This window comes from Lactobacillus sp. ESL0233 (assembly GCF_003692995.1).
Lineage (GTDB): Bacteria > Bacillota > Bacilli > Lactobacillales > Lactobacillaceae > Lactobacillus > Lactobacillus bombicola.
Genome location: NZ_REHH01000009.1, coordinates 57,672 through 115,342 on the forward strand (window position 1 = coordinate 57,672; position 57,671 = coordinate 115,342).

The 57,671-nt window shown below is 36.0% G+C and carries 47 protein-coding genes, 2 tRNA genes, 1 pseudogene and 1 riboswitch (2 of these 51 cut by a window edge); of the genes and pseudogenes, 10 read left to right on the plus strand and 40 right to left on the minus strand.

Annotated features, from left to right (window positions below):
- The 3 genes in view from fusA to rpsL are tightly spaced (at most 21 nt apart) and all read right to left on the minus strand, a layout consistent with a single transcriptional unit that may run on beyond the window.
- Positions 1–1,942 carry the 5' portion of an elongation factor G gene (fusA, locus tag F5ESL0233_RS06635; RefSeq protein WP_090092323.1) on the minus strand. Its footprint begins 152 nt before the window's first position, so 1,942 of the gene's 2,094 nt are visible here — the first part of the coding sequence; its start codon is at positions 1,940–1,942; its stop codon lies beyond the left edge, outside the window.
- A 21-nt stretch (positions 1,943–1,963) separates the two neighbouring features.
- Entirely contained in the window at positions 1,964–2,434 is a 471-nt protein-coding gene (rpsG, locus tag F5ESL0233_RS06640; protein WP_090092325.1) for a 30S ribosomal protein S7, read from the minus strand.
- A 14-nt stretch (positions 2,435–2,448) separates the two neighbouring features.
- The gene (gene rpsL / locus F5ESL0233_RS06645; RefSeq protein WP_090092326.1) at positions 2,449–2,856 is read right to left on the minus strand and encodes a 30S ribosomal protein S12; all 408 of its coding nucleotides are present in this window, start codon (positions 2,854–2,856) and stop codon (positions 2,449–2,451) included.
- A 180-nt stretch (positions 2,857–3,036) separates the two neighbouring features.
- Between rpsL and F5ESL0233_RS06650 the strand changes: the two genes are divergently transcribed.
- On the plus strand, positions 3,037–3,723 hold the full coding sequence (locus tag F5ESL0233_RS06650) for an A24 family peptidase (protein ID WP_122059364.1): 687 nt from the start codon (positions 3,037–3,039) through the stop codon (positions 3,721–3,723).
- A 49-nt stretch (positions 3,724–3,772) separates the two neighbouring features.
- Here the strand turns inward: F5ESL0233_RS06650 and rpoC are convergent, their stop codons facing one another.
- From rpoC to F5ESL0233_RS06675, 5 genes are all read right to left on the minus strand, one after another.
- Entirely contained in the window at positions 3,773–7,435 is a 3,663-nt protein-coding gene (gene rpoC / locus F5ESL0233_RS06655; RefSeq protein WP_122059366.1) for a DNA-directed RNA polymerase subunit beta', read from the minus strand.
- 15 nt (positions 7,436–7,450) lie between these two features.
- Positions 7,451–11,092: a DNA-directed RNA polymerase subunit beta gene (locus F5ESL0233_RS06660; RefSeq protein WP_122059367.1), complete on the minus strand. Its 3,642-nt coding sequence runs from the start codon at positions 11,090–11,092 to the stop codon at positions 7,451–7,453.
- 209 nt (positions 11,093–11,301) lie between these two features.
- A complete protein-coding gene (locus F5ESL0233_RS06665; RefSeq protein WP_122059369.1) occupies positions 11,302–13,797 on the minus strand; it encodes an ATP-dependent Clp protease ATP-binding subunit in 2,496 nt (831 codons plus the stop codon).
- A gap of 576 nt (positions 13,798–14,373) precedes the next feature.
- Positions 14,374–14,447: transfer RNA gene (locus F5ESL0233_RS06670), tRNA-Pro, on the minus strand.
- 43 nt (positions 14,448–14,490) lie between these two features.
- Positions 14,491–14,562 (minus strand) — tRNA-Gly (locus F5ESL0233_RS06675).
- A gap of 163 nt (positions 14,563–14,725) precedes the next feature.
- Between F5ESL0233_RS06675 and F5ESL0233_RS06680 the strand changes: the two genes are divergently transcribed.
- Entirely contained in the window at positions 14,726–15,034 is a 309-nt protein-coding gene (locus tag F5ESL0233_RS06680) for a hypothetical protein (RefSeq protein WP_122059370.1), read from the plus strand.
- Entirely contained in the window at positions 15,021–15,491 is a 471-nt protein-coding gene (locus F5ESL0233_RS06685; RefSeq protein ID WP_158593140.1) for a DUF2785 domain-containing protein, read from the plus strand. Before F5ESL0233_RS06680 ends, F5ESL0233_RS06685 begins: the two co-directional genes overlap by 14 nt.
- 145 nt (positions 15,492–15,636) lie before the next feature.
- On the opposite strand, the gene F5ESL0233_RS08405 is transcribed toward F5ESL0233_RS06685, so the two are convergent.
- The 15 genes from F5ESL0233_RS08405 to pth form a co-directional block, all read right to left on the minus strand.
- On the minus strand, positions 15,637–15,795 hold the full coding sequence (locus tag F5ESL0233_RS08405) for a tyrosine-type recombinase/integrase (protein ID WP_090092354.1): 159 nt from the start codon (positions 15,793–15,795) through the stop codon (positions 15,637–15,639).
- A 352-nt stretch (positions 15,796–16,147) separates the two neighbouring features.
- Positions 16,148–16,915 carry an ABC-2 family transporter protein gene (locus tag F5ESL0233_RS06695; protein ID WP_233554976.1) on the minus strand — a complete coding sequence of 256 codons (768 nt, stop codon included), beginning with the start codon at positions 16,913–16,915 and terminating at the stop codon, positions 16,148–16,150.
- A complete protein-coding gene (locus F5ESL0233_RS08410) occupies positions 16,912–17,244 on the minus strand; it encodes an ABC-2 family transporter protein (RefSeq protein ID WP_233554977.1) in 333 nt (110 codons plus the stop codon). The genes F5ESL0233_RS06695 and F5ESL0233_RS08410 overlap by 4 nt, the downstream gene beginning before the upstream one ends.
- Positions 17,245–17,654: 410 nt before the next feature.
- Positions 17,655–18,602: an ATP-binding cassette domain-containing protein gene (locus F5ESL0233_RS06705; protein ID WP_122059373.1), complete on the minus strand. Its 948-nt coding sequence runs from the start codon at positions 18,600–18,602 to the stop codon at positions 17,655–17,657.
- Positions 18,603–19,103: 501 nt separating this feature from the next.
- Positions 19,104–20,651, minus strand: a complete 1,548-nt coding sequence (gene lysS, locus F5ESL0233_RS06710; protein WP_122059375.1) for a lysine--tRNA ligase — start codon at positions 20,649–20,651, stop codon at positions 19,104–19,106.
- Positions 20,652–20,671: 20 nt separating this feature from the next.
- Complete coding sequence (gene dusB, locus F5ESL0233_RS06715) at positions 20,672–21,694, minus strand: tRNA dihydrouridine synthase DusB (RefSeq protein WP_122024902.1); 1,023 nt, start codon at positions 21,692–21,694, stop codon at positions 20,672–20,674.
- A gap of 106 nt (positions 21,695–21,800) precedes the next feature.
- On the minus strand, positions 21,801–22,424 hold the full coding sequence (locus F5ESL0233_RS06720) for a histidine phosphatase family protein (RefSeq protein WP_090092363.1): 624 nt from the start codon (positions 22,422–22,424) through the stop codon (positions 21,801–21,803).
- A gap of 117 nt (positions 22,425–22,541) precedes the next feature.
- Complete coding sequence (gene hslO, locus F5ESL0233_RS06725) at positions 22,542–23,408, minus strand: Hsp33 family molecular chaperone HslO (RefSeq protein ID WP_122059377.1); 867 nt, start codon at positions 23,406–23,408, stop codon at positions 22,542–22,544.
- A 45-nt stretch (positions 23,409–23,453) separates the two neighbouring features.
- Positions 23,454–25,634, minus strand: coding sequence for an ATP-dependent zinc metalloprotease FtsH (gene ftsH, locus F5ESL0233_RS06730; protein WP_122059379.1), 2,181 nt, complete (start codon positions 25,632–25,634; stop codon positions 23,454–23,456).
- A gap of 86 nt (positions 25,635–25,720) precedes the next feature.
- Positions 25,721–26,980 carry a tRNA lysidine(34) synthetase TilS gene (gene tilS, locus F5ESL0233_RS06735; RefSeq protein ID WP_122059380.1) on the minus strand — a complete coding sequence of 420 codons (1,260 nt, stop codon included), beginning with the start codon at positions 26,978–26,980 and terminating at the stop codon, positions 25,721–25,723.
- Positions 26,970–27,335, minus strand: a complete 366-nt coding sequence (locus tag F5ESL0233_RS06740; protein ID WP_122059382.1) for a S1 RNA-binding domain-containing protein — start codon at positions 27,333–27,335, stop codon at positions 26,970–26,972. Before F5ESL0233_RS06740 ends, tilS begins: the two co-directional genes overlap by 11 nt.
- The gene (locus F5ESL0233_RS06745; RefSeq protein ID WP_122059383.1) at positions 27,335–27,718 is read right to left on the minus strand and encodes a septum formation initiator family protein; all 384 of its coding nucleotides are present in this window, start codon (positions 27,716–27,718) and stop codon (positions 27,335–27,337) included. Before F5ESL0233_RS06745 ends, F5ESL0233_RS06740 begins: the two co-directional genes overlap by 1 nt.
- 79 nt (positions 27,719–27,797) lie before the next feature.
- The gene (locus F5ESL0233_RS06750) at positions 27,798–28,040 is read right to left on the minus strand and encodes an RNA-binding S4 domain-containing protein (RefSeq protein ID WP_118896006.1); all 243 of its coding nucleotides are present in this window, start codon (positions 28,038–28,040) and stop codon (positions 27,798–27,800) included.
- Positions 28,041–28,056: 16 nt separating this feature from the next.
- Complete coding sequence (gene mfd / locus F5ESL0233_RS06755) at positions 28,057–31,548, minus strand: transcription-repair coupling factor (protein ID WP_122059385.1); 3,492 nt, start codon at positions 31,546–31,548, stop codon at positions 28,057–28,059.
- A gap of 1 nt (position 31,549) precedes the next feature.
- Positions 31,550–32,116, minus strand: coding sequence for an aminoacyl-tRNA hydrolase (pth, locus tag F5ESL0233_RS06760; protein ID WP_118896009.1), 567 nt, complete (start codon positions 32,114–32,116; stop codon positions 31,550–31,552).
- A 228-nt stretch (positions 32,117–32,344) separates the two neighbouring features.
- Between pth and cbpA the strand changes: the two genes are divergently transcribed.
- On the plus strand, positions 32,345–33,052 hold the full coding sequence (gene cbpA, locus F5ESL0233_RS06765) for a cyclic di-AMP binding protein CbpA (RefSeq protein WP_122059386.1): 708 nt from the start codon (positions 32,345–32,347) through the stop codon (positions 33,050–33,052).
- Positions 33,053–33,097: 45 nt separating this feature from the next.
- Here the strand turns inward: cbpA and alr are convergent, their stop codons facing one another.
- From alr to rbsK, 7 genes are all read right to left on the minus strand, one after another.
- Positions 33,098–34,243 (minus strand): alanine racemase, encoded by a 1,146-nt coding sequence (alr, locus tag F5ESL0233_RS06770; RefSeq protein WP_122059388.1) that lies wholly within the window; start codon positions 34,241–34,243, stop codon positions 33,098–33,100.
- Position 34,244: 1 nt separating this feature from the next.
- Positions 34,245–34,598, minus strand: a complete 354-nt coding sequence (gene acpS, locus F5ESL0233_RS06775) for a holo-ACP synthase (protein ID WP_122059389.1) — start codon at positions 34,596–34,598, stop codon at positions 34,245–34,247.
- 75 nt (positions 34,599–34,673) lie between these two features.
- Positions 34,674–36,173 carry a DEAD/DEAH box helicase gene (locus tag F5ESL0233_RS06780; protein ID WP_090092382.1) on the minus strand — a complete coding sequence of 500 codons (1,500 nt, stop codon included), beginning with the start codon at positions 36,171–36,173 and terminating at the stop codon, positions 34,674–34,676.
- Between the two features lie 9 nt (positions 36,174–36,182).
- Positions 36,183–37,550 carry a UDP-N-acetylmuramoyl-tripeptide--D-alanyl-D-alanine ligase gene (gene murF / locus F5ESL0233_RS06785; protein ID WP_122059391.1) on the minus strand — a complete coding sequence of 456 codons (1,368 nt, stop codon included), beginning with the start codon at positions 37,548–37,550 and terminating at the stop codon, positions 36,183–36,185.
- 120 nt (positions 37,551–37,670) lie between these two features.
- Positions 37,671–37,919 (minus strand): type B 50S ribosomal protein L31, encoded by a 249-nt coding sequence (locus F5ESL0233_RS06790; RefSeq protein WP_090092385.1) that lies wholly within the window; start codon positions 37,917–37,919, stop codon positions 37,671–37,673.
- 181 nt (positions 37,920–38,100) lie between these two features.
- Positions 38,101–39,009: an L-lactate dehydrogenase gene (locus tag F5ESL0233_RS06795; protein ID WP_122059392.1), complete on the minus strand. Its 909-nt coding sequence runs from the start codon at positions 39,007–39,009 to the stop codon at positions 38,101–38,103.
- 36 nt (positions 39,010–39,045) lie between these two features.
- On the minus strand, positions 39,046–39,957 hold the full coding sequence (rbsK, locus tag F5ESL0233_RS06800; RefSeq protein WP_122059633.1) for a ribokinase: 912 nt from the start codon (positions 39,955–39,957) through the stop codon (positions 39,046–39,048).
- Positions 39,958–40,166: 209 nt separating this feature from the next.
- Between rbsK and F5ESL0233_RS06805 the strand changes: the two genes are divergently transcribed.
- Together F5ESL0233_RS06805 and F5ESL0233_RS06810 are read left to right on the plus strand one after the other, a co-directional pair.
- A complete protein-coding gene (locus F5ESL0233_RS06805) occupies positions 40,167–41,468 on the plus strand; it encodes an APC family permease (protein WP_122059394.1) in 1,302 nt (433 codons plus the stop codon).
- A 177-nt stretch (positions 41,469–41,645) separates the two neighbouring features.
- A complete protein-coding gene (locus F5ESL0233_RS06810) occupies positions 41,646–42,269 on the plus strand; it encodes a hypothetical protein (RefSeq protein ID WP_122059396.1) in 624 nt (207 codons plus the stop codon).
- Positions 42,270–42,567: 298 nt separating this feature from the next.
- Here F5ESL0233_RS06810 and guaA read toward each other — a convergent pair whose 3' ends face one another.
- Entirely contained in the window at positions 42,568–44,124 is a 1,557-nt protein-coding gene (gene guaA, locus F5ESL0233_RS06815) for a glutamine-hydrolyzing GMP synthase (RefSeq protein WP_199692579.1), read from the minus strand.
- Positions 44,125–44,306: 182 nt separating this feature from the next.
- Positions 44,307–44,404: riboswitch (purine riboswitch) on the plus strand.
- 74 nt (positions 44,405–44,478) lie between these two features.
- On the opposite strand from guaA, the gene F5ESL0233_RS06820 reads away from it, so the two are divergent.
- Both F5ESL0233_RS06820 and F5ESL0233_RS06825 read left to right on the plus strand, forming a co-directional pair.
- Entirely contained in the window at positions 44,479–45,057 is a 579-nt protein-coding gene (locus F5ESL0233_RS06820) for a xanthine phosphoribosyltransferase (protein ID WP_090092410.1), read from the plus strand.
- Positions 45,057–46,346 carry a nucleobase:cation symporter-2 family protein gene (locus tag F5ESL0233_RS06825; protein WP_122059397.1) on the plus strand — a complete coding sequence of 430 codons (1,290 nt, stop codon included), beginning with the start codon at positions 45,057–45,059 and terminating at the stop codon, positions 46,344–46,346. Before F5ESL0233_RS06820 ends, F5ESL0233_RS06825 begins: the two co-directional genes overlap by 1 nt.
- A gap of 175 nt (positions 46,347–46,521) precedes the next feature.
- On the opposite strand, the pseudogene F5ESL0233_RS06830 reads toward F5ESL0233_RS06825, so the two are convergent.
- The 3 genes and pseudogenes from F5ESL0233_RS06830 to F5ESL0233_RS08290 all read right to left on the minus strand — a co-directional run bounded on the left by F5ESL0233_RS06830 (position 46,522) and on the right by F5ESL0233_RS08290 (position 48,929).
- Positions 46,522–48,099, minus strand: a pseudogene (locus tag F5ESL0233_RS06830) (ATP-binding cassette domain-containing protein).
- Between the two features lie 235 nt (positions 48,100–48,334).
- Positions 48,335–48,751 (minus strand): hypothetical protein, encoded by a 417-nt coding sequence (locus tag F5ESL0233_RS06835; RefSeq protein ID WP_122059399.1) that lies wholly within the window; start codon positions 48,749–48,751, stop codon positions 48,335–48,337.
- A 7-nt stretch (positions 48,752–48,758) separates the two neighbouring features.
- A complete protein-coding gene (locus F5ESL0233_RS08290; RefSeq protein ID WP_158593141.1) occupies positions 48,759–48,929 on the minus strand; it encodes a hypothetical protein in 171 nt (56 codons plus the stop codon).
- Between the two features lie 117 nt (positions 48,930–49,046).
- Here F5ESL0233_RS08290 and F5ESL0233_RS06840 point away from each other — a divergent pair, with 117 nt between their 5' ends.
- Positions 49,047–50,462 (plus strand): C69 family dipeptidase, encoded by a 1,416-nt coding sequence (locus F5ESL0233_RS06840; RefSeq protein ID WP_122059401.1) that lies wholly within the window; start codon positions 49,047–49,049, stop codon positions 50,460–50,462.
- Positions 50,463–51,023: 561 nt separating this feature from the next.
- Here the strand turns inward: F5ESL0233_RS06840 and F5ESL0233_RS06845 are convergent.
- From F5ESL0233_RS06845 to F5ESL0233_RS06860, 4 genes are all read right to left on the minus strand, one after another.
- A complete protein-coding gene (locus F5ESL0233_RS06845; protein ID WP_122059402.1) occupies positions 51,024–52,298 on the minus strand; it encodes a UDP-N-acetylglucosamine 1-carboxyvinyltransferase in 1,275 nt (424 codons plus the stop codon).
- A 110-nt stretch (positions 52,299–52,408) separates the two neighbouring features.
- Positions 52,409–54,028 (minus strand): CTP synthase, encoded by a 1,620-nt coding sequence (locus F5ESL0233_RS06850; RefSeq protein WP_090092424.1) that lies wholly within the window; start codon positions 54,026–54,028, stop codon positions 52,409–52,411.
- Between the two features lie 127 nt (positions 54,029–54,155).
- The gene (rpoE, locus tag F5ESL0233_RS06855) at positions 54,156–54,713 is read right to left on the minus strand and encodes a DNA-directed RNA polymerase subunit delta (RefSeq protein WP_090092426.1); all 558 of its coding nucleotides are present in this window, start codon (positions 54,711–54,713) and stop codon (positions 54,156–54,158) included.
- A gap of 45 nt (positions 54,714–54,758) precedes the next feature.
- On the minus strand, positions 54,759–55,163 hold the full coding sequence (locus F5ESL0233_RS06860; RefSeq protein WP_122059404.1) for a DUF1934 domain-containing protein: 405 nt from the start codon (positions 55,161–55,163) through the stop codon (positions 54,759–54,761).
- A 268-nt stretch (positions 55,164–55,431) separates the two neighbouring features.
- Between F5ESL0233_RS06860 and F5ESL0233_RS06865 the strand changes: the two genes are divergently transcribed.
- Positions 55,432–56,790 (plus strand): HD domain-containing protein, encoded by a 1,359-nt coding sequence (locus F5ESL0233_RS06865; RefSeq protein ID WP_122059406.1) that lies wholly within the window; start codon positions 55,432–55,434, stop codon positions 56,788–56,790.
- Positions 56,791–56,882: 92 nt separating this feature from the next.
- Here F5ESL0233_RS06865 and F5ESL0233_RS06870 read toward each other — a convergent pair whose 3' ends face one another.
- Both F5ESL0233_RS06870 and F5ESL0233_RS06875 read right to left on the minus strand, forming a co-directional pair.
- Positions 56,883–57,659 carry an ABC transporter permease gene (locus tag F5ESL0233_RS06870; protein ID WP_122059407.1) on the minus strand — a complete coding sequence of 259 codons (777 nt, stop codon included), beginning with the start codon at positions 57,657–57,659 and terminating at the stop codon, positions 56,883–56,885.
- A 2-nt stretch (positions 57,660–57,661) separates the two neighbouring features.
- Positions 57,662–57,671, minus strand: the final stretch of a protein-coding gene (locus F5ESL0233_RS06875) for a hypothetical protein (RefSeq protein ID WP_122059409.1). The gene runs 350 nt beyond the window's last position; only the last 10 of its 360 coding nucleotides appear in the window; the start codon falls outside the window, past its right edge — the gene reads right to left on this strand; its stop codon occupies positions 57,662–57,664.

A 57,671-nucleotide genomic window follows, 5' to 3' on the forward strand; every position in this document is an offset into this window, starting at 1 on the left:
CCATTGAATTCAATACTTTAGCACCCGAGCGGTCTACCATATTATCCATTGTACCACGACGAGCAGTAATCGAACCCATTACATCTCCTAAGTATTCTTCGGGTGTAATCACTTGAACTTTCATAATTGGCTCAAGAATTACCGCACCAGCCTTAGGTGCCGCATTCTTCAAAGCAATTGAAGCGGCAACTTTGAAGGCTGCTTCTGAAGAGTCAACTTCATGGTAACTACCATCATAAAGTTTAGCCTTGACATCAATTAATGGATATCCTGCTAAAATACCATTCTTCATTGATTCTTGTAACCCGGCATCAACTGAAGGGATAAATTCACGAGGAACAACACCACCGACAATGGCATCTTCAAACTCATATCCTTTACCTCTTTCATTTGGTGTAAATTCAATCCAAACGTCACCATATTGACCTTTACCACCAGATTGACGAACAAATTTACCTTGTGCTTGTGCTTCCTTAGTAAAGGTTTCGCGATAAGCAACTTGTGGCTCACCAATTTTGGCTTCAACGTGAAATTCACGTTTCATTCGTTCTACCATAATTTGAAGGTGCAATTCACCCATCCCAGAAATTAAAGTTTGTCCAGTTTCTGCATTAGTTTCTGCTCTAAAGGTTGGATCCTCTTCAGTTAACTTCTGCAAAGCAACGTCAAGCTTATCACGGTCTGCTTTTGATTCTGGTTCGATTGAAACTTGAATAACTGGATCTGGAACTTCTAGACTTTCCAAAATCAATGGGTGATCTGGATCAGTCAGAGAATCACCGGTAGTAGTATTCTTTAAACCAATTGCTCCCGCAATATCTCCAGAGAAGACTTCAGAAATTTCACTTCTTGAATTAGCATGCATTTGTAATAAACGACCAACACGCTCGCGACCGTTCTTAGAAGCATTTAAAACATAAGATCCAGATTCAAGTGAACCAGTATAGACACGAATATAAGTTAAACGACCAACAAATGGATCAGTTGCAATCTTGAAAGCTAATGCTGAAAACGGCTTGTCGTCACCAGCAATTAATTCGACTTCTTCGCCAGATTTAGGATCATGAGCAACATAAGGTTTTACATCTAGTGGTGATGGCAAGTAATCAACAACACCATCAAGCATCATTTGTACACCCTTGTTCTTAAATGCTGAACCAGCAAATACTGGGAAAGCTTTCAAATCTAGAGTTGCCTTACGAATAGCAGCTTTTAATTCTTCAATGGAAATTTCTTCACCATTAAGGTATTTATCCATGATGTCGTCATCAACATCAGCTACTTGTTCAATTAATTCAGCACGACGCTTTTCTGCTTCTTCTTTGTATTCATCTGGAACTGGAATTGTTTCCCATTTAGCCCCAAGCTTATCTTCATCATAAACATCAGCTACCATATTGATTAAATCAATGACGCCTTCAAATGTTTCAGCAGAGCCAATCGGCATCTGGACAGCTAAAGCATTGGCGTTTAAACGTTCATGTAAAGATTTTACAGACTTATCAAAGTCTGCACCAATCTTGTCCATCTTGTTAATGAAAACAATTCGAGGAACACCGTAAGTTTCAGCTTGGCGCCAAACATTTTCAGTTTGTGGCTCAACACCAGCTTGAGCATCAAGAACAGTTACCGCACCATCAAGCACCCGAAGGGAACGCTCAACTTCAATTGTAAAGTCAACGTGTCCTGGGGTATCAATAATGTTAATTCTGTAGTCATTCCATTGAGCAGTTGTGGCCGCTGACGTAATGGTAATACCACGTTCTTTTTCTTCTTCCATCCAGTCCATTTGGGAATCACCTTCATGTGTTTCACCAATTTTATGGATTTTACCAGTGTAGTAAAGTATACGCTCGGTAGTGGTGGTTTTACCCGCATCAATGTGGGCCATAATACCAATATTACGTGTTTTTTCTAATGGAAATTCACGTTTATTAGCCATAAATTCTCTCTCCTTAAAAAATTAGAAACGATAATGAGCAAAGGCACGGTTAGCTTCTGCCATGCGATGAACATCTTCACGCTTCTTAACTGCTGAGCCAGTGTTATTTGAAGCATCAATAATTTCATTAGCTAAACGCTCATCCATTGTATGCTCATTACGCAAACGGGCATATGAAACCAACCATCTTAAGCCTAAAGTTGTTCTTCTTTCTGGACGAACTTCAACTGGAATTTGATAATTTGATCCACCAATACGACGAGCTCTAACTTCCAAAACTGGCATAATGTTATTCATTGCTTCTTCAAAAACATCAAGTGGCTCTTTGTCAGTCTTTTCTTTAACGATATTAAAAGCGTCATAAAGGATTGCAGATGCCTTAGCTCTTTTACCATCAATCATCAAGTGATTAATTAACTTAGTAACAAGCTTTGAGTTGTATACTGGATCTGCTAAGATATCTCTTTTAGCTACATGTCCTTTTCTAGGCATTATTTAACTCCTCCTTAATCTTTCTTGGCACCATACTTAGAGCGACCTTGTTTTCTGCCATCAACACCAGCAGTATCAAGAGCACCACGAATGATATGGTAACGCACACCAGGAAGGTCCTTTACACGACCACCACGAATTAAAACAACCGAGTGTTCTTGTAAGTTGTGACCTTCACCGGGAATATAAGCAGTTACTTCAATTAAGTTAGAAAGACGTACACGAGCATACTTTCGTAAAGCTGAGTTTGGTTTCTTTGGCGTCATAGTACCCACACGAGTAGCAACTCCACGCATTTGTGGTGCTGGGTTAGATACTAATTCTTTTTTCATACTGTTATAGCCATAGCTTAAAGCTGGGGACTTTGACTTAGTCGTCTTAGTCCGACGACCTTTTCTTACCAATTGATTAATGGTTGGCATTAAATTTTTCCTCCTATAAATCGTTTATTTTGTTCACACATCCAGGAGTTTCTTTTTTATCCTGAACAATACCTCAAAATGTACATAGATTATTTTACACGCTTCTAATTAAAAATCAATCCATTCTATTAAGAAATTTCACTTATTTTTACGTATTATTAATTGAGGTGAATTTATAAAATGATTTATTTATTAACCAATTTTATAATTGGAAGTTGCTTAGCTTCTCATGCAGCGGTAATTTGTGAGCATTACAATCAAAGTGACTTTATCTTTACTAGATCACACTGCACAATTTGCCACAGTGAATTAAGCTTACTAGATGAACTTCCTATTATTTCTTACATTTTTTTACGTGGCAGATGTCGATATTGTCATGGACAAATTTCTGCCCATCTTTTTTTGATTGAAGTTATTGGTGGTTTTGCCTATATTCAGATCGACTTTAGTAAGATTGAAGGACAGCTAACAGCTATTTTGATTTTTAGCTTATTGCTTGTTGCGATTTATGATGCGACACATTCTGAGTTTCACCTCGTCATGCTTTTACCAGCCTTTTTTTCTATAAGCTATCATATTAGCAATTTATTTAAAGCTGAATTATTAGATTATATCGAGGCATTCCCAATTTTAATTTTACTTGTTATCTATATTTTTCAGAAAAAACTTGGTAGCGGCGATTTAATTATCTATTTAATTTTAATACTATATTTTAATGCGCATTTTGCTAATCAAGTTTTTTTATTTGCCTCTATTTTTTTACTTTCACAATTCATCCTTGAAAAGAAAAATTTTTCAAAAAAACAAGCTATACCTTTTATTCCCTATCTTTTTTTAGGTTTAATTATACAGTTGATGCTTAACTAAAAAGAGCTTAATTTCTTATAATTAAGAAATTAAGCTCTTTTAAAATTTATTATTGTGGATCCTTTAGCTTGTCAGCTTCCTTCATTTGTTTTTCAATATCAGCAATTGAATAAACAGACTTTGGCTTAGCTACATCTGCTTCAGGTTCCATATTACGATAAACTGGTAAACCAGTACCAGCAGGAATGATTTTACCAATAATAACGTTTTCTTTCAAACCAAGAAGTGGGTCATTTTTACCCCTGATTGAAGCATCAGTAAGAACACGAGTGGTTTCTTGGAATGATGCAGCCGACAAGAAACTATTAGTTTCTAACGCTGCCTTAGTAATTCCCAAAATCACACTTTGAGCGGTTGCAGGGATGCCACCAGAAATAATTACTGACGTGTTACGTTCCTTAAATTGGCCAATATCCATAATTTCACCTGGTAACAAGTTAGTTTCACCAGGATCAAGAACCCTAACTTTTTGAAGCATTTGTCTAGTTAAAACTTCAACGTGCTTATCGGAAATATCAACCCCCTGCATTCTATAAGCTTTTTGAACTTCAACTAAAATATATTCTTCAGTTGTTAAAGTATCTGTAACTTGGATTAATTCTTTCGGATCAATTGAACCAAGGGTCAACTTGGCTCCGCGTTTCACTTCATCACCTTCAGCAACTGCAACAGATGCTGTGTACGGTACGCTGTAACTTCTGGTATCAATCTTACCTTTAACTGTGATTTCACGAGTGTGTTCTGCTGGATTTTCTTGAATTGAATCAATTATTCCATCAACTTCAGAAATAACAGCCCGACCTTTAGGATTACGCGCTTCAAACAATTCTTGCACACGAGGAAGACCCTGTGTAATATCTTCGGCACCAGCAACACCACCATTGTGGAAAGTACGTAGAGTTAGCTGAGTACCCGGTTCCCCAATTGATTGCGCCGCAACAGTACCAACTGCTTCACCAACTTCAACCGCTTCACCAGTTGCCAAATTCATACCATAGCATCTGCGGCAAACACCATGTGATGTATCACAAGTTAAAATTGAACGAATTTTAACATTAGTAACTCCTGCAGCACAAATTTGGTGCGCCAGATTTTCATCCATCATTACATTTGGCCCTACAATTGCTTCACCAGTTTGTGGATCTTTAACCGTTTCGGCAGTGAATCGACCAAGTAAACGATCATAGAGTGGTTCTATTAATTCATCGCCTTCCATAATAGCATGAACATCAATTCCACGATCAGTACCACAATCTTCTTCACGAATAATCACATCTTGCGCAACATCTACTAAACGTCTAGTCAAATAACCTGACTGAGCCGTCTTCAACGCTGTATCGGTCATTCCTTTACGTGCACCGTGAGTTGACATGAATAGTTCTAGTACAGATAGCCCTTCTTTAAAGTTTGAAGTAACTGGAATTTCAAATAGCCCACCGTTAGGTGTGGCCATTAACCCACGCATTCCAGCAAGCTGTGTAAAGTTAGAAATATTACCACGAGCACCTGAGTCGGCCATGATTGTAATTGGGTTACGTGGATCATATATTTGGGCAATTTCATTTTGAACTTGATCTTTACATTCATTCCAGATACTAATCACACGATCATGTCGTTCTTGTTCAGTAATTAACCCACGTCTAAATTGCTTAGAAACAACATCAACTTGCTTGTGCGCTTTGGCTACCTTTTCATCTTTATCATCAATTTCCGGAACATCAGTCATTCCAATAGTAATACCAGAAGTGGTTGAACTTGTATAACCAAGAGTCTTTAAGTCATCAAGATATTCTGAAGTTCTTTGAACCCGATAATACTTGTAAATTGTTGCAATCGAATCTGATAAAAATGACTTCTTAAATGGTGTAGAAATTAATTCATCAGCAATATCATCGATTTTTTGATTGATGTCTTCGCCTGAATGTAAGAAATACTTTTCTGCTAAAGGATTATTTAAATTCTCTTCAGTTGGTTCATTAATATAGAAGTAATCCTTCGGAAAAATTTGGTTAAAAATTACCCGACCATATGTCGTAATAAAAATACCGTGTTCACAGCCCTTCGGCCATGCTTTTTCCGACATTGAATCAGCAGCCATACCAATAATTGTATGGTAATGAATATCACCATTATTGTAAGCAATAGTTGCTTCATCTGGGGAATTGAAAATCATTCCCTCGCCTTCACGACCTTTTTCAGCTTGTGTTAACCAATAGTTACCTAAAACTATATCCTGCGAAGGTGTAACGATCGGTTTACCATCTTTAGGTGCCAAGATATGATGCGCTGCTAGCATTAATAATCTTGATTCCGCAACTGCTTCATCAGATAGTGGAACATGAATAGCCATCTGGTCACCATCAAAGTCAGCATTATAAGCTTCACAAGTTAATGGATGTAAGCGAATAGATTTGCCTGGCACTAATACAGGTTCGAATGCCTGAATACTTAAACGGTGCAAGGTAGGAGCACGGTTCAGTAGAACTGTTCTTTCCTTGATTACGTCCTCAAGTACATCCCAAACCTCATCATCTTCACGATCAATTTTGCGTTTTGCACTCTTAATATTGGATGCAATCTTGCGTTTAACTAGTTCGTGCATCACAAATGGCTTAAATAATTCAAGTGCCATTGGCCGCGGAACACCACACTGATAAAATTTCAATTTTGGTGAAACATCAATAACTGAACGACCAGAATAATCAACACGTTTACCAAGTAAGTTTTGACGAAAACGTCCTTGTTTACCTTTCAGCATGTGTGATAAAGACTTCAATGGTCGATTGCCTGGACCGACAACTGAGCGACCACGACGACCATTATCAATCAAAGCATCAACAGCTTCTTGCAACATCCGCTTTTCATTTTGCACGATAATGTTAGGAGCATTAAGGTCAAGTAATCTCTTTAACCGGTTATTTCGATTAATTACTCGACGATAAAGATCGTTTAAGTCAGAAGTAGCAAAGCGGCCACCTTCTAGTTGAACCATTGGACGTAAGTCCGGTGGAATAACTGGTACGGCATCAATAACCATCCATTCTGGTTTATTACCAGAATCTTTAAAAGCATCTAAAATATCTAGTCTTCTAATTGCACGAACACGTTTTTGACCAGTAGCAGTCGCTAATTCTTTCTTTAAATCAGTAACTTCTTTGGCCAAATCAACTTTACGTAGCAGATCACGAATTGCTTCTGCCCCCATCTTAGCTTCAAAGCGACTACCATATTTAGCTTTTTGTTCTCGATATTCAACTTCTGTTAGCAATTGCTTGAATTCAAGGTCGGTGTCACCCGGATCAATTACAATATAAGCAGCAAAATAAATTACTTCTTCTAATAACCTTGGTGACATATCAAGAATCAATCCCATTCTTGATGGTATTCCCTTAAAGTACCAAATATGAGTAACTGGAGCAGCCAATTCAATATGACCCATCCGTTCTCTTCTTACTTTAGATGAAGTAACTTCAACCCCACACCGATCACAAACGATACCACGATATCTTACGCCTTTGTACTTGCCACATGCACAGGCCCAATCCTTAGTTGGTCCAAAAATTCTTTCATCAAATAAACCATCTTTTTCGGGTTTTAAAGTACGATAATTAATCGTTTCAGGTTTTTTAACTTCGCCGTATGACCAACTCCGAATTTTATTCGGGGATGCAAGACCAATCTGCATACTTTCAAATTTATTAACGTCAATCAAAAGTTTGACCTCCTACTATTTAGAAATCTTGTGATCATCATCGGACTCATCAACCAGAGTTTCACTCTTAGTTGGTATTTCAGCTGTTTCTTCTCCAGACTTCACCGCTTCCTCAGCTAGTTTTTTCTTTTGCTGTTCTTCTGCCATCTTTGATAAAGTATCAATATTTAAATGCTCACTTGAATCATCATCCATGTCGCGCAACTCAATTTCACTATGATCCATATCAAGCACACGGATATCCAATCCTAATGATTGCAGTTCTTTGACAAGAACACGGAAAGATTCAGGAACACCTGGCTTAGGAATTCTTTCACCCTTAACTATCGCTTCATAGGCTTTTACACGCCCCACAACGTCATCTGACTTATAAGTCAAAATTTCTTGAAGTGTGTATGCCGCACCATAGGCTTCAAGTGCCCAAACTTCCATTTCACCAAAACGCTGTCCACCAAACTGTGCTTTACCACCAAGTGGCTGTTGAGTAACTAAAGAGTAGGGTCCAATCGAACGAGCGTGAATTTTATCATCAACCATATGCGTTAATTTCAAGTAGTGCATAATACCCACAGATACACGGTTGTGGAATGGCTCACCTGTACGTCCATCATAAAGCACAGTCTTACCGTCTTTATCAATACCAGCTTCATGCAGAGTATCCCAAACATCGTCTTCACTTGCACCATCAAATACAGGTGTAGCAACATGTATACCTAACTTATTAGCAGCCCAACCTAAGTGTAGCTCTAATAGCTGACCGATATTCATACGTGAAGGAACACCCATTGGATTCAAACATATATCTACTGGTGTACCGTCTGGCAAGTATGGCATATCTTCCTCTGGAACAACAGCGGCAACCGTACCTTTATTACCATGACGACCAGACATTTTGTCCCCAACTTGGATTTTCCTCTTTTGCGCAATATAAACACGAACCAAAGTATTTACGCCTGGCGAAAGCTCATCACCATTTTCTCTTGTATAAACTTTAACATCACGCACAATTCCGCCACCACCATGTGGTACACGCAAAGAAGTATCGCGGACTTCACGCGCCTTTTCTCCAAAGATTGCATGAAGTAATCTTTCTTCAGCAGATAATTCAGTCACACCCTTAGGCGTTACCTTACCAACCAAGATATCACCATCATGAACTTCAGCGCCAATCCGAACAATACCTTGTTTATCAAGATCTTTAAGGGCATCTTCACCAACATTAGGCAATTCTCGCGTAATTTCCTCAGGTCCTAGTTTAGTATCCCGAGCTTCAGATTCATAATCTTCTATACTAATTGAAGTATAGACATCTTCTTTAACTAAACGTTCTGAGAGCATAATTGCGTCTTCATAGTTATACATATTCCAAGTCATGAAAGCAATCACTGGATTTTGACCTAAAGCTAGCTCACCATGATCCATAGTTGGACCATTTACAATTACTTCCCCTGCTTCAACTTTGTCACCTAAATTAACATTAGGTGTTTGATTATAGGACTTAGAATTATTTGAACGACGATATTTTTCAAGTGTATATTTATCTAAAGTATTATCATTACGTCTTATTCTAACTGTGTTAGCGTCAACATATTCAACTGTTCCTGCTGCTTTGGCTACAATAGCAGCACCAGAATCATGCGCAGCACGATATTCCATACCGGTTCCAACTAAAGAACTGTGCGGATTAATCAGTGGTGCAGCTTGGCGCTGCTGGTTAGCACCCATTAAAGCTCGGTTAGAGTCATCATTTTCTAAAAATGGAATACATGCTGATGCCACAGAAACGACTTGCTTTGGAATAACATCCATATAATCAATTTTATCTGGACTAACTTCAACATTGTCTTCCTTATGACGAGCCAAAATCAAATCGTCTTTAAACGAACCATCTGGATTTAAGTGAGTATTAGCACCAGCTATAATGTAATTATCTTCAACATCAGCAGTTAAATAATCAATTTTATCCGTAACTTTATGGGTCTTCCAAGAAACCCGTCGGTAAGGTGTTTCAATGAACCCATATTTGTTGATAACAGCATAACTTGCTAAGGAGTTAATCAAACCAATGTTAGGACCTTCTGGGGTTTCAATTGGGCATAGACGACCATATTGCGTATAGTGCACATCGCGAACTTCATATCCAGCACGATCACGAGTCAGTCCACCAGGTCCTAAAGCAGACATGCGCCGCTTATGAGTTAATTCACCCAATGGATTGTGTTGATCCATAAATTGTGATAATTGCGATGAACCAAAAAATTCTTTCAAACTAGCTACAATTGGCCGTATATTGATTAACTGTTGTGGTGTAACGGTTGACGGATCTTGAATTGACATTCTTTCACGCACAACACGTTCCATTCGAGCTAAACCTATTCTAAATTGATTTTGTAAAAGCTCACCAACTCGGCGAATTCGCCGGTTGCCCAAGTGATCAATATCATCAACATTACCGATTTCATCTTGTAACAAGAAGAAATAATTAATTGATGCCAATACATCTGCTGGAGTTAAATATTTAACATCTTTATCAATATGACCATTAGAAATGATTTTAACTATGCGTTCAGGATTAACTTTTGAGTATACTTTGACTTCTTGAACAGTAATCGGATCTGGTAAAACACCCTCTTTTGAAGGTTGATAAGTAACCATCTTGAAATCATCACGATCAAGATAATTTTCTAAAGTATCCATTACTTCGTGGGTAACTATGGTACCTTTTTTAGCAACAATTTCGCCCGTATCAGGATCAGCTAAAGTTTCAGCTAAAGTTTGCCCATATAACCGACTCTTCAAAGATAATTTTTTATTAACCTTATAGCGACCAACGGCTGCTAAATCATATCGGCGTGGATCAAAAAAGCGCGCATATAACAAGGAGCGTGAAGAATCAGTTGTCTTAGGCTCACCAGGACGTAAACGTTCGTAAACATCTTTCAAAGCCTCGGCAACCCGTGAATCAGCTGGATTCTTATGAACATCTTTTTCTAAAGTAAACTGTAAAGTATCACTTTGGCCAAAAAGATCAATAATTTCATCATCTGAACCAATACCTAAAGCTCTAATAATTACCGTCAATGGCAATTTACGTGTCCGATCAACGCGAACATATGATATATTCTTAGCATCAGTTTCATACTCAAGCCAGGCCCCACGGTTAGGAATAACTGTTGTACCAAAAATCTGACGCCCATTTTTATCATAATCACCAGAATAATAAACACTAGGTGATCTAACTAATTGGGCAACAATAACCCGCTCAGCTCCATTAATAATAAAAGAGCCAGATTCAGTCATTAATGGTAGATCGCCAAAAAATACATCTTGAGTCTTAATTTCACCAGTTTTTTGATTAGTTAACTTTAAGGTAACATGCATTGGTGCAGCGTAAGTCGCATCATGATCTCGTGCTTCATCAACAGTGTACTTTGAATTTTGGAGTTTATAACCCAAATATTCCAAAGAAAGCTTGCCTGAAAAGTCACTAATTGGCATAATGTCGTCAAAAACTTCTTTAATACCTTCATCCAAAAACCATTTATATGATTCAGTTTGGACATCAGTCAAGTTAGGTAGTTTTAGCACTTCTTTAATGCGTGAAAAACTACGTCTTGTTCGATGTTTACCAAAATTCACTACGTGTCCATTTAACAAGGAAAAAACATCCTTTCTGTCAGAGAAAGCTAGTATTACATTTTGATTACAATTTCAAAAAGCTAGAATTTTAAGCATAAAAAAGACAAAAACGACTACTGTCATTTTTGTCCTTATTATTTTGCTGGACAATATATCAGCAAAATTCTGAAAATCAGCTTTTTAATCACGACTAAGTATAGCGAACAAATAATTAAATGTCAATGTTATTACTTAACATTGGCCAAATTATCTTTTGTTGCCCTAATTAAATCAAACTTTAATTTTTTCCGATTACATCCTATTTTCAAAGTATCACCACTTTGCAAGTCTCCCTCAATTATCATTGAAGCAACTTGATCTTCAATATCTTTTTGAATTGCTCGTCGCAATGGTCTAGCACCCATTTCTGGATCATAACCATCTTGAGCAATTTTATCAAGAGCTGCAGGCGATATTTTAAGTTGAATCCCCTGTTTATTCAAACGTTCAATTAATTTACGCGTAAGTAAAGTTACCACTTGCCTTAATTGCTTTTGATCAAGTTCATCAAAGATGATGCTTTCATCAATTCGATTCAAAAATTCTGGTCTAAAAAATTGTTTTAGTGCCTCTTTTACCCGATCTTGACGTAATTTTACCTGGTTAGAATTATCAGCACTGAAGCCAACAGCCTTGGTTTCAAAGATTGAGCGTGAACCTAGATTGGAGGTCATAATAATAATAGTATTTTTAAAATCAACTTTACGTCCCTTTGAATCGGTTAAAAAGCCATCATCAAGGACTTGCAATAGCAAATTAAATACATCAGGGTGCGCCTTTTCAACTTCATCTAATAAAACTACAGAATAAGGATGACGCCGAACTTGTTCAGATAACTGCCCACCTTCATCATAACCGACATATCCAGGAGCTGAACCAATTAATTTGCTACTAGCAATTTGATCCATATATTCTGACATATCGATTCGGATTAAATTGTTTTCTGAGCCAAAAACTGTAGCAGCAATAGCTTTAGCAAGTTCGGTTTTGCCTACTCCAGTTGGACCTAAGAAAAGAAATGAACCAATTGGACGATTCTCATCTTTAATACCACTACGGCTACGGCGAACTGCCTTACTAATTGCCGAAACAGCCTTATCTTGACCAATAATTCGTTGGTGTAAATTATTTTCAAGATTAGCTAATTGTTTGGTTTCATTTCGACTCATTTGTGTTACTGGAACACCGGTCCAATTAGATACCACCTTGGCAATGTCTTCGGGATGAACAATTGCCCCATTTTTCTCTGATTTTTTCATACGACTATAAATTTGATCTTGCCTTACTTGCAGGCTATTTTGTCGTTCTTGTAATTGCGCTGCCTTCACAAAGTTTTGATTAACTGCAGCCTGGTTCTTTTGTTCAATTACTTTTTTAAGTTGATCACTAACTTGAACTAATTGATTATTTGTACCTGTACCAGCTTTGATTTTAACAGATGCACTAGCTTCATCAATTAGATCAATTGCTTTATCAGGCAGATAACGATTAGAAATGTATCGACTAGACAAGTCAATTGCATTTTCTAACGCTGCCTTATCAATTTTAACATGATGAAATTTTTCATATTTAGGTTTTAACCCGGATAAAATAGCAAAAGTTTCTTGGCGTGATGGTTCAGTTAAACGTACAATCTGAAAGCGCCGAGCCAATGCTTGATCTTTTTCAACGTATTTTTGATATTCGTCAAAAGTTGTAGCACCAATCATTTGTAAATCACCGCGGGCCAACGATGGCTTTAAAATATTAGCAGCATCAATTGAACCTTCAGCACCACCTGCACCAATTAAGGTATGCATCTCATCCACAAAAAGAATGATTGTACCATCATTAGTAATTTCCTTAATAATTCTTTTGAGGCGGTCTTCAAATTCACCCCGATATTTCGTTCCAGCAACTAAGCCACCCAAATCTAAAGAAATCACTTGTTTATCCAATAAGTCATGCGGTACTTGCTTACTTACAATTGCAGTTGCGATTGCTTCTGCCACAGCCGTTTTCCCCACTCCTGGTTCACCAATCAAGACTGGATTATTTTTATTACGCCGGGATAAGATTTCGATTACGCGAGCAACTTCCCGATCACGCCCAATCACTGGATCAATTTGACCATTTTTTGCACGCTCATTTAGATTTACTGATACTTGATCTAAGGTTGGAGTAGTACTGTTAGTTTTATCATTAGCCTCTACATTACCATAATTTGACCAGCCCCTGTCATCATTTTCATTCAAATCAAGCAGTTGGTCGTCTTCACCCAAACTATGTAAAATATCATTTTTTAAGCCATCAACATCTACATTTAGATTGCGTAAAATTACTGACGCTAAAACTTGTTCATTAAAGACAAGTGCTAAAAGAATATGGCTAGTTTTAATTTTAGTAGCCCCTTCACGTCCTGCTAATGTAGCGGCATAGGCTAAAACCATAGTTAATCTAGGCGACATTTCCATATAAGTAGCTTTACCAGCTGAACCATATCCAGTATAGCGTTCGATTTCTTCACGAACTGCTGTTGCAGTTATTCCCCAAGATCTTAAGTCCTTGCCAGCTTCACCATCAGACTCAATTACCATCGCCAATAGCACATGTTCAGTACCAATTAAACGATGGTGAAAATTTTGTGCTTGTTCACGTGCAATTTCTAAAACTTGATTTGCACTGTTAGTATAAGTTTTTTTCATCATAGCACCACCTTTATAAATGACGTGTATTCACTATATACTCTTTTGCTGAATTGTAAATTTTTTTGTTTCAAGAATATATTAGTTCACGTTAAACACGCAATTATTATAGCAAAGACTGTACTGTGATGCTAACTTTCCTATCTCTTTCATTATATTTACCATGTTGCTTACCATAATCTTAAACAAATCGCTAACTATTTCTTTATAAGCCCTTTATCGTATTTATTCTGATGGTAAAAAAGCAACCTCACTAATTTATTCCAGTTTTTGTTAAACAAACAAAATTGAGCTCATATAACTTTAGAATTATTCCAGAAGATAAATAAGCTTAGTCTGGTTCCACTGTTAAATTAACCCCTTATTTAAATAAAAATTTAAACAATACAAACTAATAATCAACCTATTAATAACTAAAAACAAATACATGATAGCGGCCTATTTTAGGTGATTTGTATCTTTATAAAAATGTGAAGTCTTTTAGCCCAATTTCAGATAATTTCAAAAAACCAAAAAAATAAAAATGCCTTAGGATCAACGTTTGAAGCTAATTGAAACTAAGACAAATCTTCATTATCGGGAAAACAGGATTCGAACCTGCGACCTCTACGTCCCGAACGTAGCGCTCTACCAAACTGAGCTATTTCCCGTTTAATAAAAAAACTCACCTAAAGTGGTGAGTCTTTATTAGAAAGCGGAAGACGGGATTCGAACCCGCGACCCCCACCATGGCAAGGTGATGTTCTACCACTGAACTACTTCCGCAAGACATCTATTATTATAGCAGACAGATATAGTTTTGCAACCCTTTTTTAAAAAAATCTAACTAGCTAATTACTTTATAAAACAAAAGATTATCATATATTAGATATTAGCAAAAATTCGGTATACTTTTTACCAAGTAATAATTAAAAAGGGGGAAAGAACCGTGCAAAATGAACTAGAAAATTTATTGCACTTACCCAAAAATCAACTATCCTTTACTGATCAACATGTATATATACTCTTAAATAATCTTGGTAGTATCAATCCACATCTTCGCGATAAGCTTAGTTACAGTTTTTTAGCACGTAGTTTTCAGGAAAATTCTTTTAACAAAGAGCAACTTAGAATGATTATCGATTTTTTTATTAATAAAAAGACCTTGTTTCATCAAATTACTGAACCTGAAAATGATGCTGTTTTTTTTGCGCACATTCACTGCCCTATTGGGAGCACTAATTTTGGCAATAGATAGCAACCAGACGATTTTAACCAACGATGAACGGCAAACAATGTTCAACTGGAGTATTGCTTATTTAGAATTAGAAAAGGATTATCGCAGCTTTGTCAAAAATAAAGGTTGGGCCCATAGTATCGCACATGGTAGTGACTTTTTAGCTGCAACATTGCAACATCCCAAATTTATCATTCAAGACCAAATAGATCTTTTAAATTTAATCCGAACGATTTTTAACAATATGCAAACTACCTTTGTTGATGATGAAGAGAAACGCTTGGCTTATGCTTTTTTTCAAGGGCTTAAGACTCAAAAATTTTCTACTTCTACTTTTATTGAATTCATTAATGAATTCAATACTGAACGCTACCAAAAATTAGCCAATGACAATTTACTCGGCTGGCATCAATTAAGTACTTGGTTAGCAATACTTCAAAGTTGGTATTTTCTCCTAGAAAAAAGGCCCGAATTATAAGTACCAATTGCTAATTTAATTGAAAAATATTATGATGCTTATAAATAAACGTTGACCTATTTTTGGCTAAGTCTTCTTCGACTACACGTTAAATATCTTCAAGATGCTCTAGACGCATTATTGGGAAGAATTATTAGCCTGCTCATTAATCTTCAAACTGTATGAACTGTTCTGGTTTCAGATCCTTAGTTACATCAACATATATACCTAAATTTGTTTGAATATCCAAATGTCCTAAAGCTTCTTGAATAACTTTTATATTTATTCCAAATTCAATCAATCTAGTAGTAAATATATGCCGCAATGTATGGCAACTAAAGTTAAGTAATAAATTTTTTCCTTTATATAATAGAACTTTTACTTAAAGCGTTGAAATTGGCATCCCTAATAAGGTGTATTAATACCATATCCTGTTTTGCCTAGCTTTTGAACGATTATAGAACACAAGTGCTTGACTGCAGGCTCTTTATTTAAACTCTAACATTTTCACCTAATTCAGAATCACCTGACTTACATGACTTAAGAATATAAGTTAGCTTTTCTTCTACATGTTAAAGAAAGCCAATTCATCTTTATTCAAAATAAATATTGGAGTTATATCTGACTTAGTATGCTGTGATCTTGTACGGTCCCATGTCATTCACCTCCTTTCAAATTTAATTAGCCGAAACATACTTTTTTATTCCTAATCTCCATAAAAATCTAGAAATTACATAAAAAAGGACCAATAAAATCAAATAATAAATAAAATATGACTGTATTCCATATTTCAAAAATTCATTAGTGATATTCGTTGCTAATAATATAGGTATCACGAATACAAAAATATTTTGTATTATTTTAGGAAATATTTTTGTAGGCCGTGATGCAAAATTGAATAAATCTTCAACAACTCCACCTAATCCTACTAATCCGTTAAACCAAAATAGCAAAGTTAAACATATTTGATTCAAGACAAAAATCATCAAAGCAGTTGTAACTATTAAAATATTAATAACTATAAATTTAAATTGTGTTATTACTTCTTTATTTAGAAAAATGATTAGCAAAATATACGTAATTATAAAATTAAAAATACTTGGAATATCTATACCTCTAATTGCAGATAGCCAATACGAAGAACTAGGTCTGATTAGAACATAATCTAAATTACCTTCTAAGATATCATCATTTAGTTCTTCATGTCCTAATATAAAAAATATATTATAGACATATGTAGAAGAGTTAACAAAAGTTATTAGAATAAAATATTGATTTTCAGTCCAACCGGGAATACTCCGATTATCAGCATAATAAATATTCCCTGTTACCAATTCAATAATCAAAAATATCAAGGCTAAAACAAAAGTTATAATACTTGTTGTTCTATAAATCAAGAATTCTTCAATACTTTTTTTCCAGATTGTTTTACCAATTCTTATCATGCACCTACACCTTCATACTTTTTAATTCCTATTTTAAAAATATATTTTCTAAGGAAATTAAAACCAACTAGCCATAAAAAAACCACAAAAAAATACTTAATAATCGCATTAGTATTGCCCCCACTAATTATCAACCTTGCAGGTACGTCAGTAACCAAAGAAAAGGGATTATATTGCAGCCAACTATAAATTCTTTTATCCAGCATATTTAAGGGAAAGTACAATCCGCCCAGAAGTAAGTAAATTGCGTTTATGCCGTTACGTAAGGGCCACATATTAATAATCCAAAAACTTAATTCTCCAAGTAACAACATCAAGTTAAAAAACATAAAATTTGCAACTATAAAATAGAAAAACAAAAAAGCAACTATAATAAAATTGTTAGAGAGTATTACTAGTAAGACCAAATAGAATATTAGTATATAAAATTGCCTACCAAAGCTATACAAAAAAATATACCAAAAAAAGTGATATAGGTTTAGTTATATACATTGATAATCTTCCAGAACTGATTAAACCCGCTAAATAATAAAGTGGAGTAGTTGTAAATATCAAGGCAGTTGTATTAGTAAGAATCAAATATCTGGCCATGTTTATAAAATCAGAATGTGGTAGTAATAAATTCCATATCCATAAAGATACTGCCAAGTTAGCTACCTGTAATATTATTGTAAGGATTATATTAGAGCGAAAGACCAAATTATCCTTCATCCCTAAATATAAAACAGGCATATACTTTTTAATTTTTTTCATTAGCTTTATCCCATTCTTTATATATTGATAAAACCAAATCTTCGATTGTCATTCCTTGCCGATTAATAGATATTATATTTTTCTCTCCTACACTATCAATTTCATTCTGTAATTCTGAAATTGATAGTACTTTTTCTTTAGCAACCATATTGTTATTTGGATCCAAGAATTTAACTTTAAATTTTTGATGATCGTTTATATCCACTGGTAACGAATTTAAAGATCCGTCAAAAATAATGTGTCCTTGAGCTAAAATAAGTAATCGCTTAGAAATCGCTTCAATATCACGTAAATTATGTGACGTAAATATAATCGTAGTTTGATTTACTCTATTTTCTTCAAGTAAAAAATCATATATATTTTTTTGAGTCCCTATATCCAAGCCTAAAGTAGGTTCATCTAGAAATAAATATTTAGGTGAATGAATAAGTGTACATAATAACTCACATTTTACCCGCTGACCTAAAGATAATTTTCGAACAGGGATTTTAATGATATCTTTTAAATTCAATACTTTTATTAAATAATTTAATCTTTTTTTATAATCTTCATCATTTAATTGATAAATCGCACTGAGCATATTAAATGTATCTATAGGTGGCAAGTTCCAAGAAAGCTGGGTCTTTTGGCCAAACATTACACCAATATTTTGATAAAATGATCTCCGATGCAAAGCTGGATTCATATTATCAACCCTAATATCGCCTTCAGTTGGTTCTATTATCCCCGTTAATAATTTTGCAAAAGTAGTTTTCCCTGCCCCGTTAGGTCCAATCAATCCTATTAATTCACCATCAGGAATGTTTAAATTTAGTGTATCAATTGCCCGCTTTTTTTGATTCTTGCGTTTAAAAAAGTCGTGCACTGAACCCATTAACCCAGGATTTTTTTCAAATGTTACATAATCGAATGAAACATTATCTAGTCTGATCATTTTCTCTCACTTACCTCATTAATAATTAATATTATACTCATATTATTCTTAATGTAAACATTTTAGATAGCCTATTTTTAAAAATTACTTTTTATTTCTACATAAACAAAAAAAGTGAGCATAAAGTCTACCACTAATCATTTTGGGTACTCGCAAAATCTTAATTTCAACTACTAAAATCACTTTTTGTGCCTATTTAAAATAATTTTTTGTTTAAAAACGAGTAAAAAGCCTATCAAATTAATCCTCTTTGGCCTTTTTGGCATGTTATGCACTGTTTTGCTATTTAAACACCTTATAAAATTATTGTAATTATATTTTATAAAAAAATCCCATATCCATGCTTAAAAACATAAATATGAGATTTAATTTTCGTCAGCCTTTTACCAAATTAGTTTCAAAATTGATGTATTCTTGGTGTAGACACTATCATTTTTAAATAATTTAAGGATTTAAAAGCAAACCTAAACTTTATTGCTAAAACACTCTAGAAGCCTAACATTAGTCTTTCTTAGCCTTTTTAGCTAAATCAGCCTTAACTTCTGCTTCGACACTTTCAATATGCTCTGGACGCATTGTTGGGAAGAGTAGTACATCCCTAATTGCTGGAGCATCAGTTAAAAGCATTACTAAGCGGTCAATCCCGATACCTAGACCACCAGTTGGTGGCATGCCATATTCCATAGCTCGCAAGTAGTCCTCATCAATCATATCAGCTTCATCATTACCGGCTTCTCGCTCAGCCATTTGGGCTTCAAATCTTTCTCTTTGATCATCAGGATCATTTAATTCTGAAAAGGCATTACCATATTCTTCACCCATAATGTAAATTTCAAAGCGATCAGTAAAACGAGGATCATCGGCATTCTTCTTGGCAAGTGGCGATATTTCAACTGGATGACCATAAACAAAAGTTGGATCAACAATTGTTTCTTCACAGTATTTTTCAAAGAAGGCATTAATAATGTGACCAACTTTCCAAAAACCTTCAACCTGAATGTCATGCTCATTAGCTATTTGAATAGCATCTTCAATGCTCATCTTTTGCCAGAAGTCAACTCCAGTTTTTTCTTTAATTAAATCAACCATGTGAACCCGGCGGAATGGCTTACCTAAGTCAATCTCAGTTCCCTGATAAGTAACCTTACCGTCATCTGTAACTACATTAGCAGCCGCACGAATAATTCCTTCTGCTTCATCCATAACATCATGAAAATCCCAATATGCAGCATACGTTTCCAGTTCAGTAAATTCTGGATTATGATGGGTATCTAAACCTTCATTTCTAAATACACGGCCAATTTCATAAACTCGCTCCATATCACCAACAATTAATCGCTTTAAAGGTAATTCAAGCGCGATTCTCATATATAAATCAATATCCAATGCATTGTGATGTGAAATAAATGGACGCGCTTCAGCACCGCCCGGAATATTATGTAAAACTGGCGTTTCAACTTCTAAAAATTCTTTTTGATTTAAGAAATCGCGAATCGCTTGAATAATCTTAGTCCGGTTAACAAAACGTTCATAACTTGCACGATTAGAAATAAGATCAAGATAACGCTGACGATAAATTTGCTCAACGTCTTTTAAGCCATGATATTTATCTGGTAATGGTCTTAGTGCCTTAGATAAAAAGGTAATATGCGTGGCACGGATTGTTAATTCACCGGTGTCAGTCTTCATAACTTCACCGTCAATGCCTAAGAAATCACCAATATCTGACTTTTTAAATATTTGATAATTTTCTTCACCAACTGCATCTTTACGTACATAAATTTGAATTTTACCAGTTCGATCGTACAAATCTGCAAAACCAACTTTACCTTTTCCTCTTTTAGCCAACATACGACCTGCAATTTTAGTCTTTGGCAATTCAGCATTTAATTCATCTTTGTCAGTATTAGCATACTTTTCATTCAAAGTTCGGGCTAAATCTGCTCGAGCAAATTTTCTCATACCAAATGGTTCAATCCCATTATCACGTAGCTCTTCCATTTTTTGGCGACGAACAATTAACTGATCATTCATTTCATTTTTAGCCAATTACTTTTCCTCCATTATATTTATAGCTTAATTTCATTTTTGACCGCTTTTTGCGCATGCCATTTTTCATATTCTGTCACAAAATTATCAAGCAGATCATAGACTTCTTGGGCAGTCCAAACTTCATTTATTTTAGCACGAGTTCGAGCTGAACGGGGAACTCCTTTTAGATAATAGGCAGCTTGCTGTCTAAATTCTGGAACTGCAATTTTTTCTCCCTTTAGTTCGACTAATCCCTTAAGCTGATGCTTAGCTGTCTCAACACGCTCTCCTACTGTCTGTTCGGGCAGTTTTTCACCCGTTTCTAAGTAATGCACCATATCTTTTAAAATCCAAGGATTACCAAGTGCTGCTCGTCCGACCATGACCGCAGTACAACCAATTTCATTCAGGGCTTTTTGAGCTAACTCAGGTGTAGTAATGTCACCATTGGCTACAAAGGGTACATCTAGTACCTGAGCTACATCATGCAAAGTCTCCCAGTCTGCTTCACCTGCATACATCTGCTTGCGGGTCCGGCCATGCATCGCAATCATACTGGCACCAGCTTCTTGGGCAGCTAAAGCATTTTCAACCGCAAAAATATGCTTCCGATCCCAACCAATTCTCATTTTAATTGAAACTGGTTTAGAAACATTTTGCACAACTTTATGCACCATTTGATAAATTTTATTGGCATCAAGCAACCATTTTGATCCAGCATCAGTTTTAGTTACCTTAGGTACCGGACACCCCATATTAATATCAATAATGTCAGCAGCAGTGTGTTGGTCAATATACTGCGCCGCTTCCAGGAGTGTTGCTTCAGTACCGCCAAAAATCTGAATACTCATCGGATGTTCACGCGGATCAACTTTCATCATCGACATCGTCTTTTTATTACGATAAATTATACCGTGATCAGAAATCATTTCACATACAACTAGTCCTGCCCCAAATTCTTTACAAATCATTCTGAAGGCAGAATTAGAAACTCCTGCCATTGGAGCGACTACCACGCGGTTGGGAATGGTTAAATCACCAATTTTCCAGCTATTGTCCACACAATCATCCTTTCAAATACTCTAATATCATAACAAAAACAAATCCCTAACGAAAATTTCATTGTAGCATTAATTAAAAAATACTATAGAAGGGCTTTTTTACCAATTAATCAGAGAAGAAATCACTTGGTGCCACCCGATTATAATAACGTAAAAAGGGCTGCTTACTATGATCAGCAACAGAAATTCTGGTAACACTTGCATTTTTAGCTTCACCAATTATTGCAATGTTAGGCGTATGCAATATGTTTTGAACCAATGCCCTTGAAGCTGTGCCATGAAATACCAAAAGTACTGTTTCATTGACATGCCTGTGTACAAGATCTTGCCAAAATTCCATCAAGCGCTCATTTAAATGCTGATAGCTTTCACCCGAACAGAAATTAGTATAATTTTCTGTAAAATAGCCTAACTCGTCAAATGCTTCGGGGTACTTGGCAAGTAGTTCTTGAGCTGGTTTCCCATCCCAATTGCCGTAGTCAATCTCTTTTAAGCGGTCATCGTAAATAATATCGTGCTTACCACGATCTAAAATTTCAGCTGTCTGCTTTGCACGAATTAAGGGACTAGCATAGACGTAATCAATTTTTTCTATATCAAAACTATCTCCTAAAGCTGTAACTTGTTTAATTCCTGTTTCATTCAAAGGTAAATTAGTACCGGCACCATTAATGGCAAAAGTTTTATTAGTATCAGTTTGGCCATGCCGTACAATATAAACATTTAGCATTGGGCTGATCCTCGCTTTCTTATTTAGATTAACTCTTTCATTATAATAAAAACCATACGATATCGCATCTCTATTTTTATTAACATGCAACTATACTTTAAAATATTGTGCTTTTATTTATTGAATAATATTCCTTAATTCTTTTTCAGTAAATTGATATTTATTTCCGCAAAAATTGCACGTTAATTCAGCACCATGGTCTTCTTTAATCATCGTTTCAATTTGACTTGTTTTTAATGTTGCCAGAATCTGACAATATTTTTCCTTTGAGCAGTCACATTTATAAGCCACATCTTCCCTAGTTAATATTTTACAATCATTCCCTAAAATCGATTCTGCCAATTCTTCTGGTGTCATTCCAGCCAAAAAAGCGGTTGACAAAGCTGGTAAATGATCAATTCGCTCAATAGTTTTTGTAATCAGGCTGTCACTTGCCCCAGGCAATGCTTGAAGCATAAATCCACTTGCTTCACCAATTGTATTATTAGGATTAACAAAAACTGAAAGCCCTACTGCAGAAGGAATTTGTTCTGACTTGGTTAAATAATAGGCAATATCTTCCGCAATTTCACCAGATACAATAGGAACTTGCCCAGTATAGGGTTCTTTTAACCCTAAGTCCTTTGTCACTTCAAGCCATCCTTGACCAACTGCCTTTTTAACATCAATATGCCCACCCGCTTTAGCAGGCAAAGCGATATGCGGATTTTTTACATACCCCTTAACAGTTAAGTCAGATTTAGCTGTAACAATTGTAGGCCCAACGGGACCATCGCCAAGTAAGCGGATTGTGAGCTCTTCCTGATCCGTTAATTGAGCTCCTGCAAGTAATTCACCTGCAAGTAAAGTTCGTCCTAAAACAGCAGAAGCGGCTGACCAAGTATTATGTCTAGTCTGTCCTTCTTGCACTAAATTTTTAGCCGAAATGGTTAATAACCGTAGATTTTTTGTTTTGTCAATTGCTTTAATTAAGTAATCGCTCATTGTATTCTCCTAAAAAAATAGAGCCTAGCTAGGCCCTATTTGTAATTAGTCTTGCGGATGATTATCCGAAGCCTTTTTATTTTCATTTTTATCAGTTTTTGCCACTGACTTAGACTTATTAGAATCAAGTGCCTTAGATTCAAGTGAAGATTTGGCTTTCACCGGATTTTCAGGATTTTTTGCTTCTACTTCTTGGTTTTTTTGTACGGGAGTTTCCGGCTTACTATCAGCCATAATTTCCTTATGATTGTCCTTCTTCTCAGCCGCAGCTTTAGCTTCCTCATAAGTTAAAACTTTAGATTCGCTAGGATATTCTTGCTCAGTCTTTTCTGGCATCTTACCAGTGGTATAAAGTGCCATAATTTGCTTTTCATCTAATGTTTCATATTTAAGTAGTGCTTCAGCAATAATGCGGTGTTTTTCACGATTATTCTTTACAATCTCAACCGCCTGAGTATGAGCTTTATCAAGTATTTCTCTGACTGCTTCATCAATTTTAGCCGAAGTAGCCTCACTATACGGCTTTAAGCCATATGGATTGGTTTCACCTTCTTTTTCTAATTCAACCATTCCTAAAGAGTCAGTCATACCATAATTAACTACCATACTATGAGCAATTGCAGTTGCTTGTTCAAAGTCATTCGATGCTCCAGTTGATTGATCACCTACAACAACTTCTTCACCAGCACGTCCACCCATTAAACCAACAATTTGTTCCATTAATTGCTTTTTAGTCAAAAGAAATTGATCATCTTTAGGCATCATTAAATTATAGCCACCCGTACGACCATGGGGAACAATAGTCACCTTTCGCACAGTACGTGAATCGCTTAAAATCAAACCACAAATTGAGTGCCCCGCTTCATGAAAGGCAACTCGTTGTCTTTCTTTTTGTGAAATCATACTATTACGCTTAGCTGGACCAGCAATAACTCGATCTTCAGCTTCATCTAAATCAAGAGCAGTAATTTCTGACCCATTACGTCTAGCCGCTAATAAAGCAGCTTCATTTAACAGGTTAGCTAAATCAGCACCAACAAAACCTGGAGTTTGCCGTGCGATTTCTTTTAAATCAACATCATCTGCAAGTGGCATGTTTTTAGCATGTACCCGCAAAATTGCTTCACGTCCACGTACATCTGGTGAACCCACTAAAATTTTACGGTCAAAACGACCAGGTCGCAATAACGCTGGATCGAGAACATCCGACCGGTTAGTGGCAGCAATAACAATTACGCCTTCATTTCCTTCAAAACCATCCATTTCCACTAACAACTGGTTTAAAGTCTGTTCACGTTCATCATTACCACCACCACTGGCATTACTACCACGGCGACGACCAATCGCATCAATTTCATCAATAAAAATGATACTTGGGGCATTCTTTTTCGCATTAGTAAATAAATCACGCACACGACTGGCCCCGACACCAACAAACATTTCCACAAAATCAGAACCTGAAATTGAAAAGAACGGTACATTGGCTTCACCCGCTACAGCACGGGCTAACAAAGTTTTACCCGTACCCGGAGGACCCTCTAATAAAACTCCAGATGGAATTTTTGCTCCAAGTTTAGTGAACTTAGCTGGATTTTTTAAAAATTCAACTACTTCAACTAACTCTTGCTTTTCTTCTTCTTCACCTGCAACGTCAGAGAAACGAATTTTATTTTTCTTTGGATCCTCTGGTTTAACATGTGATCGACCGAAATTCATAATTCCGCCATTGCCACCTCGACCACCGCCACTTTGGCTAATCATCATCCAAAGTAAAACGATAAAGAGAATTGTCGGCACTAGCATTACAATAGTAGAAATCCAGTTGCCAGATTGTGACTCACCCTGAGTGGTCATTTTTGTACCATTTTGTTGAGCTAAATCTTGTATTTTAGACACACTTGAATCATTCTGAAGCATAGTTGTAGAAAAGTGATCTACTTTTGCAACAGATTTATCATTAAAAAAATCAAAACTTGATTTTTCTTTACTATTTTGTGCTTCCTTATAGCTTCCTGAAATCGTATACACACCATTGGCAGGCTGAACGTTAAAACTTTTAACTTTACCTTGATCTAAATCTTTTACAAATTCTGAATAGCTAATATTTTCACTACCACCAGAACTATTAGATCCACCGAGTGCCCAGTTGATTCCCGCTACTAATAAAAGGAAAACAACTAAATAGAACAAGCCATTTGAAAACAGCCGATTCCGGTTATTCTTCATAAAAAACCTCCGCAAAGTTTCTATAGATACACGAATAAAAGTTTATCACAAATTTCACTAATGCTCTATCTTTTTAAAATTTCTTATCAATTGGTCGCATATATGTAATATTTTTGTTCATTTTCACTAACCAATTGATTGTGATACGTATGTTCCACGTATACAGTAACACCATTTGCATATACGCTTAAACAATATGGTCGTAATAAGCTAGGAATACAGTTTTCCGCAAACTTTTTTTTACTTAGCACATGATGACCATTCTTTAAAGGTAATTTTTCACCTTGAGCTAAAAGTCCTACACTAAATTTAGCTTTAGCAGGCGCTTTAAAGCAATCAATTAAATTTCCATGTTCCTGTTTGCTTCTACTAATTATAAAACGGCGCTGATTAAAAGAAAACTCATAGTCGATCTTAATCGATTTGCTCTTTTCTAATACTCGTAGCTTGTTTTTGCATAAATAAAAATAGCCTTGGTAACTAATAAGTTTAAAGCCAGATAAATTTTCATTAACACGTCTATGCCAAGTGCGCCAAATAAAATATTGCCAATAAGAAATTTGTTCTGCCCTAGACAAAGTGGATAAAGTACTTATCGGTAAGCGATATGATACCCCAACAAAAGGCTCTGGCTGCGCTAATTGATCAAATCGATGGGCAACTAATGAAAGCAATAAATTAATTTGGTTACTGAATCGCAACGCATTACGTCCAATTAATGGATTCTCTTTTTTTAAAAGTGGAACAACATTATGACGTAAGCGATTCCGTAAAACATCATCCTGACCATTAGTTTGATCAATCACAAAAGGAATATGATTAGCCTTATTATAGGCTAATAAATCCACCTTTTCCATTGATAACAAGGGCCTCAATAACAGAAATTCTTGAAAATGACTTATAGCTTGCAAATTATTCATTTCACTTGGATTCCCTGAACGAATAAATTTAAGCAAAATATTTTCTATTAAATCGTCCAAATGATGCGCTGTTAGCAAATAATCAGCATGTCTAGCCCTAGCTGTTTGTAACAAAAATGAATAGCGGTACGCACGAGCAGCTGCCTCTATGCCTTTTTCCGGATGCATTCCAACTGGCCAATACTCATTTACTACTGCAATTTCTTTATTTTGGCAATACTGATTAATTACCTCAATTTCACGATGAGCATCAGGTCTTAATTGGTGGTCTAGATGTGCCACAACTAATCTAAAATTATACTTACCCCTTAATTTATAGAGCATATCCAGTAATGCCATTGAATCTGGCCCACCACTTGTGGCGACAACTAAAGTTTTAGCAGATAAAGAAATTTTTCTTTGATTAAAAAAATTTTCAATTTGCATAGATAACCAATTCTTGTTCTAATTTTTTAATTTCTGTCTGGCTATTACTTACGGTCTCAGCCAAAATAGATAAAAAATTTTCCTTTTTTGTTTGCAAAAAATCATTGGTCTGATCAATCAGCTGTGAATCATTTACCCGTATTTTTGACAGACTTATTTTTCCGCGATAATTGTGGATGACAACCACCCTCATAGCCTGACCACTGTGATAATTTTGCCGTTCGTGTAACCAATTAGCCCCAAAATCTTTATGATGAATCAGTCCAATCTTGTTTTTGGGTAGTGTCACAAATATACCCAAATCTGTAATTTTATTGATCACACCTGTAATACGCTGTCCTACTTGATACTTCATTAATCCTTATTTTTTTCCTCAGGTAAATTATAAATTGTTTCATTTGGCTTAGAGTATAAAAATTTAAAACGAACCAATTTAGCTACATAATCTGAATCTTTCAAGTTATCTCGTTTAATCGATAAACTGCGTTTTTGCTCATTAAGTTCGCTAAGTGTTTGCTTAGAGGTCTGCACTTGATCATTTATTTGCTTTGTTTGCATATACGCATGCATTATTTGCATACCCAAAAACACAAATAAAATCACAAAAGCACCAGCAATTAGCCTACGCCGAACTCGATGAACATGTTTTATATACTTTTCACGCTGCCGTTGCTTTTTTACTAAAAGAGCTAGTTGCTCCTTTTTACCTGGCGAATTGTAAATACGTGGTCCTTTCATGGCTTTCCCCTATATAAATTAAATTGATCCTAATTCAATTATAACAATGACTAAAATAAATGTCATATATCTAAGTTGCTTAATCAACTAATTCATAAAGTTCACTTGCTTCAGCTTTTTTAGTTGTTTCTCGAATAGCACACACTTTTGCTTTAACTGTTCTGGAACCATAACCAACCTCAATCAGGTCACCAAGTTTTACCTCATAACTTGACTTCACTACTTTATCGTTTACCCTAATTCGTCCTTGATCAGCCATTTCTTTAGCAATTGGCCGTCTTTTCACTAAACGGGAAACTTTCAAAAATTTATCAATTCTCATTGTTCTGCCTCAATTCTTATCTTTGAATAATATCACTTGCTGCACTCATAAATTTAATTAGTTCATTAATCAACTGTCTCTTAGACATATTATCTAAAAGCGTCAACAGCACAACCAAGTGCTTTTGTGGATTTAAATTAATTTTGACTTTTAAGGAAACATGTTCTAAAGCTTTAAAAATATTAGGTCCAGTCAATTCTTTACTAGCTGAAACATCAAATTCAACTTTTATTTGTTGCTTTACTCTAATAATACTCAACACTTGGGCTAAGTCAGCTTCAAGTTTTAAATTTGAAATTGCCAAAAGATTTTCAACTGGTTCAGGATAATCACCAAAACGATCAATTAATTCATCCTGGATTTCCTGAATTTCATCAAAATTAGCAGCCTTGATTTTTTTATAAAATTCAATTTTTTCTTCTTGGTCACTAATATAACTTTCCGGAATATAAGCTTCAAAATCTAGTTCAATTTCCGCATTACTCTTTTTGACTTTATGCTTACCCTTGCGGTTATCAATTGCATCGCTGAGCATCTGTGAATATAAATCATACCCTACACTGTCAATAAAGCCATGTTGCTGTGCTCCAAGCATATTGCCAGCACCCCGAATTGACAAATCACGCATTGCTATTTTAAAGCCTGAACCTAATTCAGTAAAATCACGAATTGCTTCTAAGCGCTTTTCACCCACTTCAGTTAACACTCGATTAGGCTGATATAAGAAATAGGCATAAGCCAACCTTGCACTACGCCCGATTCGTCCGCGCAGCTGATAAAGCTGACTTAAACCATAATGGTCGGCATTTTCAATGACCATCGTATTTACATTAGGCATATCAATACCTGTTTCAATAATTGTAGTTGTGACCAAAATATCAAATTCGCGATTTAAAAAGCGATATAAAATATCCTCCATCTGATTTTTGCTCATTCGACCATGTACACTAGCAATTCGAGCCGTAGGCAATAACTCTTGTAACCTGACTACCGCATCATCAATATCACCAATTCGATTGTGTAAATAAAAGACTTGCCCATCACGTTGCATTTCACGCAAGCAGGCATCCTTGACCACGCTTGGCAATTCCTCCATGACATAAGTTTGAATTGGAAAACGGTTAGAAGGCGGTGTTTCCATCACCGAAAGATCACGTACACCAACCATTGACATATGTAGGGTCCTTGGAATTGGTGTAGCTGTTAGTGTTAATACATCAATATTAGCTTTTAGTTCTTTTAGGCGTTCTTTGTGCTTAACCCCAAATCGTTGTTCTTCATCAACAATTAGCAGTCCCAAATCTTTAAACTGTACATCTTTAGATAAAAGTCGGTGCGTACCTACAACTAAATCAAGCTTACCCGCCTGAAGTTCAGCAATAATTTTTTGGGTTTCACTTGCAGTTTGAAACCTTGATAAGACTGCATAATTAACTGGAAAGTTTTTAAATCGATCTTGAATTGTTTCAAAGTGTTGTTGAGCTAGAATAGTTGTTGGCACTAAGAAAGCCACTTGCTTACCACTTTCAATCGCTTTAAAGGCAGCCCGTAATGCCACTTCAGTTTTACCAAAGCCTACATCACCAACTAATAAGCGATCCATTGGTTTCTCTTGTTCCATATCATGCTTGATTTCTTTAGTTGAGCGTAACTGGTCAGCTGTTTCAACATAAGGAAAAGCAGCTTCAAACTGCTGTTGTAATTCATCATCTGGAGCAAAAGCAAAACCTTTTTCTGCTTCACGTTTTGCATAAAGTTCAATCAGGTCATCTGCAATATCTTCAACTTTAGACTGAACTTTACGCTTGGTATTAGCCCATTCACTGCCACCTAATTTATTAATATGCGGCTGCTTTCCTTCTGAAGCAACATACTTTTGCACCAACTTTAATTGATCAGCTGGAACAAATAACTGATCACCATGTTGATAAGTTATAGTAATATAATCGCGCTTAATTCCTTGGTTTTCTAGCGTCTTAATTCCTTCAAAACGGCCAATCCCGTGATTGACGTGCACAACATAATCGCCTGGTTTTAACTCAGTATAATTACGTAAACGCTGTGCATTTTCTAATGTTTTAATTTTTGAGGGTTGGTGGGTGGGTTTATTAAATAATTCTTGTTCAGTTAAATAAACTAACTTACTATTAGGTAAAGAAAAGCCACGCATAAATGAGCCAACAATTATTTGTGTTTGTTGCTCAATTAACTGATCAGCTTCTACTATGGGAACGTTTACACCAAATTCAGCTAAAGTCTGCTTAATTTGTTGTGCTCTTTGAATATTATCTGCTTGCAAGATAACCGTTTGTTTCTTTTTTTGATAAGACTCAATTTCAGTTTTCAACAGCGGCATCTGACTAAAGAACTCTTGAGGGTGTCTAGTTTGCCAATCAAGGAGTTGCCCTAACCGAACTCGACCAATACTCCTTTGAAAAGGGGAAAAATATACATGATGGTGCCCGTCTATAGCCCAATTTTTATAAAAATCACTGCGCACTACTTGCCCTGGCAACATTGCACCGGTTTTCAATTCGTCAGCAATAAAACCAGCATTTTGCTGATCTACTGTTTTAATTGACTGATTAATTAAGGACCAATCATCCAATACAATTAAGCCATCTTTAGTTAGATAATCTAAAATGCTACTTGAATTAGAAAGTAAGAAGTCAATTAGAAAAGAATAGTTCTGGGGTAAATTATTATCATTCAAATTCGCTAAAATTGAAGTAAAATGATTTTCCACTTCTTCTTTAGGTGCTGGGGCATCGACCATTGCAACTTCAATTTGCTTAACTGCACTTTTAAAGTTATGTACAGTAAAAATATGATCCTGCGCCGGTCCTATTGATAAAGCTTTAATTTCTTTTTGACTACGCTGACTAGCTAAATCCAATTCCCGAATAGTATCAACTTGATCACCAAAGAATTCGATTCTAACTGGATTTTCACGATCTAGAGGATAAATATCTAAAATATCACCTCGTAAAGCAAATTCTCCTGGTTTAGCTACTAAATTTTCCCGCCGATACCCTGAACTAATCAACCAACTTGTTAAATCAGTTAAATCGTACTCAACTTCAACCCTAATTTCTTGCCTTACAGCTTGATATTCTTTAGGATTAGACAATTTATATTGCACCCCTTGTGGGGTAGTTAGCACAATTCCTTGTTCACCAGTTAATAAAAAGTTAAGTGCTTGTATTCGACTACTTAGTTCATCCGGTGAGCTAACTGCTGTTTGTGTAGCAATCGTTGCATCTAATGGGAAAAACTGTACTCTACCATCTGGCATTAACTGCTTTAATTCACCATAGAGTTTTTGCACTTTGTTTTCATTCTCTTCAATTAAAATTATTGGTCGGTCAAGCTGACTTACTAGCTGACATAAAAGTACACTAAAAGCACCAGCATTGGCACCGGTGATGAGTGAATTTTTCACATTAACTGTTTTAGCTATAAAATTAGTTAATTCTTGATCTTTTTCAATTAAATTAGTTAAACGCATATCAATTATATTTATTCATCAAAAATTGGCAATCCTTACCAGTAATAAAATCCGTAATTACATCACTACTAATTTCAAAAGCATTATCCATTAATTTCTGTTGCTCCTTACTAAATTTGGATAAAACCCACGAAATAACACTAGCTTCAGTAACATTAGCTGGATGCTTGATACCGATTTTGAGTCGGTTAAAATCACTAGTGCCAAGATCGCGAATGATACTTTTAATTCCGTTATGCCCACCAGATTTGCCAGTTGCCCGAATTCTAATTTTTCCTAATGGTAGATCCATATCATCTTGTATAATCAAAACATCTTGTGCCTTAATTTTAAAAAAGTGGGCAAATTGGGCAACTGAGCGGCCAGATTCATTCATAAAAGTTTGCGGTTCAAGAAAAATAACATCTTCACCCTTAATAACTTGTTTAATATATTTGCCTTCAAACTTTTCACGCTCAAGCTGAAGGGAACCTTGCTTTAAATAATAATCTAACGCCATAAAGCCTGTATTATGCTTGGTCCCATCATATTTTTTACCTGGATTTCCTAAACCAACAATTAATTTCATTAGTAATCCCCTTACTTTTAATCGTATTTAATGAATAGCATAGCCACCTCATAGGATAATTAATAAGCATACTTACATTTACATGTAGATGTGAAGTAAAAATCTTTTTTAATTATCCTGTACGTGCTAAACTCTATTTATCCAATATTTTAATTTTAATACTTATCTAATTAATATACTATTTATGTTATAATTATCTAGAACAATTTTTACAATGGAGGCAGTTTCATGCTTATTAAATCTTTAGTTATCAAAAAAGATTATCTAACAACAGTTAACGAACATGCTACATTAGCTGAAGCCCTGGAAACTTTAGAAGATTCAGGCTACAGGTGTGTACCTATTTTAGATGATACTGGAACTATTTTTCGTGGGAATATTTATAAGATGCATATTTACCGCCACAAATCCCAAGGAAAAGATATGGATTTACCAGTAACACATCTACTTAAAAACGCAACTAAAACAATTAAAGTTAATTCACCATTTTTTAAAGTATTCTTCACAATAAAAGACCTACCTTACATCTCTGTTCTAGATGAAAGCGGTAAGTTCTATGGTATTTTAACACACTCTCGCTTATTAGACATGTTATCTGATGCATGGAATCTTAAAACCGGTTCGTATGTCCTCACCGTTTTAACCGATAATTCAAATGGTAATTTAGTAAAAATGGCAAAAATTATTAATAAATATTCTAATATCGCTGGAACAATGAGTTTAGATGCATCTACTGCCCAGCAAAGTCATAATTTTGTTCGCCGAATCTTATTTACTCTTCCAGCTGGTGTGAGTGAAGAAACACTGAAAACTATTGTTGATAAATTGGAACATAAGGGTTACGTAGTTGCAGAAATTGAAGATTTACAAGCTGGCATGACCATTATGAGCGATGAAAATCCAGGAGTTTATCTCAATAAGCCAATTAATGATTAATTTCATTGACAAAAAAGACATTGCTTTTGCAATGTCTTTTTTTGATTAGCAATTCGATTGCCCGTAATATTTACGCGGTAAACGGTCATCTAATAAACAAGCCACTTCATAATGAATTGAATCAACATAATCAGCTGCTGCTTTAATATTATTAGGAGCTAGTGTGTCATTAGAAATCAGTACCACTTTGGTACCCACGGGCATTTCGTGAGGCAATCGCACCATTAATTGATCCATACATATTCGTCCCACAATTGGGCAATATTCGTTTCCTACTTTTATTTTAAAGCCCTGAAACTTACGAATAAAACCGTCAGCATATCCTACTGGTACCGTGCCAATTATTTGGTCACTAGTTGCAACATAAGTTGAACCATAACCTACCCCCTGCTTGGCATGAATGGTGTGTACCTGCACTAGTTCACTTTCAAAAGAAAGGGCGGGTTTTAGTTTAATTGCTACTGGTAAATCTGGACTAGTAGGATTCGAGGATGGATTCAAACCATACATTCCAATTCCAAAACGTACTAGATCACTATGAATGCCCTTATTAAAAACACTAGCTGCTGTATTATCCACATGAATCCATTTTGGTTTTATTTTTAGCAGTTTTTTCAAATGATTAAAACGCTGAATTTGGCTTTTAAAGTAAGTATCATCGCTACTATCAGCTGAAGCAAAATGAGTAAATAGTCCTTCAACAAAAAAATTAGGATTATTTACTAAAAAATCGTTAGCAGCAGTGAACTCTTCATCCTCACTAAAACCAATTCGCCCCATCCCAGAATCAATCGCCAAATGTATTTTAAGAATTAAATCTGCATTTTCTGCTACTAAGATTTTTTCTGCATCTTCTAACCACGCTAAATTGGGAACTGTTAGGGAAATATCATTAGCAGCAGCTAGTGAGGTAAATCTAGGTGGTGTTACACCTAAGACTAGAATTGGCTGAACAATCCCTGCTTGACGTAACTCTAAAGCCTCATCTAAAATAGCCACGCAAAAACCACTCACGCCAACTTTTACTGCCTCTTGAGCAACTTGTACAGCCCCATGTCCATATGCATTAGCTTTAACAACCGCAAACAATTTTTGCCCCGGTTCTAAATGTCTTATTTCTTCTTTTATATTTTGCCTAATAGCTGCCAAATCAACACAAACAGCAGCCGGACGATGTATTCCTGGAATCATTTTATTTCTCCAAAACAACTAATGTGATTATTTCATGATTGTCGTGGGTAATACTCGACCAAATTTTACCAGTGAACTTTGGTGAAGTTGTCACCGGATGCCCTACCTTATCCCACAGCGTTTCAACATCTTGCAATCCAATTTCTTTTCCAAGTCCAGTCCCCATGGCCTTAGAAAAAGATTCTTTTATTGAAAAACGACCACCTAAATATTCTACTTTTCGCTTATTAACCATCTTTTGATATTGAGAAAATTCCTTAGGTGTTAAAACTTTTTTTGCAAAAGAATCGCCCTTGGTCACAATTTTTGCCACACGTTCAACTTCAATAGTATCAATACCTACGCCTACAATCATTTTTTTACCTCATATAAAAAATTATAATACAAAAAAAGAGTTGTACATCAAGCCAACTCATTATTTTGTAAATCATTAATCTTTTTTACTTTTAATCACAAAACTATGACCGCTATTTGCTTTATGTGAACGATCACCGCGATAATTACCATGGCCACGATTACCACCACGATAATTACTATGACCTCGGCTGCCACCACGGTAATTACCACGGCCGCGACTTCTGTTTCCGCTACGACGCCCGTCGCCACCTTTATATGGCAATGGCTTTTGGGAACTGATTTTGACTTCAACACTTGAAGAATCTTTTGATAAATTCTTAAGTAAGGCACTTGCTAAATCAATAGCCGAATAATTTTCTAATAACTCAGCAGCATCAGCAGCATATTTAGTCAAGTCTTCCTTTAGCAAATCCTCAACCTTAGTCTTAGCAAGTTTCAACTGGCCTCTTAAAGCTTCATCATCTGAAGGTGGAGCAAGTGGGGTCATCTTCTTCTTGGTTAATTGCTCAATTGTTCTCATGTAACCCAATTCATTTGGTGTAACAAAGGTAATAGAGCTCCCATTTTGACCAGCTCGACCCGTACGTCCAATACGGTGGACGTATGAATCTGGATCTTGCGGAATATCATAATTGTAAACGTGCGTTACGCCTGAAATATCTAACCCACGCGCAGCAACATCGGTAGCAACTAGGATATCAAGTTTACTAGCTCTAAAGCGTTTTAAAACACTTATTCTTCGTGCCTGTGATAAATCGCCATGAATTCCAGCTGCATTATAGCCACGGGCTTGTAAGCCTCGTGTAACCTCATCAACACGTCGCTTTGTTCGCACAAAAACCACTGCTAAATCAGGACTTTCAACATCAATTAACCGACACATAATGTCAAATTTTTCGGAGTCTTTTGCTCTAACATAATATTGATCAATCAAATCAGCGGTTAGTTCCTTAGTCTTAATTCGGACTATTTCTGGATTATCCATAAACTTTTCACTAATATTCATAATTGGCTTAGGCATAGTTGCGCTGAAAAGTAAGGTCTGCTTACGATTTTTAACATAACTTAAAATGCTTTCAATGTCTTGAATAAAACCCATATCAAGCATTTCGTCAGCTTCATCTAAAACAATAGTGTTAACATCTGCTAAATTAATTGTCTTACGCTTTAAGTGATCAAGCAGTCTTCCGGGGGTGCCAACTAAAATCGCTGGCACATGATTCTTAAGTGATCTAATCTGTCGACTAATGTCTGCTCCACCATATACGACCTGTACACGGGCACGTTCATCACGTCCTAAGCGAAAAAGCTCTTCTTGCGTCTGAATTGCCAGTTCGCGAGTCGGTTCAATAATTAAGGCTTGAATTACCTTCTTATCTTTATCTAAATTTTGTAAGATTGGTAAAGCAAAAGCAGCAGTCTTACCTGTTCCTGTTTGTGCTTGACCAATTACATCCCTGCCTGCTAAAGCAAGAGGAATTGTCTCTTCCTGGATTGGTGTCGCTTCTTCAAAGCCTGAACGTTTAATAGCTTTTAAAAGCTCATCATTTAATCCTAATTCCGAAAATTTCACTAAATTCTCCTATCTAAGCCGCTCTAGTACCTTTTCCAGGTGCATGCCATGCGATCCCTTAAGAACAACTATATCATGCGGCTTAATATCATTTTTCAAATCAGCAATCATGTGCTGCATCTGATCTTTTGTATAATAATGCAAATGCTCATCAGAATATATTCCCTTGAGAACATTTGCTAAATTCTTCATTTCTGAGCCAAATAAATATACTTCATTTATCACTTGTGGGTCAAGACAATCCGCTAATTTAGCATGGAGACTATCCGACTGCTGCCCCAATTCTAACATATCGCCTAAAACGGCAATCCGTCTGCTATCTTTTGGTACTTCAATTTGACCAAAACTAGTTAAAACAGCACGTACAGCTGTCGGGTTTGAATTATAGACATCGCTCATAATGTCTTCGCCTACATCGCCTTTTTCCCACTCCATTCGGTTAGCAGTAGGCGTAAAGCCAGCCAAAGCCGCTGCAATTTCTTCATCACTTTCACCAAAATAACGCCCTACACACAAAGCCGATAGTGCATTAGAAACATTATGTTTACCAATCATGGGAATAGTAAATTGATTATCAGAATTGTTAACCGTAAATGTAGCATGACGCTTATAACTTCGATAACCTGTCACATAAACTGTATCATTTTTTGCTAGGCCAAAGGTAACTTTTGCTTGGTTAATTTTCTTAGCTCGCGCTTGCAAAAGTGGTTCATCACCGTTATAAATAAGTTCACCGTCTTCACGCAAAAAATCAGTGATTTCCATCTTCGCATCAGCAATTGCTGCACGCGAGCCTAAAAATTCAATATGGGCTTCCCCAATCATTGTAATTACAGCAACATCCGGATGAGTAAGCTCACTTAATAAATGTAATTGCCCTGCATGATCCATTCCCATTTCCAAAACCAAAATCTCTGTATTAGGTTTCATTTCCAAAATGGTCATTGGCACACCAATTTCGTTATTAAAGTTCCCATCAGTCTTATGAACGTTAAACCTTTTAGCCAAAACAGCTGAGGTCATATCTTTGGTAGTAGTTTTACCATTAGAACCAGTTATTCCAACTACAGTTGGATTAACTTTATTAAGATAATACTGTGCTAGCTGTTGCATACTAGTTAAAGGATCTTCAACTTCTAGAATTGCAATATTATTAGGCTTATTGGGGTGGCCCTTTTGCCATAAAGTGGCACTGGCCCCATTGTTGATTGCGCTATCAATGAAGTCATGCCCGTCCCTTTCTCCTTTCAATGGAACAAATAAGCCGCCAGCTGTAATTTTTCTTGAATCAAAGACAACAGAAGTAATAACAGTTTGCTCGTTGCCCTCACAAGTTGAATTAATTGCCTTGGCAATTTCTGCCAGTTGCATTTTCATCTATTTTTCTCCTAGCTAAAAAGAAATTTGGGTAAAGCATCCTAATCCAATTTTAAATAAGCCATAGGCTTTACATAAAAAAGCAGCCCCAATGGGACTGCTTCCACCAGATCAAAGATACTACTTCTCTTTCATACCATACTTCTTGTTGAATTTTTCGATTCGACCATCGGCCTGAGCAAACTTTTGCTTGCCAGTGTAGAATGGATGAGAATCCGAAGTGATTTCAACCCGAATTAATGGGTAAGTCTTACCTTCGTAATCTACTGTTTCTTTTGACTTTACAGTTGAACCAGCAACAAATTTAGCACCTGTTGCTGAATCCATAAAGACAACTTCTTGGTAATCTGGATGAATGCCTTGTTTCATGTTTATTACTCCTTTGCCATGGCTTTATTGCAAACCATAGATTAATCGATTAACGCTAAATACAATAACATTTTTAATGTTAAATTTCAAGCCTTAGTAATTATAACAGGCTTAGTAATTTAAAACAATGATTCCTAAATTTAGAATCACATAACTATTAGATATTTTTGCTCACTATAAATTATGCTTGCGATTTTTCTTTGATTGTTTCAGCAGATTTTTGTAGCAATTTCTCTTCTGCTGCTGTTAGTTTTAAGTTAATTTTAGCAACTATTCCTTCTCGCCCAACAACAGCTGGATAAGACATATAAGTGTCATATTTTTCTTGGAAACTCGACACTGGTAATTCTGTGCGTGCATCAGTTAAAATTGTCCGAACAATTCTAACAGCCGCAGCTGAAACACCATAATTAGTATAACCCTTACCGTTAAAAACCGTAAAACCCCCTTCTTTAATTTCATTATCAAGATCCTCTACTCGCCAAGATTTATCTTGTGTAAATTCAAAAATTGGTTGTTGCAAAACTTTTACAGTCGACCAAGCTGTAAATTGTGAATCGCCATGCTCACCTAAGACAAAACCACTCACTGAACGTGGATCAACATCAAATTTTTGCGCTACTACTTTTTTCATACGTGCAGTATCAAGTAAAGTACCCGTTCCAATCACATGTTCTTTAGGTAATCCCGTTAATTGTTGGTATAGATTAGTAATTGCATCGACTGGGTTAGATATAACTAACAAAATTCCATTAAAGCCACTCTTTTTAATTGCATCAGTAATTGGCTTCAACTGTTTTTTATTGAATTCTAGTTCTTCAAAACGATCGCCTTTAGTTTCAAGTGAAATCCTGCCTAAGGTGCTAATTACAATTTGAGCATCTTTTAAAGCCGAATAATCATTAACCTTAATATTTACGTGATTGGGCAAGTTAGCCATAGCATCTTCAAAGTCAACTGCATCAGCTTTGACCTTTTTTTCATTAACATCAATCATTACTAAATCATCAACTAGTTCTGAAATGATCAATTGATGTGCTACAGTACAGCCGACATGACCATCACCAATAATTCCAATCTTTGTTGTCATAATACCTACCTCTTTCTCTTTGCTTAATAACTTTACTTAAATTTTTTCGATTTCTTTAAGATAAGGAATTGAAGGCTGTGCACCATAACTTTGAACAGTGAGTGACGAAGCTTTATTAGCAAAATTAATTGCCTTACTTAAGTTAGCTAAATTGGGTTTAAGAGTACTTGCCAGTGCCCCAATAAAGGTATCACCCGCAGCAGTGGTATCTACTGCCTCGACTTTATATGCTGGAACTAACCCACTCTTAGACTGAAAATCATAAAAAGCTCCCTTGGAGCCAATAGTGATAATGACTGTAGCCACACCTAGCTGATGTAATTTTTTAGCGGCTTTTTTAGCACTAGCTTCATCAACAACCTGTACATTAGTAATTGTAGCAGCCTCTGTTTCATTAGGAATAATTATATCTGTTAATTTAAGCAATTCTGAAGGGATCTCTTCCATTGCAGGAGCAGGATTTAAAATGGTTTTAATCCCAGCTTGATGAGCTATTGCAAAAGCTGTAATAGTGGCCGCAATTGGCGTCTCAAATTGAGCCACAACAAAATCGCTATCAGTGAGTAATGCTCTATTCTGACTAACATAATTTTTGTCAAAGCGATAATTGGCACCAGAATATATTGTAATTGAATTCTGCCCAGCATCATCAACAGTAATGTAGGCTTGCCCCGTTGATTCTTGGTCAACTATCATAACTCCACTTGTATCAATCTTTTCCTGTTTAAGTGCGGCAAGCAATTCCTTACCTGGTACATCATTACCGACAGCACCAATAAATTTCACAGTACAACCAGCTCGAGCTGCTGCAACTGCTTGATTAGCACCCTTACCACCAGTAGCAGAATAGTGATCTTTAGCATGGATCGTTTCGCCAGGTTTTGCCATCCGCTTTACTCGTAGATTAGTATCAAAATTAAGACTACCGACTACTGTAACTTTACTCATTTTTTCTCCTTTATACAATAAAAGAAAGATCATCAACATTATTTCCTTCAAATAATAACACGTAATTGCTTTCAAGTATGCAAGAAGTAAATATTTTCTATTTCCTTTAAGTTTATTAATTATCTTTTACAAATAATCTTTTTATTTTGCAAACCTTATCCTATAATTACAATGATAAATTTAATTTTGATTTAATAAGGTATTGAACAATGAAAAGACAATTAAACTTCTTTGCAGCTTTGGCAACCGTTATGGGGACAATGATTGGCGGTGGTGCTTTTTTTAAAATTGCTAATATTTCTACGCTTACCCGTAACCCTTGGCTGAGTATTCTTGTTTGGCCACTTGCCGGATTCATCACACTGATGGCGGGCTTAAGCATCGCCGAATTGGCTGCAATTTTCCCTGAAGAAGGTGGTCCGGTTAAATACCTCGAAAAAATTTATGGCCCACAAGTTGCTTTTTTATTTGGTTGGTCATTAATTATTATCTATTATCCAGCTAACATTGGCGCTTTAGCTATTGTTTTTGCAACTCAACTTAAAGCAATTCCTGGCTTTAGTCACCTTTCAATTACAGCAACTGCACTGATTGTCATACTTATAATTCTTGCTATTAATTGGCTTGGTTCTAAATTAAGTGGACAAGTTCAAAAAATTGCTTTGATAATTAAATTAATTCCCATTCTAGCTATCATTGTATTAGCCGTCATTAGCAATCAAAACCATTTAGTTTCAGCTCCTCGACCACAAATTTCATCTGCAAGTGGTGCTGTTGCCTTTGGCCAAGCTTTGTTAGCAGTTTTATTTGCTTACGACGGTTGGTTAAGCATTGGTAATTTGGCTAGTGAAATTAAAAACCCAGCTAAAACACTTGCTAAAGCAATTATTTGGGGATTATTTGGGGTAACTGTCATTTATACCTTGCTTAATTGGAGCTTCATCAAAATACTTCCTTGGAAACTGATTGTGGGCAATCAAGCAACGGCGCTTTTGACGTCGCAACAGTTGTTCGGCAATTTTGGGAGTATCATTATTAGTTTTGGAATTTTAGTTTCAATTTTCGGAGCAATTAATGGTCACCTACTGTTAGGATCAAGGATGCCATATGTTCTTGGGAAAGAAAACAAATTACCTGGTGCCAAATTTTTTGGCACCCTAAATCAAAAAACAGCAGTACCCACAAATAGCATGCTGTTTGAGTGTTTGGTCGCGACCATTATGATTTTTTCCGGAACTTTTGATTCACTAACTGATATGCTAGTTTATGTTTCTTGGATTTTCTCAATCCTATTATTTATTGGCGTTATGCTCTTACGAATTAAAAAGCCTAACCTCCAGCGGCCATATAAGACTCCCTGGTATCCACTACCACCTATTCTAGCTATTAGTGGCGCTAGTTTTATCGTCATTAGTACCACCCTTACCCAACCCATTTTAGCTTTAATCGGTATTTTACTCACTCTGAGTGGCTGGCCTGTGTACCTTTATGTCCAGCATCAAAATAAATAGAAGTAATTGGAGCTATTTTTATCTAGTTAATTACTCCCTGTCCGCTAAACTTTATAATTTTACAAAAATTGATGAGAATTTTTACTTTCTGTAACCATAACTTAACAATTAATTTATAATCCTTAATATGTTCTGTGTTAAAATACATAGGTATTTATTAATTAGAGAGGTAAAGTTATGAAATTTAATAAAAAAATAGTTACCCTTGCTGTAGCAGGTATTACTGCCGTTTCCCCAATTATTAGTCAATCTGCAGTTGTTTTAGCTGATACTACTAATCAAGTAGCTAACAATACTGCAAAAACTGATGCCAATACTGCAACTACTGACAATTCAAAGGCTAGTCAAGACAACAAGGTAACTGCACCTAACGCTGATGCACAAAAGCCTAAAGAAGACAACAAAGTTGTTGCGCCAAACCCGAATGCTGATGCACAAAAGCCTAAAGAAGAAGCCCAGACTCAAGAACCAAAAGCTAAGTTAATTAAAACTAATGCTAAATGGTCCAAAAAGCATAAAACTGCCAATAAATATTATAATGCTGCTATCAAGAAGGGACGCAAACTTTCTAAGTTAAAGCGTTTAAACCTATATACTGATACTTTGAAGCACTTTTCTAAGAATCATGCTAGTTATGCTAAAAAATATCGTGCTTATTTAAAAGCAGAAATTAACTGGTTAAAGCCAATCGTTGAAAAGGAACAACAAGCTAAAATTGTTAATCCACTACCTGATGTACCAACTGATCACCCAGTAGATACACCAAGTAAGACGGACAAAGCTCCTGAAAACAAAAAATAATTTTTTAGTTAAATAGATTTTAAAGCAATATTCTTCATTATGATAATGAAGAATATTGCTTTTTATTATCTTAACAATTCAATTCACATATCACATAAAAAAGATGGCTATAAGATAAATTAAAGCTAGCCTCACATTAGTTAGACTTAATATTAGTGAATGTACTAACTATTTAAAAAGCCTAAAGATACTAAACTGTTTAGCATCTTTAGGCTTTCTTTAATATAATTAATAAGTTGTTTTGATTATAATTAGGATAAGCATAATATTATATTTGTTGAAAGCTTTAACAATTAGCTTATTCCCATTCAATGGTTGAAGGCGGCTTACTCGTCACATCATAAACGACGCGGTTAACGTTATCAACTTCGTTAATAATTCTCGTTGAAACTTTTTGCAAGACCTCCCACGGCAAGCGCGCAAAATCAGCTGTCATCCCATCAATCGAAGTCACGGCCCGAATGCCAATCGTATAGTCATAAGTCCGCCCGTCACCCATGACACCAACTGATTTAATTCCTGGTAAAACCGTAAAGTATTGCCAGACGTCTTCTTCTAGACCTGCCTTTTTAATTTCTGCACGTAAGATAGCATCACTTTCACGTACTAATTCTAATTTAGGTGCAGTAACTTCACCTAACACCCGAATCCCAAGACCGGGACCAGGAAACGGCTGACGCCAAACTAAGTCATGCGGAATCCCTAATTCTTCACCAAGCTGACGCACTTCATCCTTAAATAATTTTCGTAATGGTTCAATTAGTTGAAAGTGCATATCCTGAGGCAGACCGCCGACATTATGGTGGGACTTAATTGTCTGTGCTGTATTGGTGCCGCTTTCAATTACGTCAGTATAGAGTGTACCCTGCGCCAAAAAATCAACTTCATGCATCTTTTGCGCTTCTTCGTTGAAAACCTCGATGAATTCCTTACCGATGATTTTACGCTTTTGCTCGGGATCAGTTACACCCTTTAATTTAGTTAAAAAGCGCTCTTGGGCATTTACCCGCACAATGTTCACACCTAAATCACGATTCAAGGCGGCCATTACTTCGTCACCTTCATTTTTGCGCAACATCCCGTGATCAACAAAAATGGCAGTTAATTGATCACCAATTGCCCTATGTAACAAAGTAGCCGTCACGCTAGAGTCTACCCCACCAGATAAGCCTAATATTACCTTTTTATCACCAACTGTCTGCTGAATATTGGCAATTTCCATCTCAATAAAATCAGCCATTGACCAGTTAGCTTTAGCTTTGCAGACTTTAAAAGCAAAATTACGCAAAATATCTAAGCCATATTCAGTATTGCGAACTTCAGCATGAAATTGAATGCCATAAAACTTGCTTTGTTCATTAGCAATCGCCGCAATCGGGCAACTTTTACTTGAAGCAATTGTCTTAAAACCACTTGGTGCCTGCTTAACTAAGTCACCATGACTCATCCAAACAAACTCATCTTTCGGTAAGCCATCAAATAAAACCGAATTTGCATCTTCTACTTGAATGTCAGCTTTACCATATTCAGAATTATCAGCTTTTTCAACTTTACCGTTTAAATAAGACGACATTAATTGCATGCCATAGCAAATACCTAAGATAGGAATTCCTAATTCAAAAATTTTAGGATCAACCTTTAAAGCATTGTCATCATAAATACTGTTAGGACCACCGGAAAAAATAATGCCCTTAGGATTAATTTTTCTAATTTTTTCTAAGCTAAGATCGTGCGGTAATAGTTCAGAATAAATGCCAAAATCACGCAAGCGCCGCGTGATTAGTTGATTATATTGACTACCAAAGTCTAAAACAATAATTTCATCAAAATCATGAATCTTTTTTCTCACTGACATTCTGGCTCCTTTGCTAATTAAATATCAAATCATCTAAACTGTACTAAGAATTTAAGGTGGGGTCAACTACTTTTTAAATAAAAAATTTTTTCTCAAAAATTATATCGATATATGCCTGAACTAATTTATTTTTAAAATCCCCCCTTAATCTTGCACAACTAAATTTACTTTGTTAGAATGCATACACAAGCAAATATTATGTCTATATATTGCCGTAATCTGGTCGGCAGTCTCTACTCAGAACCGTGAATTCTGAACTATGGATCAAGTACAAATAGCGAAGTGTCACTGTCTTATTGGTCTTTTTTACCATAGTTTTGGTAGAAAAGACCTTTTTGTTTTAGGAGGAAAAGTATGAAATTGCTGGAAGATCGTATTCGCAACGATAGCGAAGTTTTACCCGGAAATGTCCTAAAGATTAACTCATTTTTAAATCATCAAGTTGATCCTGAATTAATGATGGCCGTTGGAACAGAATTTGCTCATCTTTTCAAAGATACCGGTATCACCAAAGTCTTAACTTGTGAAGCTTCAGGAATCGCGCCTGGGGTAATGACTGCCTATGAGTTACACGTACCCATGGTCTTTGCCCGTAAAAAAAAGCCCTCGACACTTAACGATGAAGTATATTGGGCGGATGTTTATTCTTACACCAAGAAAACCACTAACCAAATTTGTGTTGAACAAAAATTTCTCAATCCCAATGACCGTTTATTAATTATTGATGATTTTCTAGCTAATGGTGAAGCCGTTAAGGGCATGATTAATATTGCTCATCAAGCCTATGCGGAAATAGCTGGCGTGGGCGTAGTCGTAGCCAAGTCTTTTCAAGGCGGTAGCACTTGGATTAAAAAACATGGCTATAAGCTTGAAGCTTTAGCAAACATTGCTAGTTTAGCTGATAATCAAGTACATTTTGTAGGGGAAAATTAATGCAAAAAGAAGTTAGTCAACAAAAAGCAGCCGTCCTTGGACTGCAACATCTGTTAGCAATGTATTCTGGTGCAGTTGCAGTGCCACTTTTAATTGGGACAGCTCTAAAATTCAACGCTGAACAAATGACCTATTTAGTTTCAATTGATATTTTTATGTGTGGGTTGGCAACTCTTTTACAGTTAATTACTAATCGCTTTTTTGGTATTGGCTTCCCTGTAATTCTTGGCTGCGCTATTCAGGCGGTTGCTCCCTTACAAATGATTGGTCGCAAATTTTCAATTAATGATATGTATGGGGCCATTATTATTGCCGGCATTTTCGTAATTTTAATTGCTGGGGTTTTTGCCAAAATCAAAAAATTCTTTCCCCCTGTTGTCACCGGTACCTTAATTACCACAATTGGTCTAACCTTAATCCCAGTTGCCATTCAAAATATGGGCGGAGGCAATGCTACTGCTAAGGATTTTGGTAGTAGTCAAAATTTATTACTTGCCTTCTGCACTATGTTCATTATTTTAGCTTTAGAAATTTGGACAAAAGGCTTTTTACAATCAATTTCAGTTTTAATAGGATTAATTAGCGGCACACTTATTGCTGCGTGCCTAGGTCTAGTTTCATTTGCCCCAGTAATTACAGCATCCTGGTTTCATTTACCGCAACTTTTTTACTTTGGAGCGCCTCATTTTGAATGGTCTTCCAGTTTAACAATGATCATCATTGCCTTAGTTTCAATGGTTGAATCAACTGGCGTCTTCTTTGCCACGGGTGATTTGATTAAGCATCAAGTTTCAGAAGATGATCTTAAAAAAGGCTATCGGGCAGAAGGGCTCGCTCAAATCCTAGGTGGTTTATTCAACGCTTTTCCTTACACGACCTTTTCGCAAAATGTTGGACTTTTACAATTGTCAGGCATTAAAACTAAACGCCCCATTTATTGGGCCGCTGGATTGTTGATGACGATGGGACTGCTACCCAAAATTGGCGCTCTCGTCACCATTATTCCAACACCAGTATTAGGTGGGGCCATGCTAGTAATGTTTACCATGATTGCCGTTCAGGGCATTAAAACTTTAGTCCAAGTTGATTTAAGTAATAACAATAATATTTTAATTATTGCTATTTCAATTGGCCTGGGACTAGGTGTTACTATTTATCCACAGTTTTTCCACAATTTACCTGCAACAATTCAACTTTTCCTAAATAATGGTATTGTGATCACCAGTTTATCGGCTACTATCCTAAACTTACTACTCAATGATGCAAATTCTAAAAAAATTAGTAGCTAACCAAATTATAGCTATACTATTATCCATCGCAAAATGGCACTTTTTTTCTATATAAAGAAAAGGAGTGCCATTTTAATAATAACTATTGCCGTAAATTTTTACATACTCAACTTAATTTGCATCCTAGACTAAGCGGTTACTTCAAAAATTAGTCTTACTCGCTGAAACATAGTCGCTACGAAGAAAGGTATGAATTAAAATCAATTACCTGATCATAACGTTCCAGGTCTGCTGGTTTATAGTGATGAATTACCTCAATAAAAGTCAAATCAGAAGCGAAGAGGTAATCATGAACCTGCTTGGAGGTTACTTGATCCAGAGAAGCATTGACTTCATCGAGTAAAAGAATCTGACGCTGAGCCAAAATTGCCCGCGCGAGTTCAATCCTAGATAATTGGCCGCCTGACAATTGATCAGCATTATCACCTAGGTCGCAGTTTAGCCCTTTTTCTTGAATTAGCTTAGCTAGACCAACACCCTGACAAACGGCCATTATTTTGTCTGGCGCAATGTCAGCACCTAAAGTTAAGTTAAAGAGTAAAGTGTCAGCAAAAATTACGGCATTTTGACTTGAGTAAGCAAAAAGATTAGTAAACGCCCCCGCGTCTACTTGCTGGTGATTGAGTAAAATCTTGCTAGCTTGACCGTAGTCACCATATAACAAATACTGTAATAAAGTTGACTTACCGGCTCCAGATGGTCCGATAACTGCAATTTTTTGACCATTCTCAATTGTCAAGTCGATATCGCTAGCTAACTGCTGGCCTTGTCGGATTAAAGACAAATCCTTAACCTCCAATTCTACTAAATTTGCTGTCATACTCGTTGTTTGAGGATAAGTAGCAGCCTTTTGACCGAACTGAGTAATGCGCTTAACAATCCCCTTGGTTGTAGATAAATTATTGCGTTCACTAAGAATTTGTAAGATTGGGTTAACAAAAGAATTCGAAAGCTGAATAATGCCAAAAAGTGCACCTAAAGTGGTAAAACCCTTGATTACTAGCATAATCCCTATAGCAAAGGGAACTAAGTAAGAACCACCCATAGCAATGAGATTAAGATAGGCATTCGTATTGTTTTTCAAGATATTCATTCTTGCCAACTTGGTTTCTAATAAATTAATTACTTTTAGGTCTCGCTTAACAGCGTTATTTTGTTGACCATAAAGGTTTAATGTCCTAGTTCCTGCTAGTGTGTTCTTGGCCTGATTAACATATTGATCATTGGCCTTAGTCCATTCATCAGCAGCGGTTTGAATTGGCTTTTGGAACAGATTAGAAACAAGCATAGGAAGCAATGAACCTGCAAAAAATATGACGGTTAAAATAGGATTTAAGTACAGGGCATATGATAAGGCCAAAATTACTGTATAAAAATAAGTTAAAATAAAAATCTCTGCTTCATAACGATTTGTTTCTAACAACTTAAAATCATTAGTTAAAAAACCTAGGTTGGCAGTATCCTCACTGGGACTAGCAAGCATCCCTTTAAGTGTCTGCCTTCTTAGTTTAATATTAGTTTGCTTAATTGCATCCGCCTTTAAATAGTTAAAGCTTAAGTGAGCCAATAAGACTAAAATTAGTGCAATTAAGACTTGAATAATCAATCAAGGTAACTTAGCAAATTGCTTGGCTGCAGCCATATTGATCAGTGATCCTACCATGTAGACCACAATGACATTTTCCGTGCTGTAAATAAAACCAAAGACATTAAGTAAAAAGAATTTAAAATGCGAATAGTTTTTAAAGATCATTGCTTCTTTTCTCCTATTAACTATTTTTAATTAATTTTAACAACAAATTAATAATAATTTATTATATACTTGAGTAATAGGATTACAATATTTTTTGCTTACATCACAATTTCACTTTTGTCTTGTTTAGATAATTTAATCAAACAAACCCCCCATAATTTAGCATCCTAATTATGGGGGTTTTGTTTTCTGCCTCTTAAATAAACTAATTTTTATTAAAAAATCTAATTAAACTTTAGAGTAAATCTTCTTCTACTTTTACTAACATCTTTTCCCCAATCTGCTTAAAAGGCTGATCCTCAATTTTGTCAGTATAACTCATAATGCCACAGGCTGTTTTAAAAAGTAAAAAAGCTTGCATTAACTGGCTAATTTTAGGTTCAGGTAACTTGAGTGTATATCCCTCCATAAAAGCGGCCATTAATTCTGGTTGTAGTTTAAAATCCTGATAAAATAGCTTAATAAAATCTTGGTACTTAACACCCAACTGTACTTTTTCATAATCAATTAATACTAGCTGATTAGTGACAAACTGATAATTACGTACACCCACATCACCGTGTAGAACTGTACTAGAATTAAGTAGCTCTGTTTCAATCATAATTTGATCGTGCACAAAGTACTTAAAGATTTTAATTAATCTATTGCGCATAGAACTACTACGTAACTGCTTTTTCTGTTAGCCAATTACGCTCTTGTAAAAAGACTTTAACAAAAACTGACTGCTGATACTGCTGACTAAAACCAACAAAAGTGCGATTAAACGACTGATGACTAATTACCCTTAGTTTTGCCTGCAACCTTTGCTCTAACAACCGTTTAATTTCCATTACTAGTTACCCTCGACAAAAACAACTATAATTTCTCCTAAAAATCAACCATTTTTTTGCAATTAATGTCCATTTTTTAATACAATATACCTTAAGAACTTTGAAAGGACAATATTTATGAAAAAAGCAGAATGTACAACCATTCTTGTTGGTAAAAATGCCAGTATCGATGGTTCAACTATGATTGCCCGCAGTGAAGATGGTGGTAGAACCATTATTCCAGAAGGGTTTGAAGTTATTACCCCTGAAAAACAACCTAAACACTATGAAAGTGTCATCAGTCACCAAAAAATTGATGATGCAGATTTAGCTGAAACTCCTATGCGTTATACCAGCGCACCTGACGTTTCTGGTGAAAGTGGTATTTGGGCAGCAGCCGGAATCAACTCCGATAACATTGCGATGACTGCGACTGAAACAATTACAACAAATTCCCGTATTCAGGGAATTGATCCACTAGTTAGTGTAGGCGGACTTGGTGAAGAAGATTTTGTTACCCTAACTTTGCCTTATATCCATAGCGCCCTTGAAGGTGTTAAGCGTGTTGGCTACCTGCTAGAAAAATACGGTACCTATGAAATGAATGGGATGGCTTTTGCTGACCACGATGAAATTTGGTACTTGGAAACAATTGGCGGTCACCACTGGATTGCCCGCCGAATTCCAGATGATGCTTACGTAGTTGCCCCTAACCGCTTAAATATTGACGAATTTCACTTTGATCAAGATGACTTTATGGCTGATACGCAACTAGAAGAATTAATTGACACTTACCACTTAAATCCTGATCGTGACGGTTACAATATGCGCCACATCTTTGGTAGTTCAACTATTAAAGATGCTCATTATAATAATCCACGGGCTTGGTATGTCCATAATTATTTTGATCCAGAATTTGGTGGCAAGCCAAGCGATCAAGATCAACCATTCATTTGTCATGCTAACCGCAAGATTAGTATCGAGGACATTTGCTTTGTTGAAAGTTCACACTACCAAGATACCCCATTTGATCCATACGGCGATCAAGGTACGCCTGAACAAAAGAAAGCTTTTCGGCCAATTGCTTTGAACCGTAACTTTGAAACACATATTTTACAAGTTAGAAACGATGTACCAGAAGAAATCGCTGGTGTTCAATGGCTTTGCTTTGGTCCAAATACCTTTAACAGTTTTGTCCCATTCTACACCAACGTTAATAACACACCAGCTAGCTTCCAAACCGGTCCTAAGTTTGACTTGAACAAGATTTTCTGGCTAAACAAGCTAACTGCTCAACTTGGTGACACTAACTTTAAAGTTTACGGTGAATTAGAAAATGATTTTGAGCAAAAATCGTTAGCTGAGTGCCACTTCATTCAACATGAAACTGATAAAAAAGTCGCTGGACTTTCAGGTAAAGCAGTTGAAGATGCCCTAACAGAAGCTAATCAAAAGATGGCCGACCAAGTTTACAACAATACAATTGAGTTGCTCGGCAACATGGTTAACGAAGGACACAGCTTAGCCACATTGAAGTTCGATTTATTAGATTAAGATATAAGTAAAAAGTAATTTGTGAATTACCGCTTAAACTTAAATTTTAACTATAAAGCCTTTTTTATGCCACATTCTTTTTTTGCCCATTCAATCTATATTTTTTAATCATTTGATTGACTTCAGTCTTTACTAAAAAAGATACAGATGAAAATAAATAAAAAAAGTTATATATTAAAAGTAAACTTTATTTTTGCTTATCAACAGCCCTCACCTTATTTGATAAAATTATATTGTATCTTGATTGATTGTAAATATTCCCGTTTTATAAATGCAAAAAAGCACAACTTTGAAAATAAAGTTGTGCTTTTTGGGATTGCTTTTCACCATTTGTAAATAACCACAAGGCGGAACTATCGTAAAACTATTTTCTTTAAGTTTAAAATCTTAAATTCAAGCTTAACCATAAAACCGCTTAGTTAATTAAAACTAAACGGTTTTACTTACTGTATTTTCTTTTTGTGTATTTAATACTTACTGCAACAAAATTATTAACTAGCTCATACTTAAATTATATCCAAAGAATTACCAATAAAAGTACCACTTTTTTATTGATTAAGCTCATTTATCTGGCACATCTTGAATAGTGACATCAGCACCAAGTAATCGCAATTTTTCTTGTACTCGGTCGTAACCGCGCAAAATATTACCAGCATTATTAATAACTGTCTCACCATTAGCCATTAATCCAGCTAACACTAGACAAGCACCAGCGCGAATCTCGCCTGCTGAAACTGTTGCACCATGAAGTTCATCAGTAGGGTGAACTAAAATAACATTATCTTCCGCACTAATATTAGCACCCATTTTACGTAACTGTTCAATGTGACCTATCCTTTTAGGATATATGCGATCAATAATTACGCCTTCACCAGTTTTAGCAGAAAGAAGAAGCGGCGTGATCGGCTGCTGCAAATCAGTTGCAAAACCTGGGTAGGCATCGGTTTTAATCTGGGTCATTTTCAATTCTCCTGCCGGATAAATAAACAGTGAGTCTTCATCTGCATCAATGACGAGTCCCATTTCTTCAACCTTAGCAAGGTAAGAATCTAAATGCTCTTCAATAATATTATGTATGCAAATACCATTACCGATACATCCTGCTAATGAAATATAAGTACCTGCTTCAATGCGATCAGGAATAATAGTATGGGGCGTTCTGGCTTTGAGGAGCTCAACCCCTTCAATTCTTATTGAATCAGTACCAGCCCCCCGAATAATTGCACCCATATTATTTAAAAAAGTAGCTAAATCAATTATTTCTGGTTCTTTGGCAGCATTATTAATAATAGTTTGACCATGGGCCGTAACTGAGGCCATGATAATATTCATAGTTGCTCCAACCGATGGCATTTCCAGGTGAATTGGAGCACCTTCCAAGCCACCAGACGGAGCTGTGATTATTATTTGATCATTTTCATTTTTTACACACGCACCAAGTGCTTCAAAACCCTTAATATGTTGGTCAATTGGGCGGGGACCAATATCATCCCCGCCAGGGAAGCCCACAACAGCCTTACCAAAGCGTCCAAGAAGTGCACCCATAAAATAATACGACGCACGCAAACTCTTAATTTTACCACTTGGTAATGAACTCATCTTAATGTTTTCTGGGTTAATGTGCAAAGTTGTTTGGTGAAATTCACTTTCAACATCCATTTCACTCAGCAAATCCATTAAGTTGTCAACATCTGCAATCCTTGGAACGCCTTCCAAAGTAACTGGTGTACGCGACAAAATAGATGCCGGAATTAAGGCTACCGTTGAGTTCTTAGCACCACCAATCCAGACATCACCCTGTAGGGGCTTTCCACCATGAATTATCATTTGCTTCATTGGCGAAAAAATCCTTTTCTATTTCATTTAATCATAATAATGTTAAAGGAATTTACCAGAAAAAACAAGAGAAGACCTTTGTCTTCTCCATTAAAAATAAAAAAATTTTATTAAAGTTCTTTTTCTGGCAAACCACTGGCTGCACCAATAAATGCCTTATATAATCCTTCAGGTCTTTGGGGTCTACTCAAGAATTCAGGGTGATATTGCGCTGCAACAAAAAACTTATTTTTTGATAGTTCAATTACTTCAACCAAATGATTGTCAGGTGAAACGCCAGCAAAGGTCATACCAGCAGCTTCAAATTCTGATCGATATTCATTATTAAATTCGAAACGGTGACGATGACGCTCTTGAATCACTTCTTGATTATCATAGGCCGCAGCAGTTTTAGTACCTGGCTTTAACGCTGTTGGATAAAGACCTAAACGTAGAGTTCCCCCAATATTCTCTTCATCACGCTTATCAGCCATAATATCAATTACATTATGAGCAGCCTCTGGGTCTACTTCAGCCGTATTAGCATCTTGATAGCCTAAAACATTTCGAGCAAATTCTACTGTTGCCATCTGCATCCCAAGACAAACACCCAAGAAAGGAATATCATTTTCACGAGCATATTTAATTGCAGTAATCATTCCCTCAAGCCCTCGTGTTCCAAACCCACCAGGAACAATTAACCCATCACTGCCTTCCATTAATTTGGCAATGTTAGTTGCAGTAATATCTTCTGCTTGGACTTTTTGAATTTCAATATTAGTATCATAGGCATATCCCGCATGCTTTAAGGCATCAGTCACTGAAATATATGCATCTTCTAATTCAACGTATTTACCAACTAAGGTAATTTTAGTTGTATGCTTTAAATTTTTGACCCGTTCATCAAGTCGAATCCATTCTGCCATATCAGCTTCAGGCTTAGGACTCTTGAGATTAAGAAAATCACAAACTTTTTGATCCATTCCTTGTTCTTTAAAGGCCAATGGCAAATCAAATAGTGATGGTGCATCAATTGATTCGATAATTCGGTCAACTGGAACATCAGTAAAAGTCGAAATCTTATCTTTGTGTTCTTGATTAATTGGCATTTCTGCTCGTAAAACTAACATATTAGGTTGAATACCAATACTACGAAGTTCAGCAACTGAATGCTGGGTTGGTTTTGTTTTCATTTCTTGTGCGGCATGCAAATATGGTACTAAGGTACAATGGATATACATTACGTTCTCTTTACCAACTTCACGGCGCATCTGTCTAATCGCTTCCATAAAAGGTGTTGATTCAATATCTCCAACCGTTCCACCAATTTCAGAAATAACGACATCAGAATCAGTTGTTAGCCCTGCACGCATTATTTTTTGTTTAATCATATCAGTGATATGCGGAATAACCTGCACAGTAGCACCATGGTAATCACCACGGCGTTCTTTTTCTAGAACTTCTTTATAAATTTTCCCAGTAGTGACATTTGAATATTTACTGGTCCGCACATCAACCATGCGCTCATAGTGTCCTAAGTCCAAATCAGCTTCTGTTCCATCATCAGTTACAAAAACTTCCCCATGTTGATATGGATTCATAGTCCCTGGATCAATGTTGATGTAAGGATCAAACTTTTGCATTGTTACCTTTAAACCACGATTCTTTAACAACCGTCCTAGGCTTGAAGCAGTAATGCCCTTTCCCAACGAAGAAACCACACCGCCAGTAACGAAGATATATTTTGTCATTAGCCAAACTCCTTTTGCAAAAATAAAATTAACCCATAAAATAAAAAAAGCTCCCTAACGGGAGCATAAACGCACATAAGGTGCCCAAATAAAATACTATCTATTTTTATTGTTGAAGTCAAGAAAATTATTCGTCTTCTTCATCTTCATCCTCATCATCATTTAATTCTGATAATTGTCCCTCGATACCGTCTGGTAAATCTTCATCCTCATCATCAGCTGCATCAGTGAAATTATCGTCATCCGCAACAAAATCAGTCTCATCAGCAGGGGCAGCATCTAAATCTTCATCCTCAGGATCATCGTTATCATAATCAATGATGTCATCACTACCAGTAGCGCTAGCTAAGAAGGCATTAACCTTCTTATGATGCGTACGAGTATCTTCTTCATCCTCATCTTCAGGATGATTAACCTCTTCATCAACTGATTCATACGGAAACCACGAACGTAGTGCCCAAATATTTTCTCCCATAGAGATAAACTCACCATTAGTGTTCATGTCTGTATAAAATTGAGGCAAACGTTCTCTTATCTCTTCGTCACTCTCACCCAAAAACTTTTGCACAGCATTAACAATATCAGCAAAGGCCATTCTCTTATTGTTATCTTCCAAAATTGCGCGAGCAACTTCAATCATTGATAATTCGTTGCGATTTTTGTCTTTAAAGTCGTTTAATCCCACAATGCATTCCTCTCTTTTGTCAATCTTTTCCATTTTACTAGGCGTTTAAGTAAAAATCAATGTGACGGTATAATTACCTATTAAGTATAGACCACTAAAGAGGTTATATTCAATTCGAAGTTCTTGTGAACCATCAATTTTAGGGAAAAATTTAATTAAATTAGTCATACTTTTTAAATCCATTTGGTAACCTTGCGCTACATATCGACAATTTCGTTGTTCGTTTAAAACAAAATGTAACTGTGAATAATTAGCACTGTCCTGACTGCGCTTAATAATCACATTATTAGGCTTAATTAAAATCTTAACCGGTACTTGACCATCTTCTAAGTATGAAACTCTAGTAACCTCTCCAATTTTAATCAATTCACCCACACTAGTTTTAGTAAATGTTTCACTTTCTTTTTCTTGAACAATTGTACTGGTAAAGTTAACTTTTACTCTAGTCATTGTTTAATTTAAATTCTCCCTTGCCAAACTGTTTATAGCCTTTAAAAATAGTTTATAATTAGCTAGTCTAAACCACATTTTTAAAGCTTTTATTCTGCTTTATTATAAGTTAATTTCCTTTTTTTAGCTAGAAATTCTGCTAGACTCACTTTACAGTTAATCAACGGAGCTGGGGCTAGAATTCAATTAACCTGCATTACTAGAAATTTGTTATAATTAAGATATATAAGTTTTTTGACTACTTAGTTAACCATCTCTGAGGTCCCATATGCCTAAATTTCAAAATATTAAATTAACTAAAGAAATTGTACTGCGTGATCCGGTTCACGAATACATTCATATTGAAGACCAAGTAATCCAAGACCTAGTTGCCACTAAAGAATTTCAGCGTATGCGTAGAATTAAACAGTTGGGGCCGATTGCTTATGTCTTTCCCAGTGCAACACACACCCGCTTTGAACATAACGCCGGAGTTTACGAATTAACTAGACGAATTTGTAATATCTTTGCCCAAAAATATCCCACTCAGCGTTCAGGCGACGGGCTTTGGGATGAAAATAATCGTTTATTAGTTGAATGTGCGGGTCTACTTCATGATATTGGTCATGGGCCCTATTCACACACTTTTGAACACCTTTTTGGCACTGATCATGAAAAAATTGGTCAAAAAATCATTACCGACCCGAACACTGAAGTTAATCAAGTATTACGCCAAGTTACACCTAATTTCCCTGAACTAGTAGCTAGTGTAATTGCTAAAACTTATCCTAATCCCCAAGTAGTAAAATTGATCTCTAGTCAAGCGGATGCTGACCGAATGGATTATCTTAAACGCGACGCCTACTTTACCGGTGTCGCTTATGGTGAATTTGATCTGTCCCGTATTTTACAAGAGATCAGACCATTTAGCGGTGGGATTTGTTTCAGCATGTCAGGCATGCATGCAGTAGAAGATTACATAGTCTCGCGTTACCAGATGTACCAACAAGTTTACTTTCACCGCGTCGGTCGTGCAATGGAAGTAATGCTCCAGCACTTACTAGAACGGGCAAAAATCATTTACCACAAAGGAGTTTTACCAGTAACGCCTGAACTAGCTAATTTTTTAGCAGATAGTTGGACCCTGAACGACTATCTTAAACTAGATGATGGCGTTATGGAAACCAATTTTTTAATGTGGACCGATGCAAATGACCCAATTCTAGCTGATTTAGCAAATCTTTATTTATTTCGTAAACCGTTTGCCAGTATCCGGATTGACGTCGAAACCAAAAATCTCTTACCCAAGCTGAAAGACTTAATTAAACAAGCTGGCTTTGATCCCACCTATTACACGGACACTAACTCCGCTTTTGATGAGCCGTATGATGCTTACAAGCCTAGCGGTAAAAATGCTAATAGCCAAATCGAAATCATGCAAGACGATGGGCAATTGATTGAGTTATCCCAACTTAGTCCTCTTGTACGCGCTCTTAACGGAACTTTACAAGGTGATGAACGTTTCTTTTTTCCTAAAATTATGATGTCGAATAGTGATGAACCACAAATTTTCGATCCCCTTTACCAGCAATTTCAACGCTATATTAAAAATGGTACCTTACGTTATTTAAGAAAACCCCGAAAATAAAAAATAAGCTGAATTTAATTTGGACTTTAAATTACTTAATTCAGCTTATTTTAAGTTTTAAGTAAACAGTTAGGCTTTCAAAATTTTACAACTTAGCTACCCGTACTCTGGTATTTACGTAAAAATAAGCGCCAGAGCTGATAAACTAAAACAAAATAAAGTAAACAAACTAACGGAATGATAACTAACCAGCCCCATTCGTGTTTATCTGCAATGCGTTCTTGTGGAATAGAAGCTACCCAGCCAATCGGTATAATAAAAGTCATTATCACTTTTAATAATCCTGAATAAATTGTCAAAGGATACTTACTCATTTCAAAGAAGTCGAAAGTGGTTTCTGCCAAATCAGCCAAGCCATTAGAAAATAGAGCTACGGTGTTGCCTAAAACTGCCAGACTTAAGAAAATTAACGACGTGAATAGCGCAATAAAAATAAACATTACTGTAATATACCAAGGATTATTTAATTGAAAATCAACAATAATTAATAATAAAAGAGCAACCAATAAATCGCCCCATGAATCTTCATTAACCCGCTCATTAATTATTTGAAAGAGGGGATTGACGGGCTTAATTAAAATTGTATCAAGACTGCCTCTATGAATATAAGTAGCAATATTAAGGGTATTAATAAAAAAACAGCGAAATATGGCCCAGGATAAAGTGGCTAAAGCATAGGTTAATAGCAATTGTTCAAAACTGTATCCCTTAATTCGTGGCACAAGGTTAAAAATAAAACGTAGCGCCACAATATTTAATCCATTTTGGATTATCATTCCTAAAATCGCAAAGTAAAAGTCTAAATCATAAATAGCAAGTGATTTAAGGTTTACCTTTAGATAAGTCAATAATAGTTTCAAATAGCGCATGGTTAACCTCCC

Bases quoted from the DNA above. Each gene is read 5' to 3' on its own strand.
- rpsG (WP_090092325.1), bottom strand. From the start codon at position 2,434: ATGCCTAGAAAAGGACATGTAGCTAAAAGAGATATCTTAGCAGATCCA.
- rpsL (WP_090092326.1), bottom strand. From the start codon at position 2,856: ATGCCAACCATTAATCAATTGGTAAGAAAAGGTCGTCGGACTAAGACG.
- F5ESL0233_RS06650 (WP_122059364.1), top strand. From the start codon at position 3,037: ATGATTTATTTATTAACCAATTTTATAATTGGAAGTTGCTTAGCTTCT.
- F5ESL0233_RS06665 (WP_122059369.1), bottom strand. From the start codon at position 13,797: ATGAAAAAAACTTATACTAACAGTGCAAATCAAGTTTTAGAAATTGCA.
- F5ESL0233_RS06695 (WP_233554976.1), bottom strand. From the start codon at position 16,915: ATGATAAGAATTGGTAAAACAATCTGGAAAAAAAGTATTGAAGAATTC.
- F5ESL0233_RS08410 (WP_233554977.1), bottom strand. From the start codon at position 17,244: ATGTTTTTTAACTTGATGTTGTTACTTGGAGAATTAAGTTTTTGGATT.
- F5ESL0233_RS06705 (WP_122059373.1), bottom strand. From the start codon at position 18,602: ATGATCAGACTAGATAATGTTTCATTCGATTATGTAACATTTGAAAAA.
- F5ESL0233_RS06720 (WP_090092363.1), bottom strand. From the start codon at position 22,424: ATGCTAAATGTTTATATTGTACGGCATGGCCAAACTGATACTAATAAA.
- hslO (WP_122059377.1), bottom strand. From the start codon at position 23,408: ATGAGCGATTACTTAATTAAAGCAATTGACAAAACAAAAAATCTACGG.
- ftsH (WP_122059379.1), bottom strand. From the start codon at position 25,634: ATGAAGAATAACCGGAATCGGCTGTTTTCAAATGGCTTGTTCTATTTA.
- tilS (WP_122059380.1), bottom strand. From the start codon at position 26,980: ATGCAAATTGAAAATTTTTTTAATCAAAGAAAAATTTCTTTATCTGCT.
- F5ESL0233_RS06740 (WP_122059382.1), bottom strand. From the start codon at position 27,335: ATGAAGTATCAAGTAGGACAGCGTATTACAGGTGTGATCAATAAAATT.
- F5ESL0233_RS06745 (WP_122059383.1), bottom strand. From the start codon at position 27,718: ATGAAAGGACCACGTATTTACAATTCGCCAGGTAAAAAGGAGCAACTA.
- F5ESL0233_RS06750 (WP_118896006.1), bottom strand. From the start codon at position 28,040: ATGAGAATTGATAAATTTTTGAAAGTTTCCCGTTTAGTGAAAAGACGG.
- mfd (WP_122059385.1), bottom strand. From the start codon at position 31,548: ATGCGTTTAACTAATTTAATTGAAAAAGATCAAGAATTAACTAATTTT.
- pth (WP_118896009.1), bottom strand. From the start codon at position 32,116: ATGAAATTAATTGTTGGTTTAGGAAATCCAGGTAAAAAATATGATGGG.
- cbpA (WP_122059386.1), top strand. From the start codon at position 32,345: ATGCTTATTAAATCTTTAGTTATCAAAAAAGATTATCTAACAACAGTT.
- alr (WP_122059388.1), bottom strand. From the start codon at position 34,243: ATGATTCCAGGAATACATCGTCCGGCTGCTGTTTGTGTTGATTTGGCA.
- acpS (WP_122059389.1), bottom strand. From the start codon at position 34,598: ATGATTGTAGGCGTAGGTATTGATACTATTGAAGTTGAACGTGTGGCA.
- murF (WP_122059391.1), bottom strand. From the start codon at position 37,550: ATGAAAATGCAACTGGCAGAAATTGCCAAGGCAATTAATTCAACTTGT.
- F5ESL0233_RS06790 (WP_090092385.1), bottom strand. From the start codon at position 37,919: ATGAAACAAGGCATTCATCCAGATTACCAAGAAGTTGTCTTTATGGAT.
- F5ESL0233_RS06795 (WP_122059392.1), bottom strand. From the start codon at position 39,009: ATGACAACAAAGATTGGAATTATTGGTGATGGTCATGTCGGCTGTACT.
- rbsK (WP_122059633.1), bottom strand. From the start codon at position 39,957: ATGAGTAAAGTTACAGTAGTCGGTAGTCTTAATTTTGATACTAATCTA.
- F5ESL0233_RS06805 (WP_122059394.1), top strand. From the start codon at position 40,167: ATGAAAAGACAATTAAACTTCTTTGCAGCTTTGGCAACCGTTATGGGG.
- F5ESL0233_RS06810 (WP_122059396.1), top strand. From the start codon at position 41,646: ATGAAATTTAATAAAAAAATAGTTACCCTTGCTGTAGCAGGTATTACT.
- guaA (WP_199692579.1), bottom strand. From the start codon at position 44,124: ATGTCAGTGAGAAAAAAGATTCATGATTTTGATGAAATTATTGTTTTA.
- F5ESL0233_RS06820 (WP_090092410.1), top strand. From the start codon at position 44,479: ATGAAATTGCTGGAAGATCGTATTCGCAACGATAGCGAAGTTTTACCC.
- F5ESL0233_RS06825 (WP_122059397.1), top strand. From the start codon at position 45,057: ATGCAAAAAGAAGTTAGTCAACAAAAAGCAGCCGTCCTTGGACTGCAA.
- F5ESL0233_RS06835 (WP_122059399.1), bottom strand. From the start codon at position 48,751: ATGCGCAATAGATTAATTAAAATCTTTAAGTACTTTGTGCACGATCAA.
- F5ESL0233_RS08290 (WP_158593141.1), bottom strand. From the start codon at position 48,929: ATGGAAATTAAACGGTTGTTAGAGCAAAGGTTGCAGGCAAAACTAAGG.
- F5ESL0233_RS06840 (WP_122059401.1), top strand. From the start codon at position 49,047: ATGAAAAAAGCAGAATGTACAACCATTCTTGTTGGTAAAAATGCCAGT.
- F5ESL0233_RS06845 (WP_122059402.1), bottom strand. From the start codon at position 52,298: ATGAAGCAAATGATAATTCATGGTGGAAAGCCCCTACAGGGTGATGTC.
- F5ESL0233_RS06850 (WP_090092424.1), bottom strand. From the start codon at position 54,028: ATGACAAAATATATCTTCGTTACTGGCGGTGTGGTTTCTTCGTTGGGA.
- F5ESL0233_RS06860 (WP_122059404.1), bottom strand. From the start codon at position 55,163: ATGACTAGAGTAAAAGTTAACTTTACCAGTACAATTGTTCAAGAAAAA.
- F5ESL0233_RS06865 (WP_122059406.1), top strand. From the start codon at position 55,432: ATGCCTAAATTTCAAAATATTAAATTAACTAAAGAAATTGTACTGCGT.
- F5ESL0233_RS06870 (WP_122059407.1), bottom strand. From the start codon at position 57,659: ATGCGCTATTTGAAACTATTATTGACTTATCTAAAGGTAAACCTTAAA.